The following is a 56975-nucleotide window of genomic DNA, read 5'->3' as shown; positions in this document are numbered from 1 at the left end:
GCCGTTAAGCTCGATTACCACGGCAACGTTATGGGCGAGTTCTCGCAGTTTGTGCAGACGGAATTTACCGAAGGCGTTGCGTATCCCGTCCGCGAGCTCACGGGGATATCGGCCGTGGACACCGCGATGGCCGATCCGCTCTACATGGTGATAAAAAGGCTCAGCGATTGGATCGGTCGCTACTCCGCCCAGGTGGTCTGTTGGAGCGGTGCGGACCGTCGGCAGCTTTTGACCGAGTGCCAGGCAAAGCACATCGACCTTTCCACATTTCCTACGGACTGGGCCGACCTGCAGGCGTTTTACACCTCGATCATGGACGTTGGCAGCCACGGGCGCGTCTCGTTGGGCGACGCGGCAACGTGGTTCGGCATCGAGTTTGACGAGTCGACGGGCCATGCCCACAGCGCCCTAGCCGATGCGCGCGTGACCGCCAAGCTGCTCAAGCAGGTGATGGACGGGGACTATCACGTGAGTCCGCGCGCCCAAGAAGTCCGCCAACGTTGGGGGATGGGCGAGCGGGCCCAGACACGCCTCTCTAGCAAGTGCCCCGAGCTGGGCGACCTGCTGCTGAAGCTGAAGGCGGAGGGGAGGTAGGGGGACGCCCTCCGCCTATGCTGGCGCGGCATCTTATTGCCTAGCAGTTCCTGATGTTGGCAAATGGCTTCCACAGTGGCCAATCGCGATCAGCTGCGCCTCATCATCAAAGCAAAAGTGCAGACGGAATGGATTGCGGCAGTTGCGACCGTCGCCCTTGACGTGCGGCAAGATGCAAATCTGGTTGCCCTTGTAAATGCGCTGGCGAAGCTGCATAAGTTCGAAGCCGATTGTGTCGGTTAACTTTGCTGGCTTTCTTTGCGCCATTCATGGGCATCCCAGAGGTATTCGACTAGCGTCGCCGAACTTCCTACAGCAAGTTTTGCGTGTCTTATGGTCAGTCCTTTATAGCTGTCGGCTTTGCCGTGACCTGTTCCATATGGGTTGCGCAGCTCGGCAATACCGCCGGCGATGTTGCCGAGGCTACTGAGGATGCGCTTTATGGTCCCTCCCGCCGGGAGGTCGGCGTTAATGTCGTCTGTCTCAATGCCGAGGCACTTCATCGTTTCCTTGACAAGCTGCGATACGCCCCAATTGCCCCCATAGTCTCTGCTGTTTTCTTCAAGGATTGTTTTGCAACAACTTTCGATCAGTTCCTTGGACTTACCAATTGCTTCAGTTGGATTGGTCTCTCGCGATGAAAAGAGAGCATCGATTTGTTGACGCATGTAGTCGCTCGTGAAATGGGTCTCAAGTTCCTCACGTTGGGCGAGAACGGAGACGCCTGCTCGTTCTCGCCTCGCAACGGGCTTGCACTTTTCATAAAGAAAATGATGGTTCTTAGCGTCGCGAGCTGTGGAAGTGCCATCCATTTCGCTGGCGTATTCAGGCTGTGCCTCATAGTAATCAAACAGGTCGCATAGCAACTTTGTTCCGCTTACATCAGATTCTTCTTCGATGTACTTGGTGAGAGATCTACCTTTCGATAGGCCGTAATGAGCGCAAAGCGCAACGCCAATGCTGCTTTTAGTAAAAGTGTCGAAGGAGCTTGTTGTGAAATTAAGAACATAGCCGCCACGGTTGAAGAGTCTGAGAAACAACCCTTTTTCAATTTCGGTCATAGCCATTTTTTCTCGCCTTGCAAAACACCTGATACTTCTTGATGAGGCATTATAAGGAGACGATGCAAACTTTCCTAGAGTGGGCGTCATCGCCCGTTGAATCGTGTCCAAGATTATCTGAACGGAAAGCTATTATGTGCAATTCTGGTAGCTCTCTTTTGAACAGCTGTCTTCGCTTGCCCAGATGGGGTCATACGCCTTGAAGCGGTTCCCCTCTGCCTCCCAACATCTCGGGAACCGTAATTGATTCATTATGGTTCCACTTCAACGATTGCCGCGCATGTCGCTGCGCGCTCAATGCAGTTCTTTTATGATGCTTTGTATTGCGTTCTCCTACACACGCTTTAATCTGCGCAAATAATGGTCTTGCTCCATTTTATTGGAGACAATTGCATTGCCTGCCTATCTGCACCAGACGGCTATTTCCCTTTCGCCCTTTGCTAGAATCGTAAGCACATTTGTATTGCATCGTGCAATCGCGGAGGTTCCCATGAAGTACGCCGACCTTATCGACGGAGAAGCCACCCCGAGCGAGCTCAGAAGCTTCCTCGTGGACGGCGAGAACGTGGCGGTAACCATCCGCATCCCCAAGAACATGCGCGATGCCGCCAAGGAGGCGGCCGCTCTCAATGGCGTCAGCTTCACGTCCCTCGTGAAGACGAGCCTCATTGAGTATCTGTCCAAGAAGGAGAACTAACGATGGCGGACATCCGCAAGCTTGAGAACGAGCTCTGGGAGGCAGCAGACGAATTACGTGCCAACTCCAAGCTGACGAGCCAGCAGTACTGCATGCCGGTTCTGGGCCTCATCTTCCTGCGCTATGCATGGGGTCGTTTCAAGCGCGCCGACGAGCAGATCGAAGCTGAGCGTGCCGCTATCACGGGTCGCAAACCGCCCAAGCAGGCAGCGGACTACTCCGCCAAAGGCGCGATGTTCATCCCCGAGGAGGCCCGCTATGACTACTTGCTCAACCTGCCCGATGGTGCCGACATCGGCAAAGCGGTCAACGAAGCCATGGCAAGTATCGCTGCCATTAACCCCTCGCTCGCGGGCGTCCTTCCTGACACCTACGCTGACCTTGGCAATGACCTGTTGCGCAGCGTTATCCGCGTCTTCAACAACCCTGCCCTCGACGAGGAGGGCGATGATATCATCGGCCGCATCTACGAGTACTTCCTCGGCAAGTTTGCTCCAGCGGTGGCAAGCGACGACGGCGTCTTCTTTACGCCCAAGTCGCTCGTCCGCATGATCATGAACGTCATCGAGCCCTCGCGTGGCAAGATGCTCGATCCTGCTTGCGGCTCGGGTGGCATGTTCGTTTCCGCCAGCGACTACGTGCGCGAGCAGGGTGACAACCCCGCTGAGACCATGATGTTCTACGGACAGGAGAAGGTCGACTACAACGCCAAGCTTTGTCTCATGAACATGGCTGTTCACGGCATGCAGGGCAACATCAAGTCGGGCGATGACGCCAACACCTTCTACAACGATGCGCACGCGCTCGACGGCAAGTGTGACTTTGTGGCCGCCAACCCGCCCTTTAACGTGGATAAGGTGAAGCACGCAAAGGCTCTGGACGCCGGTCGCCTGCCGCTTGGCGCACCGAAGTCGAACAAGAAGAAAGAAGTGTCCGCAAGCGGTGCCAACTATCTCTGGATTAATTACTTCTACTCCTACCTCAAGGACACGGGCCGCGCGGGTTTCGTCATGGCGTCCTCCGCTACCGATTCCAACGCCGAGCGCGTCCAACGTCGCAAACTCGTGGAGACCGGCCACGTGGACGTGATGCTCTACGTTGGCAACAACTTCTTCTACACCAAGAGCCTGCCGTGTACGCTGTGGTTCTTCGACAAGGGCAAGCCCGAGGCGCTGCGCGACAAGGTCTTGTTCATCGACGCCCAGCGCTACCACACCGCCGTCTCCACGACGCTTAACGAGTGGACGCCTTGGCAACTCAAGAACCTCTCGGCCATCGTCTGGCTCTATCGCGGCGAGGCGAGCAAGTACCACGATCTCATCGAGGCGTACAAGGACCGTGCGATCGAGATTGCTACGCTGTTTGGCGGCGAGGTGGCAGAGAAGCTCTTGGGTATCGGCGGTGGCGAGGACTTCTCCGCCGCGCACGAGGCGATGCTCGCTGCCATCGAGGGGCAGAAGGCCGCGGCCAAGGCCGAGGTCGATGCCCTGCCCAAGCGCGAGCAGAAGAAGCGCCGTGAGGCCCTTACTGAGGTGACGGCGCGGATGGAGTCCGCGGCTACTGAGATCGGCGAGGCCGTCTGGCTTGTCGAGAAGTTCGGCGAGGGCGAGTACGCGGATGTGCCGGGGCTGTGCAAGGTGGCCACGCGTAATGAGATTCAGGGCGACCAGCCTGCCGAGAAGAGCTCTTGGAGCCTGACGCCGGGTGCCTACGTGGGCGTGCCTCCTGTAGAGGACGACGGCGTGGACTTCCATGAGCGCATGGCCGAGATTCACTCGGAGTTGCTGGAGCTGCAGAAGCAGGGTAACGACCTCATGGCCACTATCGACCGCAACTTCCAGGAGCTGGGACTATGAGCTGCAAACTAAATGATGTCTGCGAGCTGATCGTCGATTGCCCACATTCAACAGAGCCTGACGAGGGCGAGGGATATCCGATTATTCGCACTCCAAACATCGGAGTCGGCTACCTTGATCTCGAGGGTGTTCAACGAGTTTCCAAGGCTGCATACGATAGGCGAAATATTCGCGCCGTTCCACGTCCGAATGATTTGATACTCGCCAGGGAGGCTCCTGCTGGCAATGTTGGCATCATTAGAGAGGGCATGGAGGTGTGCCTCGGGCAAAGAACCGTTCTCATTCGCCCTAAAGCCGAGAAGGTTAGCCCTCTATTCTTGAACTACTATCTCAATGCTCCGAAGCAGAGACATGCGCTGCTTAGCAACTCAAACGGAGCAACTGTCTCCCACGTCAACATGCCGATTATTCGCAACCTGGTAATTGGGCTTCCTGACCGTGAGACCCAAGATCGCATTGCTGACGTGCTCTCTGCTTATGACGAGCTAATCGAGAATAACCGCAGGCAGATCAAGCTCCTGGAGGAGGCCGCCCAGCGCCTCTACAAGGAGTGGTTCATCGACCTCAAGTTCCCCGGTCACGAGACCACGCCCATTGTCGATGGTCTTCCTGAGGGGTGGCGTATGGGCTGTCTTGGTGAATGCTGTGCTCTTATCAAAACGATATCGAAACAAGATGAACGCACGGGCAATGAGCTATATATCGGACTTGAGCATATGCCAAAGGACTCTATATGCCTTCGCGCCCATGGCGTTGCCGCCGACGTTGTCGGGAATAAAACCGAATTTAGAAAGGGCGATGTCCTGTTTGGGAAAATTCGACCGTACTTCCATAAGGTTGGATTTGCGCAATTTGATGGGGTCACTTCAACCGATGCGATTGTCATGCGGGCGGTTGAAGGCAAACAGGCGTTCCTGCTCGCGGTTGCATCTTCCGATGAGTTTGTCTCCTATGCAACTGCTACCAGTAAAACCGGGACGAAAATGCCCCGTGCCGATTGGGCCGCAATGAAGTCCTATCAGGTCCCTATTCCTTCCGCCGATGTTGCTTCTCGTTTCGAAAACATTTGCGAATCGTTCCTTTCGGCTATTGCGCAGTGCAGCAGTCTGATTGTTGCTGCTCGCGAGGCGCGCGACCGCTTGCTTCCCAAACTTATGTCTGGGGAAATCGAGGTGTAGCGATGGAGTGCGAAAAGACGTTCCAGATACATCTCGACCCTGCTCTTATCGAGCGGTTCCATGACTTGCTCGGAAGACATGAACATATTTCGGAGCAGATTTCGTTTGTGGAAAAGGCTTTCGAGAAGAAGAAATTTCGGGGCCTTCCCGCATGGGATTGCATCTGCTCGTGCGAGCACAGGATTCGTGATACGGTCGCTTACCTGAATGAACAGGTACTTGGGACGGCTACGTATGAGTACGGGAGCGCGTTCGACTTTATTAACTTCATCAACAATGCCGCTACCGTGATTGATTGTGTTGATATGCTCGCAAGAATTTTTGGAGTTGACCTCTCCGAGGAGAATGACCGCACCGGAGCGTTCTCCCAGCTTGGTAGGAACGGGAAGGGCACAGACCAAAAATATTTCAGGTTCATTCGTTCCCTTTGCGCGGTTCATCCAGTGGAGACAAGTCGCTATGCCGGTGAGTACCAAAGTTCGGGGCTCGTTACCTGCCCGTACATCACATGGGTAAAGGAGCCAATTTTCAAGACAATGTGGGATTGCGACTTGCACGCCCATGCGTTCACGAATGCGCCCAACAGCTGGGGCGATGACGTTTGTATCCATATGGACCAGGTCTTTGACTATATCGAGTTTCGTTATGGATTGCTGGAAAAGGTCATCGAGGGTCTCGGACGCTTTCAGCGGGAGGCCATTGCTAGGTTTTGCTCTATCCCGGTTCCCGACAGGGGAGGGAACGAGACGGAGGGGGAATTTATTGATCGCTTGAAGAGTGCCGAGCTTGAGCGCTTTGGCTCCAGTAACGACTTCATTTACGACTTCGCCAAGAAGGCAGTGTCTTTCGTCCCTTCGAACGAGGTAAACCTTTCGGCTGCCCGCCGTTATGCGGAGGCGTGGCGTCATGCCTTGGGGCTGCAGCTCAACATACTTCGTGACATGTCGAGGGAAGGTCTGGAACATGCCGGTATCGAAGGCGATGAAACGGACTGGATTCTGTTTGAGCACCTGCTTTTCTCTCATTCGGGTGCCCAGGAGCTGAGGGGGTTCGAATACAACCTCGAGAAGATCCATTATCTCGACGGCGAGTATGGTCCAAGTGACGCGAATTGGGGGCGCATCAAACTCCGCGAGATGGACGACGTTCTCGGCAGGCGAGTCGTTTTCGACTATGAGAGCGACAGCGACGATGAGCTGTACATGCTTTCGCGCATCGCCCTGTACGAAATCGCCCTCATGCACCCGTGCGAGATCAATGACGCGATCCCGCTTGATTTGAAATACCGTCCGGCAGACGCCATGACACGAGATGGAGGAAGGCTATGACCAGCCGTTACTCCGAAGAGGAGGCTGTCCAGAAGCCCGCGGGCGAGCTGCTTCGTCGCATGGGGTGGGACGTCCATTACTGCTTCGACGATGAGGTTCTCGGCCCCTGTGGCACGCTGGGTCGTGACTCCTATAAGGACGTCCTTCTCAAACGCGACCTCATGAACGCGTTGGTTGAGCTGAACGAACACCTTGCCGAGGCGGAATGCGCCGAGGCCGTGGCGACCTTGGAGCAAGTCTTCGTCGGCGATTCGCTGCTTCAGGCCAACGAGGCAAAGTATAAGATGCTTCGCGATGGCATACCGGTGAAGAAGGTCCAGCCCGATGGCTCCATGCGTACTGAGCTCGCGCGGGCTTTCGACTTTGAGCATCCAAAGTTGAACCGCTTCGTGGCGGCAGAGGAACTGTGGGTGAAGGGCCCCATGCATCGACGCCGCTGCGACCTCGTAGGCTTCGTCAACGGTGTGCCACTGCTGTTCGTCGAATTCAAGCGCCACGACAAGGACGTGCTGCGCGCGTACGAGGACAACTACACCGACTACCAGGATACCATTCCCCAGATTTTCTACTACAACGCCTTTGTGATGCTCTCCAACGGGCTGGAGTCCAAAATCGGAACGCTGGGCAGCTCCTACGAGTTCTTCGGCGAGTGGAAGCGCCTGAGCGAGGAGGACACCGGCAGCGTTGCGCTCGAGACCATGTTGAGGGGTGTGTGTAACAAAGAAACGCTGTTAGACCTCTTCCAGAACTTCATTCTGTTCGACCACTTCGACTCGCCTGCCGCCAAGATCCTTGCGCGCAACCACCAGTACCTGGGCGTGAACGAGGCCGTGCGTGCCTACTCTGAGCGCGAGCTGCGCGACGGAAAACTCGGCGTCTTCTGGCACACGCAGGGCTCGGGCAAGAGCTACTCGATGGTGTTCCTGGCTGAGAAGATCCGCCGAACGCAGCCGGGCTCGCCGACCTTCCTGGTCCTCACCGATCGCGACGAGCTCAACAAACAGATTAGCGAAACGTTCGAGAGCTGCGAGTGTCTGGCGGGCGTTCCCGCCGAGCGCTGCCGCGCCACGAGCGGGAAGGACCTTGCGGAGAAGCTCAAGGGCAACCCGAGCTACATCTTCTCGCTTATCCAGAAGTTCAACCAGCCTGACGCGGAGCCCATCGTACCGGACCACGATATCGTCGTGCTCTCTGACGAGGCGCACCGGTCAAACAACGGCATCTTCGCCGAGAACATGATGAAGCTACTGCCAACGGCTTCGCGTCTTGGCTTTACCGGCACGCCACTTCTTGCCTACGACAACCTAACTGCCAGGACCTTCGGCGGCTACGTTTCAGTCTACGACTTCAAGCGCGCCGTCGAGGACGGAGCTACAGTGCCGCTGTTCTACGAGAACCGTAGTGACCAGCTTGGCATCGAGAATCCGGAGATCAACGACGAGCTGCTCCAGGCCGTGGAAGACGCCGACCTTAACGCCGACCAGACCGAGAAGGTGCAGGCCCAGCTCAACCACGGGGTCCATATCATCATGGCCGAGCCACGCCTGAGAGCCGTGGCACGCGACTTCGTTTCCCATTACACGAACATCTGGGAGTCGGGCAAGGCCATGTTCATCTGCGTGAATAAGGTCACCTGCGTGATGATGTACAACTACGTGCAGGAGTATTGGACCGAGGCGCTCGACGAGGAGCGCGCAAGGCTCGTCGGCATGGACCAACAACAGGCCATGGAGCAGCGTCGCAAAATCGCCTGGATGGAATCCACCGAGATGGCGGTCGTGGTGAGCCAGGAGCAGAACGAGATCGACCGCTTCCGCAAGTGGGGGCTCGACATAGCGTCGCATCGCCAGAAGATGGAGGAGCGCCAGCTAGACGATGAGTTCAAGGATGCCGACAACCCTTTCCGCATCGTCTTCGTATGTGCCATGTGGCTTACCGGCTTCGACGTGAAGTCGCTCTCGGCCATGTACTTCGACAAGCCACTCAAAGCTCACAGCCTCATGCAGGCCATCGCGCGCGCCAACCGCGTGAGCAAGGGTAAGAGCAACGGCCTCATTATCGACTACGTCGGCGTCGTGAAGGCGTTGAGGAAAGCCCTGGCCGACTACACCGAGAACCCTGGCGACGGAGGCGGAGTCGACCCGGTGGTCGACAAGGACGAGCTGCTTGCGAGGATTTCCGAGCTCACGGACGACACCGTTGCGTTCGTGTCGTCACTGGGCTACGAGCTCGAATCCCTGCTGACGGCCGAGGGTTTCGACAAGGTGGCAGAAATCAAGAATGCCGCCGACTGCGTGTCACGGTGCGACGAGACAAAGAAGCGCTACGGCGTCATGTGCCGCGAGCTGTTCACCCTGTACAAATACGTGAGCCGACGCGAGGTGGGCGAGGAACTGCTGGCTAAGCGCGACGCGTTGCGTGCCGTCTTCAACCATATCAACGCCCACAGGGCCAGTGCCGACACAACCGGCCTCATGGTCCAGCTGCAGGGTATCGTGAGCGAGCACGTGGTGGTCAACGAGGCCTCCGAGGGGCTCAAGACGGCTACCAGGTTCGATATCAGCAGCATCGACTTCAACAGGCTCTCGCAGGAGTTCGCCAAGGCCAAGCGCAAGCATCTCATCATTGACGACCTGCGTTCTGTCATAGAGGCGCGTCTTGAGTCCGCGCTGAAGGACAACCCCAGGCGAATCGACTACTTCGAACGGTACGAGCGGATTATCGAGAGCTACAACTCCGAGCAGGACAAGGCGATGATCGAGAAGACGTTCAACGACCTCGTCAACCTGTCCCGCGACCTTGATGACAAACAGAAGGAGTGGGTGCGCGAGGGTTTTCAGAACCAGCAGCAGATGACTGTGTTCGAGATGCTATTCAAGGATACACTGACGCCTGCAGAGATCAGGCAGGTCAAGAGTGTCGCCATCGAGATGGTATCTATTATCGAAGAACGGCTTGCCAACATGGTGCGCTGGACGGACAAGGCAGAGACTCGTGACGCCGTTCGCGTTATCGTGCGCAATGAGGTGTATAAGCTGCCAGAGACGAGCTATCCCGATGAGGTCCTGGACGACTGCATCACCGAGATTTTCGAGTACTTTTACGAGAGAGATTTGGCGGCGTAGAGTAATCTGATTTTACGCGTTTGCGGGAGGAAGCCGGTATGGCAGGCGAACTTGTTTTTAGTGGTGGCGAGATAGTCTACGCCATATCTCAGCTGCCTCAAGTCACATCTGTGCCGCTGAACGGTAGCGCCGTGCTGATTGGTTTTGAGGACGCTCCCAATGGGGAGGAGGCCCTCTTTGATTTTGACCCTCGGGCCGAAAAGGCTACGAAGCTCGACTATGAACTTGCAGCCGTTAGCGGGCTCCTTACGGGCGCGTTGAATATCCTATGGCAGAAAGACTCCAACCTTGAGGGTGCCAAAGAGTGGGGCGACGAGAAGGTTGGCAAATTCGTTCTTATGGTTGCCAAGTCTGCGGGTATGACAAAGGCGGATGCAACTCTAGAAGACGCTATCCGCCTTTTGGAGAAAGAGTTTCCTTCTGTCGCGGACAAACTTACTGCCGAGTTTGGCGGCGGGCTCCAACATCATCTGCGGGATTTCTCGCACCACCCGAGTTTGGTTGGCCTTGCGTGTTCGATCCTCTCGCAATTCACGGGCAAAGGCTATGGCACCGATACGGTCGGCCGGTTTGTCGCCTTCGACCTGCCTGCCGCCGTCTTCGATCCCGACTGTCCACTTATAGGTAGGAACGTTCCGGAGAAGATCGCGTTTGGCACTCTGTTCTGGGCGATGCATCTTGTGAGCGACATGGCGGGGTCTAGCTCCAACCCCGGTAAGGGGACGGGCATTCCCGGCATCGTGCTGTCCCTGCTCAAAGAACTTTCTTCCTTACCTGTATTTCAAAACTTGCAGGTTGCCTATAAGGGTAAGAATATTCGCATTCAGCAATGGATTTCGAAGCTGTTTAATGGAGCGACGTTCAGGACCGAGGATGGCAAACCCATCCGCTTCGACCTTCGGGCGGAGGTTGGTCTTCTCGATCAGGCTCTAAGCCAGGTGCCGGCAGTCATGGCCAACGAGATTATCGTTCGCTGCCTCTATATGCTCTCTCGGCTCAAGGTCGAGCTAGAACGTTGCGAAGTGAGCGATGCTCCCGGCTTGCACAAGCTCAAGGCTTCGCATTTCATGCCCTACAACAGCAGAGCTCTCGCCCGCATGGTCACGGTTTCGAGCACTTCGTTCGTTCTGGCAAATCTGGCGACAGCAGCAGTTAGGGCAGGTATCGAATGCGAGGGGAACAAGGTCGTTTTCGCCCAGAAGCTCTTCTTGCGAATAAACTACGTTGGAGTTGGACGCCTTGCGTTTGCCCTCCATGCCGACTGGGGCTATATGGCGGAGGAAATGTCCGAGGCTTGGGCTGAGCGCGCCAGGCGCCGCCAGGATATCTTCGATGGATTCCACTTTTATAGCCTAGATAGAGAAACGACGAGAATTGCCTTCTCGCTGAAGCTTGCCGCCATCAACTACGACTGCAGGAACGAGAAGAACAATGTGCACAAAGGGCAAAAGAGGAGCTGGGCCCGCGCATGGCAGGATTCGGTCGCGGATGGCCTAGGCGTTGATGCAGACGGCTACTTTTTGAGCGAGGAAGATGCGTACCGAGCCCTTGAGACAGTTTCGCGGCGGCGAGGCGGTAGGGTGCGCGCCCTGCTGGTTGCACAGGAGCTAGTCGAGTTTTGCCCCTATTCGCAGTTAGGAGATGAAGAGAAGAAAGAGTACAAAGGTTTGAAGGAGAGTGGGTCTTGGGTTAAAGATGAATTTCCCAGGAGACAGGACGCGGTTGATTTGGACGCCGTACGTTCCCTAGAGAAGCAATGCGGGGCGCATATCCGTGAGCTTTCAGGTACATTGCCAAAGGTCTTGGTGGGTGGCGCCATTGCCGTGGCGGCGGCCCTTGGCACAGGAGGAGTTGCCGCGGCATTGGCTCCGGATATTGCTATCGGCATCTTTGGAGGCTCGTTTGTCGGCCTCCACGGGGCTGCGCTTGTCAATGCGAGCCTTGCTGCGGCTGGCGGTGGCGCCTTGGCCGCCGGTGGCATGGGCATGGCCGGTGGCACCGCTTTGATTGCGGGCAGCGGCGCTGCGCTTGGCTTTTTGGGTTCTGGTGGCGTTGCCCTAGCGGCGTCGATGGGGGAGGACTATGCTCAGTTCGTGCTCGTTGAATGCTCAAGGCTTCTCGCATTTCTTGATGTGGCAACTGACCACTGCCCGCATGAGGGGGCCATTTTGGTGCAGAAGGCGGCCGAGGCCGTGCAGCGCAGCATCGCTGGTGTTGAGGTGGATGTCGAGAAGGAGAATGGAAAGGGTGACCGCAGGGATGGCAGGTTGCTTAAGCAGTTGAAGAAGGGTCTTGGGTATTTGACTTCAACCCTTAAGCTGATCGAGAAGATGCAGAAGCGCCTTGGTGCCGCCGATGAGAGTGAGCCGCTCAACAGCTTGCCGGCATCAGGTGATGAATAGGTTCACTGTAAATTGATGGAAGAGGAGACAGGCGCAAATGAAAGCAACCGAGGAGAATCTGCTCGACCTTATGGGCGTGGCGAAGATGCAGTTCGTCATTCCCGTGTACCAGCGAGTTTACTCGTGGAGTGTGAAAGAGTGCGAGGTGCTTTGGGATGACGTCATGCGCGCTGGCCGTGATGGCGTATCGCACTTCGTGGGGTCGATGCTCTATATCCCCGAGTCCGAGAGCTCTGCCACGAGTATCTCGCGCGTGCTTCTGATTGACGGACAGCAGCGTCTGACGACGTTTTCGTTGATGATTGCTGCCTTGGCTGACTATCTGGAGAGTAATCCCGACAAGGCTGGCTTCCTTGGCGATCTCAAGATTTCGGCGCTGCGGAAGAACTACCTCTTTAACGATGACGACTACAACGGTCTAGCGCGCTACAAATTGGTGCTCTCGCAGGACGATAAAGAGACGCTGTTCTCCATCGTGTCTAGGTCACCCGTGCCGGATGAAAAATCGGATCGCATTGTCGAGAACCACGCGTTCTTCCGTGAAAAGATGCACGGGAAATCATTCGACCCTGCAAGGCTTTGGGCGGGGCTAAACCGCGTGCAGGTCATCGACACTAAGCTCACCGCTGGCGTCGATAATGCCCAGCTCATATTTGAGTCCATGAACTCCAAGGGTAAGCCGCTCACGCCTATCGACCTCATTCGTAACTACGTTCTTATGTCGCTTCCCAACGACGAGCAGACCAAGCTCTACGAGGGTTACTGGCATCCGCTCGAGCGCTTGTTCGGAAAAGGCGGCGAAGAAGAGTTCAATGCATTTATCTGGTACTGGCTGTGGCTTAAAGTTCCCAATAGGATGCCGAAGGAGAACGAGGCCTACTACGAGTTTAAGCGCTATTTCGCCGACGACTACGATGGTGACACCGAGGGTCTGCTTAAGGAGCTGCGCGGGTATGCACATAGATACGCCAGTCTGTTCCTTGGTAAGGAGAAGGACGACGGACTGCGCCGAGTGTTCGGCAGAATCGTAAGCCTCGACGTGAAGCAGATAAGGCCCCTCTTAATGTTGCTTTATTCGGTTTACGAGGGGAATGGACTAGACCGCAATGCGTTTTTACGTATCTGCGAGACTATCGAGTCGTTTCTGTTCAGGCGAGCGGTTTGCGGCAGACTTACCACGGGCCTAAATAATTTCTTTGCCGGCATGTATCGCAATCTCGAGCAGCAGGACGATATCGAGGAGTACGTTACGGCGATGCTCCTTATCCACAGCAGCGGTATGACCGCATACTTTCCGACAGACGAGCATTTTGTCGAGGAGTTTAAGACGCGTGACTGCTACAACCGCTTCTCTAAAAAGCGCTATTACCTGGAACGCATGGAGAACTGGCACCACCCGAAGGAGTCCATCTCAGCCGACGATTACCAGATCGAGCACATCATGCCCCAGACGATCGATGATGAGCACGGCTGGAAGGAATCGCTTGGTGAGAACTGGGAAGACGTCCACGACAGGCTGTGCAACAACTTGGGAAATCTTACGCTGACGGGCTACAACCAGGAGTACTCAAACCGGTCGTTCTCGGACAAGCTCAATCTGCCTGACGTCGGATTTAAGTGCAGCCCGCTCTACCTAAACAAATCGATTGTCTCGCATGAAAAATGGGGTGAGGAAGAGATCGGGCAGCGCGCGGACGAGCTGGCGAAAGAAGTGTGCGAGATATGGAAGTATCCCGACCTTCCGGCAGACGTCGTCGACAAGTACCGTCCTTCTCGTGGGGAGTCTGACGAGGCTCCTGTCTGGACTCTGCAGGAGAACCACCCCACCTTTGCCGAAGGTGGGCTCAACCAGAAGCTTTTCGATGAGGTGCGCGAGTCCGTTCTGAGTGGTAACCCTTCGTGGGAGTCCTACATAGCTAAGTACTATGTAGGCTTCAGGTCGGGCAAGCGAAAACTGCATGCCGTGTTAGAAGGCAGGACCAGCAACGGTGGTTGGATTGCCGTTGGCTTGGCAAAGAGTGTGGATGATCTAACGGATCCAGAGGACATGTGCCAGGACAAGCGTACGCAGGGTGGATTTGGCCCGGGCTTACCCACTTACGTTGCGCTTCGGAATGCCGATGACATTCCTGCGGTGCTCGATCTCATAAAGCAGTGCTAGGTTGAAGGCTGGGAATCTAGTTCCCGGCCCTTGCCAGCTCAAAATCGTCGATGGCTCGTCCGCCCGTCTACACCCTTACGATCCCGCGCGCCGTACTCAGCAGCTCATATTCCCTCTGGCTCCACTGGCACAGCTCAGCCGCGCGCACGGCGTCGCGGCACAGGTCCAGGAACACCTCGGCGCCCTCGCAGAAGCGCTCGCGGGCAAAGGCGCCGGATCCGTCCGCAACGCACGCGCCGTCGGCAAAGAGCTTCCAGCTGGACGGCTCGCGCGAGTCGTCTCCGAGCAGCTTGATCTGCAGAACATGTGGGCCGCCAGCGGCACATGGCCCTTCTTCCAACGCCTGCACCGTAAAGCGCATCTGGAGGGACAGAGTATAAAATCCGGAAAAGTGTCGAAATAGGCACCTTAAAACTTCGGAAAAGTGTCAAATTCGATAGGAAAATTATCCGGAAAAGTGTAGCTGGATGACAAAACAGCACTTAGAAGCTGGTACTGGATGCGGGATCCTGCGGCTGCCTTCAGCTCTCGCTACTCGTCGTCCTCGTCGTTGGGGTCGCCCTTGAGGGTGTTGATGTCCAGGTACTGGTTATCGTCCTCTTTTTGCTGGGTCTCCGACTCCGCTTGGGTGGGGCCGCGGAACAGCTGGAATCCCTCAAACGCAATGACGCCGAGCAGGGCAATGACAATGGCGATAAAGGCAACCTTGACTGCCTGCGGAAATTCCGAGAAACGCAGTGCCTTTTCCTCGGCGTAATAATCGGCGAAGCGCTCTTCGCCCGTGCTTTTGGTATACGCCGGCGCGGACGCGGCCTCCGGGTCATATTCCGGTGCGGGCGTGGCAGCGTACGGATCGTTGAGATAATCGCTCGATGCGGTGCCATAATCCTCTGTCTCGATGCGACCGTTGCCAGCATAGCCATCGGAATAATCGGAATATACCGCATCGCCCTCATAGTCCGCGGCGCTCGTGTTGGCGGCAAAAAGCGGGTTAACTGGAACGTCGAGCGCCGGCATGCCGGTAGAGGTCTCATCCAGATCGGCTGCAGCCCAGGAATCGTAGGCAACCTGATGGGCAACGGGCTCATCGAGCCTTGCGACCGGAGGCTTGCGTGCCGCAGGAACAGGCAACTGCTGGGCGTTATACATAACGGTGCTGTCGGCCGATTTGCCCTGCGTCGCTGCAGCGAGAAATGCCGCCGTCTCGGACGGGTCGCTTGCGGGGCGGGGAGCGGGCATGGGCGCCGAAGTGGGTGCGGGCGACTGCGCAGGAGTCGGCGCAGCCGCGGGCTTAGGCACAAGTGCGGGATTGGGGCTTGACGGGCGAGCCCCGCCGCCCATGAGTTCGTCGGCGGTCCACGGGCGATCATCCATCACGTCGTCAAGGCTCAGCGAAAACAGGTCGTCTTCACTCTCATCGAACATGCGGTGCACATGTCCACCAATTGCCGGAATCAATCCGCGACCGGTGCATGATGCCTTGCTCAACGCCATTCTGTTCCATCCTTTCGAAATACTAATGACATCGATTATATGGAACTTCCCAAGCTGCTCGGTCTTGGATTCGTGCTTTCCAGAACTCGCGCCCAAAAGGGGAGGGGCAATCCAGGCGAGCGCCTACTTGTCGCCGGCGGCAGCCTTTGCCTCGTTGAGGTAGCTATAGAAGCTGTATTTGGAGATGCCAAAGAACTCGCAGGCACGCTCGCTCGACTTGGAGATGAGGAAGGCGCCGCGACGGTCGAGGTAGCCAATGGCGCGGATGCGCTCGTCTTTGGTCATGAGCGCCGCGGGCTTGCCCACAAACTGTTCGCACTCGCGCAGCAGGTCTTCGAGCAGGTCGCCGATGTTTTTGGTAATGGGCTCGGGCTCGGTGTAGCCCGTGGAGCCGGTGCCGGTAAAGGCATCGAGCGAGCGCTCAAAAGCCTTCATGAGCGTAATGTCAAAGTTAATGCCCAAAATGCCGACGGGTTTGCCCTCATCGTTGCGGATAAAGATCGTCGAGGACTTGAGCAGCTTGCCATCGGCGGTTTTGGTGAGGTATGGCTCGCGGTCGTGCACGTCGGTGGTGCCATCGTGCATGGATTCAAGCACAATATGGCTGGGGCCGTCACCCAGTTTGCGCCCACTGACGTGGCCGTTTTCAATCACTACGATGGAGTGGTCAACGTCCTCGGTCTCCAGATCGTGGACGACGATTTCGCAGTTGGGGCCAAACTGGAGCGCCAGGCCGTGTGCAAGACGCTTGTAAAACTCAATCTGTGCGGGGGTCATGGGTGCCTTCCTAAAAATTAGTTTGGGCACACTTTGCCATAAACCACACCTGTTCGCAAATAACGAAAGCGTCGCTGCGTTATGTAACCGTTCGGCGGCGAAATAGTACCGATTACGGCAACAAACAATTTGTTAGGTTTAGCAATCAAAAAGTGTGATAGAACATTGCTAACAAACTTTTTGTTTGGCATCCACATAAAAGTTCAGTCGCAGGAATGGGAATGGGCTGAAACGCGTATGCGGGGGCCGGCAAGAGAGAACTTAAGGAGTTCACCGTATGGCCGATAAGATCCAGTGGGCGGGCAACACGATGCCCAAGAGCGATGACAAGCACTTGGGAATCATGAGCCTCGACCACGTGAAGAAGGCTCGCGCCTTCCACCAGTCGTTCCCCCAGTACACCGTCACTCCGCTTGCCCGCCTGGACGGCCAGGCCGCGCGCCTGGGTCTGTCCAACCTGTGCGTTAAGGACGAGAGCTATCGCTTTGGCCTCAACGCTTTTAAGGTTCTGGGCGGTTCGTTTGCCATGGCCAACTACATTGCCGACGAGACCGGCAAGGACGTTGCCGAGTGCACCTTCGATTACCTGACCTCCGATCAGCTTGCCAAGGATTTTGGCCAGGCTACCTTCTTTACCGCCACCGACGGCAACCATGGTCGCGGCGTGGCATGGGCTGCCAACAAGCTGGGCCAGAAGGCCGTCGTGCACATGCCCAAGGGTTCCACCAAGCCCCGCTTCGATAACATCGCCGCCGAGGGCGCCACGGTGACCATCGAAGAGGTCAACTACGACGAGTGCGTGCGCATGGCCGCCGCCGAGGCCGATGCCTGCGAGCGCGGCGTCATCGTTCAGGACACCGCCTGGGAGGGCTACGAGAAGATTCCGTCCTGGATTATGGAGGGCTACGGCACCATGGCTTCCGAGGCTGCCGAGCAACTGCGCGAGATGGCCATCAACCGCCCGACGCACGTCTTTGTTCAGGCTGGCGTGGGTTCGCTCGCCGGCGCCGTGGTGGGCTACTTCACCAACCTGTATCCCGATAACCCGCCCACCTTTGTTGTGGTCGAGTGCGCTCCTGCCGCCTGCCTGTACAAGGGCGCTGCCGCCGGCGACGGCGATCCGCGCATCGTGGACGGCGACATGCCCTCCATCATGGCCGGCCTGTGCTGCGGCGAGCCCAACATCCTGGGCTGGGATATCCTGCGCAACCACGCTACCGCCTTCGTGTCCTGCCCCGACTGGGTCACCGCTCGCGGCATGCGCACCCTGGGTGCTCCCGAGAAGGGCGACCCGCGCGTCATCTCCGGCGAGTCCGGTGCGGTGACCACCGGCCTGGTCGAGACCCTCATGCTCGATCCCGAGTACGCCGAGCTCAAGGAGCTCATCGGCCTGGACAAGACGAGCTCCGTGCTCTGCTTCTCCACGGAAGGCGACACGGACCCCGATCAGTACCGTCGCATCGTCTGGGAAGGCGAATACCCCACTTGCTAATACTGGGCGGAGTAAATAGGTATCGCTCCGCCACCTCACAGGTAGATTCCTTCGTTTGAAAGGTTATGAACAATGGCTAAAGAACTCGATTTCGACGCTATCAAGGCTGCTGCTGAGTCCCATCGTGCTGATATGACTCGTTTTCTTCGCGCTATGATCTCCCACCCCTCTGAGTCTTGCGAGGAGGGCGAGGTTGTCGCTTGTATCAAGGCCGAGATGGAGAGCCTTGGCTATGACGAGGTCAAGGTCGACGGCCTGGGCAACGTTATGGGCTTTATGGGCGAGGGCGACAAGATCATCGCCATCGACTCCCACATCGACACCGTCGGTATCGGCAACATCGAGAACTGGGATGCCGATCCCTATGAGGGCTACGAGACCGACGAGATCATCTACGGCCGCGGCGGCTCCGACCAGGAGGGTGGCATGGCTTCTGCTACCTACGCTGCCAAGATGATGAAGGACATGGGCCTCATCCCCGAGGGCTACAAGATCATGGTCGTCGGCACCGTCCAGGAAGAGGACTGCGACGGCATGTGCTGGCAGTACATCTACAACAAGGACGGCATTAAGCCCGAGTTCGTCATTTCCACCGAGCCCACCGACGGCGGCATCTATCGCGGTCACCGCGGCCGCATGGAGATCCGTGTCGACGTTCACGGCACCTCCTGCCACGGCTCCGCTCCCGACCGCGGTGACAACGCCATCTACAAGATGGCCGACATCATCGCCGACGTCCGCGCCCTCAACAACAACGGCTGCGACGAGTCGACCGACATCAAGGGTCTCGTCAAGATGCTCGACCCCAAGTACAACCCCGAGCACTTCGAGGACGCCCGCTTCCTGGGCCGCGGCACCTGCACCGTCAGCCAGATCTTCTACACCAGCCCCAGCCGCTGCGCTGTCGCTGACTCCTGCGCCATCTCCATCGACCGTCGCATGACCGCCGGTGAGACCTGGGAGTCCTGCCTGGACGAGATCCGTAACCTGCCGGCCGCCAAGAAGTACGGCGACGACGTGAAGGTCTCCATGTACATGTACGACCGTCCGTCCTGGACCGGCGAGGTCTACGAGACCGAGGCTTACTTCCCCACGTGGATCAACAAGGAGACCGCTCCGCACGTCAAGGCCCTCGTCGACGCCCACAAGGCCATGTTTGGTGACGAGCGCATCGGCTGCGAGCCCAGCATGGACAAGCGTACCGGTCGCCCGCTGTGCGACAAGTGGACCTTCTCCACGAACTGCGTTTCCATCCAGGGTCGCTATGGCATCCCCTGCGTCGGCTTTGGCCCGGGTGCCGAGTCTCAGGCTCACGCTCCCAACGAGGTCACCTACAAGGACGACCTGGTCACCGCTGCCGCCATGTACGTGGCTGCCCTGAACCTCTACGATCCGAGCCAGGCCGATGGCGATGCCACCGTGTTCCGCGCCGGTCTGACCAACAACAAGATCGACTAGTCCCATTCCTCGATCTTGTTGAGCCGGGGACAGTTTATGCCCCCGGCACCTCCTGTTGACTTGGGGCCCGCGGTCGTTATCTCCCATGCTTCCTCAACGGTAGCGGGTCCTCGTCATAGCGCTCTGCATGTTCTAGCCACACGCGCATGCCGGAGCACATTTACTCATTGCGATCGTTTCACCTTTAGAAAGGACATTTACATGGACGCCAAGTTTACCGAGCTCGTCGAGCAGCTGAACGGCCTCGATTTTAAGGGTATGTACGGCAGCGACTTCCTGCACACCTGGGACAAGACCACCGATGAGCTCAAGGCGCTCTACATCGTCGCCGACGCCCTGCGCGAGCTGCGTGAGAACAACGTTTCGTCCAAGATCTTCGACTCCGGCCTGGCCGTCTCCCTGTTCCGCGACAACTCCACCCGTACGCGCTTCTCCTTCTCTAAGGCTGCCAACCTGCTCGGCCTTGAGCTGCAGGACCTGGACGAGAAGAAGTCCCAGATCGCTCACGGCGAGACCGTCCGTGAGACCGCTACCATGATTTCCTTCATGGCCGACGTCATCGGCATCCGCGACGACATGTACATCGGCAAGGGCGACGCCTACATGGCCGAGGTCTCCGAGTCTGTCCAGCAGGCTTACGAGGACGGCGTTCTGGATCACCGTCCCACGCTCATCTCCCTGCAGTCCGATTCCGACCATCCCACGCAGTCCTCTGCTGACATGCTCTACCTCATCAACGAGTTTGGCGGCCTCGAGAACCTCAAGGGCAAGAAGGTTGCCGTCACCTGGGCCTATTCGCCCTCTTACGGCAAGCCGCTGTCCTGCCCGCAGTCGCTGATCAGCCTGCTGCCCCGCTTTGGCATGGACGTCACCCTGGCTCACCCCGAGGGCTACGATCTCATGCCCGAGGTCGTCGAGCGCGCCAAGGGCTATGCCGCCGAGTCCGGCACCACCTTTAAGCAGGTCAGCACCATGGCCGAGGCCTTCGAGGGCGCCGACATCGTGATCCCCAAGAGCTGGGCTCCGTTTGCCGCCATGGAGAAGCGTACCAACCTGTACGCCGAGGGCGACGACGCCGGCATCGCTGCGCTCGAGAAGGAGCTGCTCGCTCAGAACGCTACGCATCAGGATTGGTGCTCCACGACCGAGCTCATGGAGAAGACTGCCAACGGCCAGGACACCATCTTTATGCATCCGCTGCCCGCCGATATTTCCGGTGTCTCCTGCGAGCACGGCGAGGTCAACGCCGACGTCTTCGACATGCACCGCGTGGGCATGTACAAGGAGGCCAGCTACAAGCCGTACGCCATCGCTGCCATGATGTTCCTGCAGAAGGTTGCCGATCCCGCCGCTACCCTCAAGGCCCTCGACGAGCGCAACACCGCCCGTTGGCTCCAGGCCTAAAGCTGGGCTGAGAAATGGCTAAGCGTATTGTTGTCGCCTTGGGCGGAAACGCCCTCGGCGCCAACCTTCCCGAGCAGATGGAGGCCGTCAAGACGACTTCTAAGGCCATCGTCGACCTGATCGAGGAAGGCAACGAGGTCGTCGTCGTGCATGGCAACGGCCCCCAGGTGGGCATGATCGCCAACGCGATGGCCGAGCTCACGCGTTCTAATCCTCAGAAGTACATTCCCTGCCCGCTGTCCGTTTGCGGCGCCATGAGCCAGGGCTACATTGGCTATGACCTGCAAAACGCCCTGCGCGAGGAAATGCTCGACCGCAATATCGACAAGGGTGTCGCCACCGTGCTCACCCAGGTCGAGGTTGCGGCAGACGATCCGGCCTTTGCCGACCCGGTCAAGCCGATTGGTCCGTGGATGAGCGAGGCCGAGGCCAAGGAGCTGGAAGCCGACCGCGGCTATCAGTTCATCCACGACGAGAAGCAGGGCTTCCGTCGCGTGGTTGCCTCGCCCAAGCCCGTGAACATCGTCGAGCTCGACACCATTAAGTCGCTCGTCGAGTCCAACCACGTGGTGATTTCCTGCGGTGGTGGCGGTATTCCCGTCACCAAGGCCCAGGGCAACCACCTTAAGGGCGCTGCTGCCGTCATCGATAAGGACTTTGCGGCCGAGAAGCTCGCCGAGCAGCTCGATGCCGATGCCCTGATTATCCTGACGGCCGTGGAGAAGGTTGCCATTGGCTTTGGCACCGACCACGAGCAGTGGCTCGACACGCTGACCGCGGCTGACGTAAAGCGTCTGTCCGAGGCCAACGAGTTTGGTCGCGGCTCCATGCTGCCCAAGGTCCAGGCAGCCTCGACGTTTGCCGAGAGCAAGCCGGGCCGCACGGCGCTCATCACGCTGCTCGAGAAGGCGCGCGATGGCCTTGCCGGCAAGACCGGTACCACGTTTACCGGCGACGCTGAGTAGGCATATCTGCACCATTGAGGAGGGTGCCCTGCGTCGCGGGGTGCCCTCCTTTGTGCTATGGGGAGCCAAGGGGCGTTCGCTGGAAAACGAGTGCGTGCCTGTTCCGACGGAGTGCGAGCTCGGTATGGTGGGTATAGCAGCTATGGTGTCCAAGGCAGCCAGGGGAGGTTTGCGGAGATGAAACTCGGTTGCGTGATTATGGCTTCGGGCGAGGGCAAGCGGTTTGGCTCTAACAAGATGCTCGCCGATATCTATGGCGAGCCGCTGATTGCCCGGACCATCGATTCGGTTCCCCGGGGCTTTGACGTCGTGGTTTCGACGCGTTGGCCCGAGGTCTCCCAGATTTGCGAGGACAAGCATTGCCCGTGCGTGCTGCACGATGGCGAGCTGCGCAGCGAAAGCGTCCGTGCGGGCCTTTCGTGGGGAGTCGAACGCAACTGGAAAGGTTGCCTCTTTTTACCGGGCGACCAGCCGCTCGTGAGTTCGGATTCTTTTGAGGCTATGGTTCGTGCATTTGACGAGTGTGGCCGCAAACATCCGGTGCGTCTTGCGTGTAACGGTGAGCCTTCGAGCCCGGTGCTCTTTCCGGCGGAACTGTTCGATGCACTTATGTGTCTTGAGGGCAAGGACGGCGGGGGCTCGATTCTCAAAGGTCGCACCGACGTGGTGCTGGTCGAGGCGCGTGCCTACGAGCTGTGGGACGTCGATACCGTCAAGGGACAGCGACGCATAACGGAGCATATTGCCGCCTGCTCGTATTTTGATCGCGTGGCCAACTGTATTAATCAATAAGGAGCAACATGATCATCATCAAAAACGGCGCGCTCGTGACGCCCCAGGGGCTTCGCCGCGCCGATCTTGCCATGGAGGGCGACAAGATTGTGCGGATTGCCGCGGCGATTGAGCCGGCCGAGGGCGATACCGTCGAGGATGCCGTGGGCTGTTGGGTGTTCCCCGGCTTTATCGACGGCCACACGCACATGCAGTGCTGGACTGGCATGGATTGGACAGCCGATAGCTTTGAAACCGGCACGCGTGCGGCTGCCTGCGGCGGTACGACGACCATCGTGGACTACGCGACGGCCGATCGCGGCGTGACCATGCCCGACGCCCTTGCCGAGTGGCATCGCCGTGCCGACGGAACCTGCACGGCCAACTACGCCTTTCATATGGCACTCGCCGAGTGGAATGAGCGCAACCGCGCCGATCTTTCGGCTATGCGCGAGGCGGGCGTATCGTCGTTTAAGACCTACTTTGCCTATGACCACCTGCGCTTGGACGATGCCGAGACACTCGAGGTGCTGGAGGAGCTCAAGCGCGTGGGCGGTATCCTGTGCGTGCATTGCGAGAACGGCACGTTGGTCAACGCGCTGCAGAAGCGCGTGTTTGAGCAGGGTATCCACGGGCCTGAGGGCCATGCGCTCAGCCGTCCGGACGTGTGTGAGGCCGAGGCCGTGAGCCGCCTGCTGTATCTGGCTCACTTGGCCGGGGACGCTCCGGTCAACGTGGTACACCTTTCGACCAAGCTGGGGCTCGAGGCCATTCGCGCTGCCAAGGCGCGCGGGCAGAAGAACATTTATGTCGAGACCTGCCCTCAGTATCTGATGCTCGACGACACCTGCTATCTGGAGCAGGGCGAGGACGGCTTTGCGGGTGCCAAGTATGTGATGAGCCCGCCGCTGCGCCGTGCGGGTGACCGTGCGGCACTGCGTGAGGCGCTTGTGGCCGGCGAGATCGATACGATTGCGACCGACCACTGCAGCTTTAACCTGCACGGGCAAAAGGACCGCGGGCGCGACGACTTCCGCGCGATTCCCAACGGCGGGCCCGGCGTGGAGCATCGTCCCGTCGCGATTGCCACGAGCTTTGAGGGACAGCTGGGACCCGAGGATCTGTGCCGTTTGATGAGCGAGAACCCGGCGCGCGTGTTTGGCATGTACCCGCGCAAGGGCTGTCTTGCCGAGGGTGCCGATGCCGACGTGTGCGTGTGGGATCCTTGCGCGCGTTGGACGATCAGCGCCGCGACGCAGCATCAGGCCGTGGACTACACGCCGCTCGAGGGCTTTGAGGCACATGGCCGTGCCAAGGCCGTGTTTGTGAACGGCGTGCTGGTGGCGCGCGATGGCGAGCCCACCGGAGCCCAACCCGGCCGCTACGTCCCCCGCTAGCAGGAAGGCCGCCAGGGTAGCTAATTTGGGACGGGGCTCTTTTAGCTACCCTTGCCTGCCTGATGATTTTTCTCTCAACATGGGGTAGCTAAAAGAGCCCCGTCCCAAATTAGCTACCCTTTGAGGCTGGTGGCGATGAGGGAGCGGCCGAGGGCTGTCTCGAAGCGATCTGCCATCGTTGGGTCGGCAAGCGTGTCGACTTGGTTGAGCATGATGCGGGCATTGTTGAGGTTCAGCATTCGCAGCTCGGCATTGAGCACCATGGCGACGCGCTCTGGGGTGGCAGCGTCGGTGGGCTCGCAGCCGCAGCGCTCGCAGAAGAGCTCGGGGCGGTGGACAACCTCGGCGACGGGCTTGCCCAGCCCCGAGGCGCCGACGACCCAGACAACGTTTGCTGTGCCGGAGGGAATTACCGGCTCCCAGGCGGCATGCGCCTTGAGCGGGAGTCGCTTGCTGCCATCTGCCTCGGCCAATACATAGTCAAAGCGCTGCGCCAGCTCGTTGAGCGGCTCAACGGGGGCGGAGAGCTTGCCTGTCTCCGGGCCCAAAACACCCGCCTGGCAGATACTTCCGCGGTTCATGCCCGCGCATGCCTCGCAGGTGCAGCCGGGAACATGCAGGGCCCCCGGCTTCCAAGGCGCGGCGTCCAGGCGACGATTCGACCCGTCCCATGGTACGCCGGCGACGGGAAACATGTGCGTGGTGGTACAGAGAAGCACCCTGCCGCCGGCGCGCATGAGCTCGAGACCCAACGCACGCAGCAATGTCGACTTGCCGCCACTGCCGATAATTGCGGTAATGCCCGGCTCGATCTTGAGCGCGGAGGCAAGGTTTCCGGTCGTCGTTTCCATCTGTTCACCGCCGTATAATACTGTGATAATAAATAATCATCAGAGTAGCGGTCGAACCGCTTTTGCTCTGCTCAAACCGTAGCACAGGGAGGTGCCCCGGGAATGCTCGTTTATGTTCGCGGCGCCGGCGATATCGCCACGGGCGTCGCCGCTCGCTTGGTGCGCGCCGGCGTGTCGGTCGTTATGGCCGATATCGCGGTTCCCACGTGCATCCGCCGCACGATCAGTTTTTGCGAGGCCATTCGTCTGGGCGAGGTCGAGGTCGAGGGTATTCGCGCTCGCTTGGCACAGACGCCGGCAGAGGCACTTGCGATTACCGAGGCCGGAGACGTCGCCGTTGTGGTGGACCCCCAGGCCAAGATGCTCGGCGAGCTGAAACCCGCTGCCGTGGTCGACGCGATTCTGGCTAAGCGCAACTTGGGCACCACGCGCGACATGGCGCCTGCCGTCATCGCCGTGGGGCCGGGCTTTACCGCGCCGGTTGACTGCGATGCCGTGGTCGAGACCATGCGCGGGCATTTTCTCGGCCGTGTCATTACCCAAGGTTCGCCCCAGCCCAACACGGGCGTGCCAGGCATTATCGCCGGCTATGGTAAAGAGCGCGTTATCCACAGCCCCGCCGCCGGCGTGTTTCGGTCCGACCACGCAATCGGCGACATCGTGAGCGCCGGAGACGTGATTGGCTATGCGGGCGATACGCCCATGTGCACGCAGATCGATGGCTGTCTGCGCGGGCTTTTGGCGAACGGCGTGCAGGTGACTGAGGGCTTTAAATGCGCCGATGTCGATCCGCGCGGCGATGCCAGCTATATCAACTACATTTCGGACAAGGCGACGTCGGTCGGCGGCGGCGTGCTCGAGGCACTCGCTATGCTCACCGGTGTATTCCAGGGATAGGAAATTGCAATGGAAAAGCTCGATGTGGTGAATGCTGCGCTTGATGCACTGAAGGCCGGTAAGACGTGCGAGCTGGTGGTCGTGGCCGGTACGGCGGGGTCGTCACCGCGCGGTGTGGGCGCCTGGATGACTGTCTTTGCCGACGGTAGCCAGGCGGGCACCATCGGTGGCGGCAAGATCGAGCTCTTTGCGCTCGATGAGGCGCGCGAGCTGCTGGCCGCGGGGCAGTCGCGTCTGGTCCGCTACACCATGGGCGGCGAGAACTCCGATACCGGCATGATCTGCGGCGGAGCCATCTGCCTGTGCTATCTGCATCTGGACGCGACCAAGGCACCGTTGTTCCAGTCGGTTGCCGACGTCTTGGCGTATCGACGCATCGGCGACTTCGTCATCGACTTTGAGCCGTTTATCGCAAGCGCGCTCGAAGGCGATGTTGCCGAATATCATGGCGAGGCATCGCGCCATACCATTGCCGGCTGCCCCGAGCTTTCGCTGGTGGAGGAGGGGAGTAAGGTTACTTACACCAACGCCGCCTCCGAGATTCCCCCGGCGCACATCGAGACGCTCTGCCCCGAGGGCCTAACCTATATCTTTGGCTGCGGCCACGTGGGCGCTGCGACGGCACGGGTGCTCACGGCGGCGGGCTTTGCCGTCGTGGCGTGCGATGACCGCCCCGGCACGCTGACGCCCGAATGGGTGCCCGGTGTCTACGACCGTCGCCTGGTCGATTACAAGAATCTGGGCGAGCAGTGCCCCATCGGTCCGCGCGACTTGGTGGTCGTGGCCACGGCGGGTCACAAGTCCGATATCGACGTGGTGATTCAGGCCATGCGCGCCAAGCCTGCCTACCTGGGCTGTCTGGGTTCGCGCCGCAAGACGGCCTTTGTGCGTGCCCGCCTGGAGCAGGAAGGCTTTACGCAGGACCAGATCGACGAGCTGCACCTTCCGATCGGCGTTGCCATCGAGGCCGAGGACCCCGAGGAGATCGCCATCTCCATTGCCGCCGAGATGATCCACCTGCGCCGCACCAAACTCGTTCCCCGCAAGCGCTAATCGCATCCCCACCAATAAGTTGCGGTGAAATACGGACTGTTTAAGCCTGTTAGGCCGCCAAACAGTCCCTATTTCACCGCAACTGCTTTTTGGGATCCATTTGTGCGGGGGAGTTGTGGAGTTGTGCAGGCAGACGAGGTTTTTCTGGAAATACGCTCCCGATGCGCGTATAGTACCGATTGTTTTGTCGGCTCCTGCTGCGTCGAGTCCAAACCGCAAAATGCCATGAGCGGCGCGGATGCAGCCAGGAGGCACGAGGACAACCCATCGTGGCCACGCCCCGTGCTTAAAACCCCAAGAAGGAGTGAACAATGGCAGAAGAGAAGTATGTGCCGCGTCTGAAGACCAAGTACAACAACGAGGTCAAGCAGCAGCTTCAGGACAAGTTCCAGTACGAGAACGTCATGATGATCCCCAAGTTTGAGAAGATCGTCGTGAACATGGGTGTCGGCGAGGCCGCTACCGATTCCAAGGCCATCGACGGTGCCGTGCGCGACCTGCGCGCCATCACCGGCCAGCAGCCGATGATCACCCGTGCCCGCAAGTCCATCGCTACCTTCCGCCTGCGCGCTGGTATGCCGATCGGCTGCAAGGTTACCCTGCGTGGCGACCGTATGTGGGAGTTCTTCGATCGTCTGACCTCCGTCGCGATCCCCCGTATCCGCGACTTCCGCGGCATCTCCGCCAAGAGCTTCGACGGCCGTGGTAACTTCTCCATGGGCGTCACCGAGCAGCTCATCTTCCCCGAGATCGACTTCGACTCCGTCGATCACCAGCGTGGTATGGACATCACTTTCGTGACCACCGCCAACACCGATGAGGAGGCCAAGGCCCTTCTGGACGCCTTCGGTTTCCCGTTCAAGAAATAGGTTCACCTGCCCTATAAGCGCCGTTCCCACAAGGGGGCGGCGCTTGGGGCGAACAATACTCTATGTGAGGAGGATATAAGTGGCTAAGACATCGATGATCGTCAAGTGCAATCGCAAGCAGAAGTTCTCTACTCGTGAGTACACGCGCTGCCAGCGCTGCGGCCGTCCGCACTCTGTGTACCGCAAGTTCGGCCTGTGCCGTGTCTGCTTCCGCGAGCTTGCACTCAAGGGCGAGCTTCCCGGCGTTAAGAAGGCCAGCTGGTAAGTCACTACCAGCGTTTCAAGCATCAGTTTGGAACAGGGAAAACGCGCTAAAAAGGCTTTGCCGTTAAGGGCGGCGAAGAACCAAGAGCACGTGTTCATCAAGAACGAAGGAGAATCTGTATGAACCTTACAGACCCGATCGCAGATATGCTTACGCGCATCCGTAACGCTAACTCTGTGAACAAGGCCACGGTCTCCATGCCGAGCAGCAAGAAGCTCGTCGAGATCGCTCGTGTTCTGCACGAGGAGGGCTACATCGAGGGCTACGATGTCGAGGACACCGTTCCCCAGAAGACTCTGCACATCACGCTTAAGTATGGTCCCAAGAAGGCTAAGGTCATCAACGGCATCCGCCGCATTTCCAAGCCGGGCCTGCGTAAGTACACCGGCGTTGCCGACATGCCCCGCGTCCGCGGTGGCCTTGGTACCGCCATTATTTCCACCAGCCATGGCGTCATGACCGACCGCGATGCTCGCAAGCACAACGTCGGCGGCGAGATCATCGCTTACGTCTGGTAATTCGCTCGGTAGGTAGAAGGAAAGGAGATCACCGTGTCTCGTATCGGTAATAAGCCTGTCCAGATTCCCGCCGGAGTCGAAGTGGCAGTCAACGGCAACAACGTTGTCGTCAAGGGCCCCAAGGGCCAGCTCGAGCTCGATGTCTTTGAGAAGCTCGCTATCAACGTCGAGGACAACGTCCTCACCGTTTCCCGTCCCGACGACGAGCGTGAGACCCGTGCCCGCCACGGCCTCACCCGCGCCCTCATCCACAACATGGTTGTTGGCGTTTCCGAGGGCTTCGAGAAGAAGCTCGAGCTCGCCGGCGTCGGTTACCGCGTGCAGCAGAAGGGCAAGAACCTCGAGTTCTCCCTGGGCTTCTCGCACCCCGTGATCGTCGAGGCTCCCGAGGGCATCACCTTCGAGGTTCCCGACAACACCCACGTGAACGTCAAGGGTATCAACAAGCAGCAGGTCGGTCAGATTGCCGCTGAGATCCGCGGCCATCGTCCTCCCGAGCCTTACAAGGGCAAGGGTATCCACTACGTTGGCGAGCACATCCGCCGCAAGCTGGGTAAGGCCGCCAAGTAGTCGTAACCGACTCACTCGCATAAGACCAGCACCCCGTCAGGTGCTGGCAAGATCAACCTTTTTAGGAGTTTACGTATGAACAAGCATAAGGCGAAGCTGGAAGGCCTCAAGCGTCGTCAGCGTCGTGTTCGCGGCAAGGTCTCGGGTACCTCCGAGCGTCCGCGTCTTCGCGTGACCCGTACTAACGCCAACATCTATGCCCAGATCATCGACGACAGCAAGGGCTCCAGCCTGACGCTCGTCTCTGCCTCGACCCTCGAGGCCGAGTTCAAGGGCACCCACACCTCGAACAAGGAGGCTGCGGAGAAGGTCGGTCAGCTCGTTGGCAAGCGCGCCATCGAGGCCGGCATCACCAAGGTCGCCTTCGATCGCGGTGGCCGTATCTACCATGGCCGCGTCAAGGCCCTCGCCGACGGTGCTCGTGCCGCCGGTCTCGAGTTCTAGGAGGTATGTAGCACATGGCTCGTAATCAGAAGCAGCAGCGCGAGGCCTCCGAGTTCGAGGAGCGCGTCGTTTACATCAACCGCGTGTCGAAGACCGTCAAGGGTGGTCGTCGCATGAGCCTCGTCGCTCTCGTCGTCGTTGGCGACGGCAAGGGCAACGTCGGCGTTGGCATGGGCAAGTCCGCTGAGGTGCCCATGGCCATCTCCAAGGCATCTCTCGATGCCAAGAAGAACATGTTCCACGTGCCGGTGACCGAGCAGGGCACCATCCCGCACGAGGTTCTCGGCCACTTTGGTGCCGGCCGCATCATCATCAAGCCCGCTGTCGAGGGTACCGGCGTTATCGCCGGCGGCGCTGTGCGTCCCCTCTTTGAGCTTGCTGGCATCAAGAACGTCCTGTCCAAGTCCCTCGGTACCGACAACGGCCTCAACATCATCAAGGCTGCCGTCGAGGGCCTCAAGGAGCTCTCCAGCCCTGAGGACGTCGCGGCTCGCCGTGGCCTGACGGTCTCCGAGATGTTCGTCGGTAAGGAGAACTAAGCATGGCTGACACCATCAAGATCAAGCAGGTCCGCAGCACCAACGGTTGCAAGCAGGACCAGGTCCGTACTGTCCGTGCCCTCGGTCTCCACAGGATCCGCGAGGTTCGCGAGATTGCTGACAACGAGTCCGTCCGCGGCATGATCTTCAAGGTCAAGCACCTTGTCGAGATTGTAGAGGAGTAGCAAATGCAGCTTCACGATCTTACTCCCGCGCCCGGTTCCACCAAGAACCGCAAGCGCGTCGGCCGTGGCAATTCTTCGGGTCACGGCACCACTTCTGGCCGCGGTCAGAAGGGCCAGGGTTCCCGCTCTGGCGGCACCAAGGGTGCCGGCTTCGAGGGTGGCCAGACTCCGCTGGCCATGCGCCTGCCCAAGCTTCCGGGCTTCCGCAACCCCCGTCGTATCGAGTACACCGCTGTTAACGTTGAGCGTCTCGAGCGCAAGTTCGAGGACGGCGCTGTGATCGACGGTGCCGCTCTTAAGGCCGCTCGCATCACCAAGAGCGAGTTCGAGCCCGTCAAGGTGCTCGGCAATGGTGAGCTCACCAAGAAGTTCACGGTCAAGGTCGACAAGGTCAGCGCTTCTGCGCAGGCCAAGATCGAGGCCGCCGGCGGAAAGGTCGAGCTGCCGTGCTAAATGGTCTTAAGAATGCTTTCCGCATCAAAGAATTGCGCGAAAAGATTCTTTTTACCATAGCTATGCTCGTCGTGTACCGCATTGGTGCGCACGTTCCTGTGCCCGGCATTCCCTTCCAGGGGATGCTGGGCCTTTTCTCGACCGATAACAATTCGGTCGCCGCAGGTGCTATGGCCCTCCTGAATCTTTTCTCTGGCGGCGCGTTGAGCTATGTGTCGGTGTTTTCGCTGGGCATCATGCCTTACATCACCAGCTCGATCATCCTCCAGATGCTCCAGGCCGTCGTGCCTTCCCTGCATGAGCTTGCCCGCGAGGGCGAGGTCGGTCAGACCAAGATTACGCAGTATTCGCGTTACCTCACCCTGGCTCTGGCAATCCTCAACTCCGTGGGTTACCTCTTCCTCTTTAAGAGCTTCGGCATCAGCTTCAATGGCGCCGGCGCTCCCGAGATCATCTTCGACCTCATGATCGTCGGTACGCTCACCGCGGGCGCCATGCTGATCATGTGGATTGGTGAGCTCATCACCCAGCGCGGTATCGGCAATGGCATGTCGCTGATCATCTTCGCGAACATCATGGCCGGTCTGCCGCAGGCTATCTTCTCCAGCACCGAGGGCAATGCCGGTGGCATCATCACCATGGTGATCATCTGCGCCATCATCCTGCTGGTTATCCCGCTGATTGTTTTCCTTGAGCGCGGCCAGCGCCGCATCCCGGTCTCCTACGCTAAGCGCGTCGTGGGCCGTCGCATGATGGGTGGCCAGACCACCTACCTGCCCATCAAGGTCAACACCGCGGGTGTCGTGCCGATCATCTTCGCTTCGGCGCTGCTGTACTTCCCGGCTCAGATTGCCGTGTTCTTCCCCGGCATCGGCTGGATTCAGGCAGTTGCCTCCGCGCTTTCGACCGGTTGGCTCAACTGGGTGCTTAACGTTGTCCTCATCGTGTTCTTCGCGTACTTCTACACCTCCATGGTGTTCAACCCCGATGAAACGGCCGATAACCTTAAGAAGCAGGGCGGCTTTATTCCGGGCGTCCGTCCGGGTAGGGCTACCGCGGCCTACATCAAGAACGCGCTCAACAAGATCACGCTTCCCAGCGCTGTCTTTTTGGCGCTCATCGCCATCGTGCCTTCGATCATCTTCTCCTTCACGGGTAACCATCTGATCCAGGCATTTGGCGGCACGTCCATCCTCATCATGGTCGGCGTCGTGCTCGACACGGTCGATAAGCTCGAAGGCCAGATCAAGATGTATGATTACGATGGATTCTTTAAATAGGCTAGAGGAGGATTGCTCATGAATCTCGTATTGCTCGGAGCTCCGGGTGCCGGTAAGGGCACCGTCGCACAGGAGCTCGTCGCCGAGTTTGGCGTCGCCCACATTTCCACGGGCGACCTGCTGCGTGCTGCCGTCAAGGGTGGCACCGAGCTGGGTATTCAGGCTAAGAAGTACATGGACGCTGGCGAGCTCGTTCCCGACCAGCTCGTGATCGACCTTGTCAAGGAGCGCCTTGCCGCCGATGACGCCCAGCAGGGTTTCATCCTCGACGGCTTCCCGCGCAACACCGCCCAGGCTGTGACGCTCGATTCCGAGCTCTCCGCCATGGGTCGCGAGATCGACTGCGCCCTTCTGGTCGATGTGGCCCCCGAGGTCATTATCGATCGTCTGTCTTCGCGTCGCACCTGCCGCGCATGCGGTTACACCGGCACCGCTGCCGATGCTACCTGCCCCAAGTGTGGCGGCGAGATGTATCAGCGCGACGACGACAAGCCCGAGACCATCAAGAACCGTCTCGACGTCTACGAGAAGTCCACGAGCCCGCTCGTCGACTACTATCGTGGCCAGGGTCTGCTCAAGTCGGTCAACGGTGACCAGGCTCGCGAGACCGTGTACGGGGATGTCAAAGAGGCTCTCGGTCTATGATCAAGATTAAGTCTGCAACGCAAATCGAGCAGATGAAGAAGGCAGGAGCGCTATCTAAGATGGCGCTCCGCCACGTTGGAGCCATGGTGCGCCCCGGCGTTTCCACCTTTGAGCTCGATCAGCTCGCGGAGCAGATTATCCGCATGCATGGCGGCACCCCGGCCTTTAAGGGTTACGGCGGGTTCCCGGGGACCATTTGCGCATCGATCAACGATGCCGTGGTCCACGGTATTCCCAACCCCGACATGATCCTGCGCGATGGCGATATCATCTCCATCGATACGGGAGCCGTTGTCGACGGTTGGGTCGGCGATAACGCTTGGACGTTTTTCGTCGGCACCCCCACGCCCGAAGCCAAGGCTTTGTGCGAGGTCACGCGCGATTGCCTTAAGGCAGCCATCGAGCAGGCTGTTCCCGGTAACCATATCGGGGACGTCGGTTATGCCGTTCAGTCCCTCGCCGAGTCTCACGGTTACGGTGTGCTTCGTGATTATGTAGGCCATGGCATTGGCCGCGTGATGCACGAGGACCCCAACGTTCCTAACTATGGAAAGAAGGGGAGGGGCGTTCGCCTCCAGGCCGGCATGGTCATTGCCATCGAGCCGATGGTTACGATGGGTTCCAACCATGTGAGCACGGGCTCCGACGGTTGGATTGTTACGACCAACGATCACCTGCCCGCCGCGCACTACGAGAACACCGTCGCCATTACCAATGACGGTCCGGTGATTCTCACCACGGATGCCCAAGGTGCTTGGTGCTCCCTCCAAGGCGGTGAAATGTAAAAGTCGTCGCCCCCTGATGCCCAACCTCGCCTTTCAATTTCGAAGGCATGACCCCAAGGTCTATGTCTTCTCATTTCAAGGCGATCTTGGGCATCAGGGAACGGCTTTGTTTTACATTTCAATGTAACAAGTTCCATTTAGTTGTGGAGCCATTACGAAGTTATTACGATGCGTGCATACGTGTTGTAGAATACTCAATCGCTGTCGTTTTCTAGAGAAAGATGATTGCTTGTGAAGAAGGAAGACGCAATTGAGCTCGAGGGTACGGTAAAGGAACCGTTGCCCAACGCCATGTTTAAGGTCGAGCTCGAGAACGGTCATTCGGTTCTGTGCAACATTTCTGGCAAGATCCGAATGAATTACATCCGTATTCTCCCCGGTGACAGGGTTGTCGTGGAGCTTTCCCCGTACGACCTGACCCGCGGCCGCATCACCTATCGCTACAAATAGCGGCACGCATACACGCACTCCATTTCCGACTGCAGGCTTAGCTCAACCTACGGTCGGATTGTGTGTGAAGACCAGCCATAGTTTTAAACGCCTGCGGCTGGGCGAGTAGATAGTAGGGAAGTAGTTTGAGCGCTACCGAAAGGAAGAACGATGAAGGTACGTCCTTCGGTCAAGAAGATGTGCGATAAGTGCAAAATCATTAGGCGCCATGGCAAGGTCCTCGTCATTTGCGAGAACCCCCGTCATAAGCAGCGTCAGGGTTAAGAGAGGAGACTACGTTGGCCCGTATTAATGGTGTCGACCTCCCGCGTGAGAAGCGCGTTGAGATCGGTCTGACCTACATTTACGGCATCGGCCGCACCACTGCGACGAAGATTTGCGTCGAGTGCAACGTTAACGTGGATACGCGCGTTAAGGACCTCACCGAGGATGAGGTTAACGCCATCCGCGATTATATCGATAAGAACCAGATCATGGTTGAGGGCGACCTCCGCCGTGAGCGCAACCAGAACGTCAAGCGCCTTATGGACATCGGCTGCAACCGCGGCCTTCGTCACCGCAAGGGCCTCCCGGTCCGCGGCCAGCGCACCCACACTAACGCTCGTACCCGCAAGGGCCCGAAGCGTCAGATCGGTGCTAAGAAGAAGAAATAAGGAGCGCTAGATAGATGGCTACTGCTAAGAAGAACGTTCGCGCTGCCCGTCTGAAGCGCGCGGACCGTAAGAACATTTCCGTGGGCCAGGCTCACATTCGTTCTACGTTCAACAACACGATCGTTTCGATCACCGATCCCCAGGGCAACGTCATTTCCTGGAAGTCGGCTGGCCAGGTGGGCTTCAAGGGCTCCCGTAAGTCCACGCCGTTCGCTGCCCAGATGGCTGCCGAGGCTGCTGCCAAGCAGGCCATGGAGCACGGTATGAAGAAGGTTTCCGTCTTCGTCAAGGGCCCCGGCTCCGGTCGTGAGACCGCCATCCGCTCCCTCCAGGCTGCTGGCCTCGAGGTCTCGAGCATCCAGGACAAGACCCCCATTCCGCACAACGGCTGCCGCCCCAAGAAGCGTCGCCGCGTGTAACTGAAAGGATCGTATCAATATGGCAATCGACAGGACTCCTGTTCTTAAGCGCTGCCGTCAGCTCGGGATCGATCCCGCTGAGCTCGGTTACAGCAGCAAGAAGGAATCTATCCGTCAGCCCAAGCGCCGTCGCAAGGAATCTGAGTACGGCATGCAGCTGCGCGAGAAGCAGAAGGTCAAGTTCATCTATGGCGTTCTGGAGAAGCAGTTCCACGGCTACTTCAACAAGGCCCGTAAGATGAACGGCGTCACCGGTGAGAACCTCATGATCATTCTTGAGTCTCGCCTCGACAACGTCGTCTTCCGTCTTGGCTTCGCCCGCACCCGCAAAGAGGCTCGTCAGTCCGTCCGTCACGGTCACTTCACCGTGAACGGCAAGCGCGTGGACATCCCGTCCTACCGCGTCAAGGCCGGCGACGTCGTCGCTGTCGGCGAGAAGTTCCGTGACCTCCTCCCCATCAAGGAGGCCCTGATTTCCTCCGAGCGCTTTGAGGTCCCTGGCTGGCTCGAGGTCGATATCGAGAAGCTGTCTGGTAACGTGCTCGCTCTGCCGACGCGTGAGCAGATCAGCGGTGATATCAACGAGCAGCTCATCGTCGAGCTCTACTCTAAGTAGTCCATCCGGGCTGCTGAGGCTGGAGGTAATACATGTCAGAATTCATTAGGCCTCAGGTTCAGGTCGAAGAGATCAACGAGACGTCTGCTCGTGTCTCCGTCGAGCCGCTCGAGCGTGGTTACGGCGATACGCTGGGTAACTCCCTTCGTCGCGTTCTTCTGTCCTCGCTCGAGGGTGCCGCCGTCGAGGCTATTCAGATCGATGGTGCGCAGCACGAGTTCATGACCATCCCTAACATGGTCGAGGATGTCACCGACATCGTCCTGAATGTCAAGGGTCTTGTCTTCAGGGCTCTCGGCACGACCGACGAGGCGACCGCCACCATCTCGGTTGACGGCCCCTGCGAGGTCACCGGTGCGGACTTCTTTATTCCGTCCGAGTTTGAGCTGGTCAACCCCGAGCAGCACATTGCTACGCTCACCGAGGGTGGCCATCTCACCATGAGCATGCGCATCGGCTATGGCCGCGGCTATGTTTCTGGCGAGGCCAACAAGCGCGACAACGATCCCATCGGTGTGATCCACGTCGACTCGCTGTACTCGCCGGTTTCCCGTTGCGCCAAGCTCGTTGAGGCTTGCCGTGTCGGTCAGCACACCGACTACGATCGCCTTGTCCTCGAGATCGAGACCAACGGCTCCATCGCCCCGCGCGACGCCGTGGTCCAGGCTGCCAATATCATCAACCAGCATATGGCCGCCTTTATGAACCTTGCCGAGACCCCCGAGGTCGAGGAGGAGGCTTCGATCTTCGCTCCCGAGGTCACCAACGACAACGCCGAGCTGGACAAGCAGATCGAGGATCTGGACCTTTCCGTCCGTTCCTACAACTGCCTTAAGCGCGCCAGCATTCACTCGGTCCGTCAGCTCGTTGAGTTCTCGGAGAACGATCTGCTCAACATCCGTAACTTCGGTGTTAAGTCGATCGAGGAAGTGAAGGACAAGCTTGAGTCCATGGGCCTGAGCCTGAAGGCTTAATGCTTCGCATATTTGAGGAGAAACTAGACCATGCGTCACAACGTTAAGAAGGGCCTGAAGCTCGGCACCGATGCGAGCCACACCAAGGCCATGAAGAAGAGCCTTGCTAAGGCCCTCTTCGAGAACGACCGCATCAAGACCACCGAGACCCGCGCTAAAGCGCTGCGTTCGGTCGTCGATCCGATCATCACTTGGGCCAAGAAGGGCGACCTGCACTCTCGTCGTCTGGCTATCGCCAAGCTCGGCGATAAGCAGCTCGTTGCCGAGATCTTCGACAAGGCTGCCCAGGGTATGTGGCAGGATCGCAACGGCGGTTATACCCGCATCATGAAGCTCGGTAACCGCAAGGGCGACAACGCTCCCATCGTTATCATGGAGCTCGTCACCGAGCCTTGCACGCCTAAGGCCAAGAAGGCTGCTCCGGCCCCCAAGAAGGCCGCTGCTCCCAAGAAGGTCGAGGCTGCCGAGGAGGCTCCTGCTGAGGAGACCGCTGAGTAGACAATCCGTCTGCATAGGCTATATTCGAGGGGTACGTTCGCGTACCCCTCTTTTTTTGTCGAAATGCCATTGCCTGTTTGTTGGGAGCGCCCATGACCGCGCCGTCTGATTTCAATTCGATTCCAGAGCTCGATGCCACGCTCGTTTTCCGCGTGGCATACGATGGCTCGTCCTATAGCGGCTTTGCCGAGCAGCCGGGACAGACGACGGTTGCGGGTGAGCTGCGTCGAGCCATCGAGACGCTGCTTCGCCGTCCGATCGATCTGACGTGCGCGGGTCGCACCGATGCCGGCGTGCATGCCGTGGCTCAGTACATCAGCGTGCCCGTAACGGACGCTGAGCTCGCCCTAACGCGCCGTAGGTGGCTGCGGGCTATGGATGCCCTGCTGCCCAAAGATATCGCCATCAACGAGGTCTACAAGGCCCGTAAAGGCTTTTCTGCACGTTTTGACGCGCGTTCCCGTACGTATACGTACCGTATTGCCGATCGAGATGCGCGCCCCGTGCTGTCCCGCGGTGCGGTGTGGTGGCATCGCTATCCCTTGGATGTTGAGGCTATGTCTGCTGCCTGCCCCGCGCTGCTGGGCGAGCAGGACTTTAAAAGCTTTTGCAAGGTTGCTTCTGCCGTGGGCAAACCTACGCACCGCTGCGTAATGCGCGCCGAGTTTGGCCATGAGGTTGCGTTTGGCGAGGACATCCTGACGTTTACCATCGAGGGCAATGCGTTTCTGCATTCGATGGTCCGTACGATCGTTGGCACGCTTGTCGCGATTGGCATGCATCGCCGTGAACCCGAGTGGATGCGCGAGGTCATCGATGCTTGCGACCGTACCGCTGCGGGCCCCACGGCTCCTGCCTGCGGCCTTACGTTTATGGGCGTGGATTACGATCCCGCCGAGCTCGTCGTGCTCGACTAGGGGAGGGCTCGACGCGTCGTGCGTCGACACCCATTATCTGTGGGCTGCGCGTGTGCAACATCTGTTCTTGGCGTGCAATACAACCGGTGTCTCATTGCTTTTATTGCCGGGGTGTACCATGAACCACGGTTTGATTCATTGCTGTCGAGAGGACGGATAACTTGGTTCGACGTGGCTCGCATCCGCGACTTTCGGTGATCCTTGTGGTAGAAGGTTCGCCCAGCTATGCGATGCGTGCGCTCGAGAGTATCCAGAACCAAGACCTCTACGATTTGCAGATTGTCGTTGTCTGCCGCGATGCTGCGCCCGGTGTGCGCCATTCGCTTCAAGTTGCTGCCGACAGGGACATCCATATTGATTTGATTGACGTCGAGGACGCGAAGCGCGGCGCTTGCCTTCGTGCCGGTTTTGCTGTCTCGCGCGGCTCTCAAATCATCGCTATGAACGCCGATGAGTGGTTTGCTCCGCAGTCCCTTTCCAAGATGGTCGATATCGCGTGCGATACTGCGGCAGACATAGTGTTCCCCACGGTGTCGCTCGACCGCTATGATGCACATCGAGAACGCCATTCGCGCGTCTTGGATGCTGCCTCTATTGCCATAGAAGACGAGTCTTCTATGGTGACTGGGCTGCCCCAGTTGATTTTGGGCGGCCTAGTCGCTCAGACCTCTGGCGTGATGTATAGCCGTCCGCTGTTTGAGGCATGCCTGTCGCGCGGCAAGGCGTACCGTACGGTTGAGTTTATGGCTTATGCGCTCTCGCAGGCACGATTCGTGTCCGGCTGCGGCGACGCTTGTTTCCACGCGGTGGCACCTAAGCTTACAGATGCCTTTGATCCCACCATGTATGCCAGGATATCCGATGACACTCGAGCGCTCGACGAGCTTGCGGACTCACTCTCGGAAGCAGATAGCGGTGGTCGGCTCAAGCTGGCAAGCCAAAAGTTCTACTTTGCCGGACTGGTCGCCTGCATCGAGAATTTGTGTCTTAGCCCGCATGGAGTGTCGTCAATCGAGCGTTCCGCCCGCATGCGTGATATGCTCGAGGCGCCTCGAACCCGTCAGATGGTCGCCGCGCTCAAGGATAACCATCGGGGACTCGGTTTGTTGTTTGGGCCGATCGCCAGCGCCAAGCCCGCGCGCTGCGTGATGTGTACGCATCTGGCAGCTTTTCTTAACCGGACGGGCGCAAAAACCGCCTAAACGGCTCATTTCGAAACAAATTTGCATAGAATTGTTTCGAAATGCGTTCTTATACACAAAAGCCTTCAAATAGCGTTAAACTATTCAGTCACTGATTGATTGTCTCCGCCATCTTTTGGAGAGAGGGTTTGTATGGCTAAAAAACGCAATGGGCGCCAGGATGCCATTAGAGATATTGTGCGCAATAAGGACGTCCGCACGCAGCGCGTGCTGGTCGATGAGCTCCGCGCTATGGGCTTTGATTGCACGCAGGCGACTGTCTCTCGCGATATTGCCGATATGGGGCTGCGTAAGCTCCCCGAGGGTATCTATGTTCTGGCAGAGGACCTGCACCTGCAGCGTATGGTTTCCGAGCTCGTAACGGGCGTTCTGCGCACCGATAATCTGGTTATGATCAAGGCTCAGCCTGGTACGGCTTCCGGCATCGCCGCCGCCGTTGATGCGGCAGAGTTGCCCGATGTGCTTGGCTCGCTTGCCGGCAACGATACGATTTTGGTTATTGCCCAGACGGCCGAGGACGGCGAGCGTCTCGAGGCGCTGATCAATAAGCTGAGCAATTCTCGCAAGTAGGCGTGCGGGTCGTGCGCTCGGCACTGTGTGCGTGACATGGTGGCTTGTAAGGGGGTATCGACGTTGGTCGGTACCCCCTATATTGTTTGCCGGTATAAAGGCCGTCCACCAGGTCGCTTTAAACTAAAAGGCCCCCGAGCACTTTAATAAGCTGCTCGGGGGCCTTGTTGCTAATGGCCGGATGAATTTCTAGCCAACCGTATCGTCAGGCGTGGGCGAGGGGTCGGGAGTGGGTGTAGGCGTAGGCGTAGGCGTAGGCGTAGGCGTAGGCGTGCCGCCATCGCCGCCGGTCGAACCACCAGTGGAGCCGCCCGTCGAGCCACCGGTCGTACCGGTGCCGCCGGTGGTGTCGCCGCCCGTGGTCTCGGTGGTCGTGGTCGTCGTGGTAGTCGTTGTGGTGGTTTCCTCTTCGTCCTCGTTCTCGTCCTTGTCGTCGTTCTCCGTCTTCTTGGTGTTGTTAGTGCCGTAGAACTTCCAGACGCTGTTGTTCTTGTAGGTGGGCGCCGTTCCGGTCGCAAACTCCTCGCGCTCGGTACCGGTCAGAACGGTGTTCATAAACCGCTTAAAGACAGGCAGGTTGGTGCTGTCGCCCAGCAGGTCTGTGCCGTATTTTTGGATGGGAATCTCGCCCGCGGAATAGCCGGTCCACAGGGCGCACGCCAGCTGCGGGGTATAGCCGCAGAACCACAGGTTGGTGGTGTTGTCGGTGGTGCCCGTCTTGCCGGCATAGGGCTGGTTGACGCTCAGGGCGCCGGCAGCACCCGTACCGCCGCCCTTCATGACGCCGGACAGAACATCGGTGACCGCGGCGGCCTCGCCCTCGGTAAGTACCTGTGAGGGATTGTCGGTGTGCTGGTACAGCACCGAACCGGTACGAGAGTCAATCTCGGTGATGGCGATCGGCTGGCGATAGTAGCCGCCGTTGGCAAACGTCGCGTAGGCGGCGGCCATCTCGAGCGGCGAGATCGAGCCGGTGCCGAGGGTCATGACGGGAACGTCCTCGATGTTGTCCTTGGCGGGATCGATGCCGAGCTTTTTGACGAGCGAGATGATCTTGCTGTTGCCGACGGCTTCCGCCACCTGGATGTAGCCGGTGTTGGAGGAGTATGCCGTCGCCTGCTTAAGCGTGATGTTGCCATAGCTATGGTTGGCGTAGTTTTGGACCTCGGTCGTGGTGCCCTTCGCCTTGAGCGGCGAGTTGCAGTTGAGGGTGACGTTGGGGTTCATGCCGTTTTGGATGGCAGTTGCCAGCGTAAAGGCCTTAAAGGTGGAGCCGACGGGACGCTTGGCCGTGGCATGGTTTACGTGGTTCTCGTCGGCGTTGTAATCGTAGCCGCCCACCATGCACTTGATGTAGCCGGTCTTGGGGTCGACGACGACCATGCCCATGTCCAGGCCGTCGAGCGAGAGCGTGTCGAGCTGCTCGCGAACGGCATTCTCTGCCACCTGCTGCATCGTGGGGTCGATGGTGGTCTTGACGGTCAGGCCGCCCTTAAAGAGCACGTCGGTCGAGAACTCCTGCTCCAGCAGCTGCTTAACATAGGCGACAAAGTAGGGCTGCGAGTATACGTCAACGCCGCTGCCCGAGATTTCGGTCACGTTGAGGGTGATGGGCTCGGCCTGTGCGGCATCGTGCTCCTCCTGCGTAATGTGGCCCAGGCGCAGCATGTTGTCGAGGACCTTGTTGCGACGGGACAGCGCCAGGTCGGGGTTGACCGTGGGGTCGTACTGCGAGGGCGAGTTGGGAAGGCCGATCAACAGCGCGGCCTCGCTCAGGGTGAGGTCTGCGGCGCTCTTGGACAGGTAGGTCTCGGCGGCGGCCTCAATACCGTAGGCGCCGTGACCGTAATAGATGGTGTTGAGGTACATCATGAGGATCTCGTCTTTGGAGTACATGTCCTCCATCTTTACGGCGATGTAGGCCTCGCGCACCTTACGCTCGATGGTCGAGTCGAACTGCTCCTCCTGCAGGATGGTGTTGCGCACCAGCTGCTGGGTGATAGTCGAGGCGCCTTCGTGCCCGCCGCCGAGGGTTGCCACCGCAGCACGCGCGATACCCCACAGGTCGATACCGCCGTGCTCGTAGAAGCGCTCGTCCTCGACGTCAACGGTGCCCTGTAGCACGTAGGGGGAGACCTTGTCCTTGGTGATGGACTTGCGGTTTTGCGTGTAGAAGCTCGCGATCTTGTTGCCGTTGCAGTCGACGATCTCGGTGGGCTCGCTCACCAGATACGCGTTGGCGTCGGTGTAGTCGGGCAGATCGGACAGCCAGCGGTTGACGTTGCCGACCATGCCGATGCCAAATGCCACGCCCGCAATCAGCAAAAAGCCCAAAAACGAGAGCAGGATTATGGGCAGGGCATGCGTCTTTGAACGGCTGCGTCCCTGTCGTTGGCGAGGACCCATATATTGACCTCCAGGTATGTCGTGCCGGACGGCGGATGTGCCGTCGGGGCAGGATGGACATAAGTTATTACACGATAAACCAAACGGGGCGCGCGAGGCCTCGTGTATGCTGGAAGACGGCATTTTTCAGAATGAATGCATACCTTGGTAAGGAGTTTGCCGATGGCGATTCGGGCGATGGGGCCGAGCGGACAACACAAGACTGGATTGGATGCTGCCGGTGCGGCGCTGCCCGAGCTGCTGGCGCCGGCGGGCGGGCTCGACCAGATGTTTGCGGCCATCGCCGCGGGCGCCGATGCCATCTATGCGGGGTTGGGCGGCTTTAACGCCCGTGTGAGTGCGCACGGTTTTACCGACGACGAGTTTGCGCGCGGCTGCGCCGTGGCGCATGCCCATGGCGTGCGTGTGTACGTGACGCTCAACGTGTTCGTGTTTGACGATGAGTTGTCCGACGCGGTGGCGTTGGGAGCTCATGCACTGGAGCTGGGCGCCGATGCTCTGATTGTCGCCGATGCCGGGCTGGCCTGCGCGCTGCGCGCGGCGATTCCCGGGGTCGAGATTCACCTGTCCACGCAGGCGGGCGTTCATAGCGAAGGCGCCGTGCGACTTGCCGCCGATGAGCTGGGGGTCGAGCGCGTGACGACGGCACGCGAGCTGACGGTCGACGAGATTGCGGCGCTATGTGCCGCGGGCGTGCCCATCGAGGTATTCTGCCACGGTGCGATTTGCATCGGCTATTCGGGGGCGTGCGAGTTCTCGGCCCTGCGGCGTGGGCGCTCGGCGATGCGCGGCGACTGCACGCAGCCGTGCCGTCTGGCGTACGACCTGGTGGACGAGGCGGGGCAGAGCGTTGTCGCCGTCGAGGGAGATCGCCTGCTGTGCCCGCGCGACTATCTGGGTATTGCACATCTGCCCGAGCTTGTAGATGCCGGCGTGGCGTCGCTCAAGATCGAGGGGCGCATGAAGAACCCCGATTACGTATTCAACGTGGTGCGGGTGTGGCGCCGGGCACTCGATATGCTGTACGACGGCGCGTGGGACCCCGGTGCCGTGGAAGAGCTTGAGCGCGAGCTGGGAAGGTCGTTTAACCGTGGGTTTACCGATGCGTACCTGCGAGGGCGTTCGGGTGCCGAGCTGATGAGCTTTGAGCGTGCGATTAACCAGGGCGTGCGCGTGGGGCGCTTGGTCGCTGTGGGCCACGAAGAGGTGACCGTTGAGCTCGACGCCGCCGTGGCGGCGGGTGACACGCTCGAGATCCGGTTTTATCCGGGTGCCGACGCGCGTCCCGATGTGCCCAAGCGCTGGCCGCAGGTGCCCTGTCCGGTGGATGCCGCAGCGGGGGAGCGCGTCGTCGTGCATTGCAAGCGTAAGGTTGACACGGGCTGCGAGGTGTACCTGATTCGCAGCGCCGGCGTGTTGGATCAGACGGCGGCGGTGTTGGAGCGCATGCGGGCCGAGGCGGATGCGATTGCGCCCGTTGAGCGTGCCGTTGAAGTGCTGCCCTTTGAGGGCGTTGCGGTGGATGGCGGTGCATCGACGGAGTTGGTGGAGTGCGCGGTTCCCACTCGCATGGTTTTTGCTTGGCAGCTGATGGATGCCGACCCGCGCGGAGAACTCGATTTGTCCGACGCCGTTGTGGTGCTTGACGAGGTGTGCCGCGCGAGTGACGCTGACTGGACCCGCTCACTGATGCAGCGTGCCGGGCGCATCGTCTGCCGCAACCTGGGGCAGGTGGCGATCGCTCGCGAGCTGGGCGTGACGTTTGACGTGGCGGCGCCGGTGTTCTGCGCGAATCGGGCCACGCTTACCTGGCTGCGCGGATTCGGTGCGGGGCGGGTGTACTTGCCGGCCGAGTTGCTCGGCAATGATGCGGAGCGTATTGCCGAGCTGGCTGCTGAACCCGGCGTCTTGGGTCCGGTCGACGCCGACCGTCCCGAGCTTATGGTGTGCGAGCACTGCCTGCTGACCGCCGAGGGCGTCTGCGCCACCGATGCGACGGGACAGGTTCGTTGCCGCGACTGCTTGCGTCGTCGGCAGGTACGCTATCTGGTCGAGCGTGACGGTACACGTCTGCCAGTTGCCATTGACGCATGCGGCAGGACGAGGATTTTCCTGTCGTAGGTGCCGCGTCGCGTCAGTTTGTTATCATAAAAGAGTTTATGGACTTCCAGCACCGCCGTTTTCGGCGAGGGTGCTATAGAAAAAGGAGGATACCCAATGCTGTCTGTTGACGAGCAAATGCGTATCATCACCTCGGGCGCCGCGCAGATCGTTCCCGAGGCCGACCTTCGCAAGAAGCTTGAGAAGGGCGAGCCCCTCAACATCAAGCTCGGCGTCGATCCCACCAGCCCCGACCTGCACCTGGGCCACGCCGTGCCCCTGCGCAAGATGCGTCAGTTCCAGGACCTGGGCCACAACGTCACCCTCATCATCGGCAACGGCACCGCGCTGATCGGCGACCCTTCGGGCAAGAATTCCACCCGTCCGCAGCTTTCGCAGGAGCAGATTGAGGCCAATGCCGAGACCTACGTGAGCCAGGCCATGAAGATCCTGGATCCCGAGAAGACCACCATCGTGCACAACGGCGACTGGATCCTTTCGATGGACCTGGCCGGCCTGCTGCAGGTGTGCTCCAAGTTCACCGTCGCCCGCATTCTTGAGCGCGACGACTTTACCAAGCGCTACCAGTCTCAGACGCCGATCGCCCTGCATGAGTTCCTGTATCCCGTGATGCAGGCTTTCGACTCCGTGCAGATCAAGGCCGACGTGGAGATGGGCGGCACCGATCAGCTCTTCAACCTGCTCGCTGGCCGTGAGCTCATGGAGAAGATGGGCATGGAGCCGCAGATCGCGCTCACCATGCCGCTGCTCGAGGGTACCGACGGCGTGCGCAAGATGTCCAAGTCATACGGCAACTACATCGGCCTGACCGACGCTCCCAAGGATATGTTCGGCAAGACCATGTCCATCCCCGACGAGATGATCGGCAAGTACTACCGCCTGGCGAGCTCGCTCACCCCGGCCGAGGTCGACAAGATCGACGCTGCCCTGGCCGATGGTTCTGCCGACCCCTACGAGCTCAAGCGCGCTCTGGGTCGCGACCTGTGCGACACCTACCACGGCGTCGGTGCCGGCGACGAGGCTCAGGCCGAGTTCGACCGCGTGTTCAAGGAGGGCCAGCTTGCCGACTTCCCCGAGAAGCACGTTGAGCTGACCGTCAACGACGAGGGCCAGATCTACCTCGCCGGCCTGCTTAAGGACCTGGGCCTTTCGGCGAGCGCCGGCCAGGCCCGTCGCGACATTGACGGTGGCGGCGTCAAGATCAACGGCAAGGCGGTGGCTCCCAAGAGCTATAACATCGATCCCAGCGCCCTCAAGCTGGGCGACACCCTCTCCGTAGGCAAGCGCAAGGGCTTTAAGTTGATTTAGTTCCGCCGTTCTACCGAACGGCGGACCGGCCGACGCTGCGCGGGCCGCATTTGGACAATCTGACGTTCAACTTCAAGGGCGCGACCAGAAGGTCAGCGCCCTTTCGTTTCACGTCACCTTGTCTCAAATGCGGCCCGCTCGCTGTGGTTGCCAAAACATCGGCGCTCCCGTTGTTGGCACTTTGGGACACTCCTTGTATTGGTGCTCAGCGGCAGCCCCCCCCATTGCGCCAAGCGGCGTGTGCCGTTAAGCGGAAGGGGTGTTATCGGCGGCCTCCTTTTGGGCATACAATGGCTATTGGTTTGCTGCGGTGAAGGCCTGTCCGCTCCGCAGCTTTTTTCTACGGTTAAAGGAGTATGTATGTCCGTTGAGGTCATGAGATCTGTGATCGAGGCCGCCGAGGGTCGTGTGCCCGTTGACACGCTGTTTGCCAACGCACAGATTGTCGATGTGTACGGCCAGCGCGTGGCGCCCGGTAGCGTTGCCGTCAAGGATGGCGTGATCGTCGGTGTGCTCTACGATGGTCGCGACGATGCCGCCGGTACGTATGAGGCTGCCGAGGTCATCGATTGCCAGGGCCGCTATCTTGCCCCCGGTTTTATTGACGGACACTTGCATATCGAGTCTTCGAACATCCGCCCTGCCGAGTATGCGCGCATGGCGGCGACGCGCGGTACCACCACTGCCATTGCCGACAGCCACGAGATCGCCAACGTTTCCGGCCTGGACGGCCTGCGCTTTATGATCGAGGACGGCCGTCGCGCGCCCATTTCCATCAAGTACATGATGCCCTCGTGCGTGCCCGCGCTGCCCGATGAGCAAGCAGGCGCTGTGATTACCGCCGCTGACATGCAGGCGTTTTTTGCCGAGCATCCGGGCGATGTCTTTGGCCTGGGCGAGATGATGAACCTGCCGGGCGTCTTTATGGCCGATCCCGAGACCTGCGCTCGAATCGACGCTGCCAACCAGACGCCGTCCAAGCAGGTTGACGGTCACGCGCCGCTCGTTGCCGGCAAGGACATCAACGCCTATGCCGCAGCAGGTATTATCGCTGACCATGAGTCGACGATTCCCGAGGAGGCACTCGACAAGCTGTCTCGCGGCATGTATGTGATGCTGCGCGAGGGTACGTGCAGCCATGACCTGCCCACCCTGTCGCCGATGCTGCTGGAGAATCCTGCCCGTGCCCGCCGTTGCTGCTTTGCGACCGACGACCGCGCTCCTTCCGATGCGCTTGCGTCCGGCATGATCGACAACGCCTGCCGCGTGGCGATTGAGGCCGGTATCGACCCGGTGGTCGCTATCTCCATGGCGTCCCTTTCCACGGCTGAGGCGTTTGGCCTGGATCACGGCTGCCGCGACCCGCACGAACTGCGTGGCGCCATCGCCCCGGGCAAGCGTGCCGACCTGCTGGTGCTCAATGACCTGACGTTCACCACGGCTCCGCATCGCGTATACGCCGCCGGTGCTCTGGTGGCGCAGGACGGCACCTTTGTGGGCGAGATCGCACCCGAGATGGCCGAGGTCGCAGCCCTTGCCGACGAGCTGCGCGCGTCCGTTAAGCTGCCGAAGCTTTCGCTCGACGTATTCGACTATGCCTTTAAGCCGGGCGAGGCCGTGATTGACGTGGTGCCGGGTAAGGCCATCACGGGTATGGCTCGCCCCGAGAGCGCCGAGGGCCTGCGTCGCATTATGCTGATCGAGCGCCACGGCCGCGGTGTGTCGCTGCAGGCCGAGGGCGCCGACGGTGATGGTCCTGCGGGCCTGGGCCTTGTCGGCAAGCATATCGGTCGCGGCTGGGTGCGTGGCTTCACCATCACCGGTGGCGCCATTGCCTCCACGATCGGCCACGACTCGCACAACGTGTGCGTCGTGGGTGATAACGCTGCCGATATGATGGCTGCTGTTGAGGCTGTGGGCCAGGGTGGTCACGTGCTGGTGCGCAACGGCGAGGTCGTGGCGCGCATTCCGCTGGCGCTCGGCGGTCTGATGAGCGAAGGCACGGCCGAGGATGTCGCCGCGCAGCACGACGACTTTATGGTCAAGGCGCGCGCCATGGGCATCGAGCCGCCGCTCGACCCCATCATGGGCATCATCTTCCTGCCCCTGCCGGTTATCCCGACGCTCCGCATCCGCCCCGAGGGCATGTTCGACGTCACAACCTTCACCTACGCCGACTAGTCATCGGGGACGTTCTTAAACGTCTAGTCGCCTGCGACACTCTTTGACGTGTTGCCTGGCGCTGCGAATGTGGGACCCCTGGTGCGCGTGAGCTATTTGCCAGGTCCTTGTAACGTTTGCGCCCGCGGAGTCTTACCTGAGCTCCCTTTGGGTACGTTGGAATTGGATACACGTTCGATTCCAACAAGCCCGAAGGGAGCTTTTCTATGTTTAAACTGATTGCATCCGATATGGACGGCACGTTGCTTGACGAAAACAGCCAGGTGCCTCCCGAGACCTACGAACTGATTCTGGCGCTACACGAGCATGGCGTGCATTTCGCCGCATCGTCAGGTCGTCGCTACGATCGCCTGTGCGAGTTCTTTGCGCCCGTTCGCGACAAGATGGACTTTGTCGCCGCTAACGGTGCCCAGGTCTACGCCGACGGCAAAATGGTAGACCGTGAGGTGTATTCGCACCTGGCGATTCGAAGGCTCGCCCAGGCTGTCGCGACGTTTCCCAATCTGCATCTTGCGCTCTTTGACCGAACCAAATCCTTCTTGCTCGATGACGAGTGCAAGTTCGTACGCGAGGTCGATAAGGACCTTCCCAATGCCGAGCGCATTTGGGAACTGCCCGATCCCAGCGTAAATATCATCAAGGCGAGTATCTTTTGCGATGACTGTGCCGTTATGGACAGTGCGTACGTGCTACAGCGAGAACTCGGTCAGCTCTTTACCTTTGCGCCCTCGGGCAACGCATGGATCGATGCCATGCAGCCCGGTGTGTCGAAGGCCTCGGGCATCGCACAGCTTGCGGAGCATTACGGCATTGGACGCGACGAGATCATGGCGTTTGGCGACTCGATGAACGACTACGAGATCATTCGCTTTGTCGGCACGGGCTGTGCGATGGAAAACGCGCGCCCCGCGCTCAAAGCGGTTGCCGATCGCGTCGTGGGCTGCAACCGCGACCACGCCGTCCAGCAGGAACTTCGCCGTGTTCTGGAGAGCCTCGCCTAATCCGGCAGTTAGGGACGTTCCTTTTCTGCCGGCAGCCGGGGACAGTCCTTGCAGCTTTTTCGCGAAGAGTGTCCCCAACGACTAGTCATTTAAGAACACCCAATGACTAAGAACGTCCCCAATGACTAGGCGAGGGCGGTCATGATGGCGCGGGCGACGCCGTCGTGGTCGTTGTCGTATTCGGTGATGGCGTCGGCGGCCTCGCGGTCCTCGGGCTCGGCGTTGATCATGGCCATACCGTGGCCCGCTGCCTGCAGCATGGGGATGTCGTTGATGTTGTCGCCGAACGCCCAGGCGTCGGCGAGACGCTCGCCCAGGTGCTCGCACAGCCACGTGAGTGCCGTTCCCTTGGTGGCTCCCTCGCCCATGACCTCGATATTCATGGCGTACGAACGCGTGACCTCAATGCCTCCGAGCGTGTCGAGCTCCGCCGCGATGGCGTCGCGATCGGCTGGGTCGTGCCAGTACATGGCGATGCGTTCGAGTGTCTCGACCTCGTCGATCTTGTTGTCGATATCCATGTCGATCGGTGTTCGTGTGCGCTTGAGCGAAGCCGCGATGTGGGGGTCGCCGCCGCAGAATTCGTCCAGGCGCGTGTAGAGCGAGCGGGGGAGGAAGCACTGCCCGTCCGCGAAGATATCGAAGGTGACGTCATGGCCGGCGGCGATGCGATGGATGCGATGGGCAATGCCGCAATCGAGCGGACGGCTCAAGATGCACGTGGCGCGCGAGGCGTCGGTGGGCACATCGTCGTCGAGCTGCCAGACGCTGGCGCCATTGGCGCAAACGGCATAGTGCACGGCGGTATGGGCGAGGATGGGCTCAAAGATGCCCGACAGCGGACGTCCCGTGCAGGGCACAAATTCAATCCCGCGTCGAGCGAGCTCGTCGAGCATCGCCCAGGTGGCATCGCTCATCTGCTTATCGCTCGTCAACAGCGTTCCATCCATATCGGAAAACACAATCATTTGATGCAGCCCTTTCTGCTGGCATAAAAAGCGTGGCCGAGGGCGATGATGCCCTGGCCACGCTCGGGTTCTATAACGGTCCGCGTCCTAGCGATCGGCGAGCGGCTTGTACTCCAGCGGCTCGATAACCGGGCGATACGCGGGGCGAATAATGCGGTGCGCGCAGAAGAGCTCTTCCATGCGGTGTGCCGACCAGCCGGCCATGCGGGCGACGGCGAATAGCGGCGTAAAAAGCGTCTCGGGTACGCCGAGCATCTTGTAGATAAAGCCCGTGTACAGGTCGATGTTGGCACAGATGGGCTTGGTCATGCCGTGGTCGCGCATCACCTGCGGTGCCAGGCGCTCGATGCGCTCGATGAGCGCGAACTCCTCGCCCAGGTCCTTCTTGGCGGCAAGCGTGCGCGCGTAACGGCGGCAGACCTCGGCGCGCGGGTCGCTCAGCGTGTAGACGGCGTGGCCCATACCGTAGATGAGACCCGTGCCGTCGAAGGCCTGCTTGTCGAGGATCTTGCCCAGGTAGGCTGCGACCTCGTCCTCGTCCTCCCAATTGGAGACGTGCGCACGGATGTCCTCGTGCATGGACACGACCTTGGCGTTGGCGCCGCCGTGGCGCGGGCCCTTGAGTGAGCCGATAGCCGCGGCGTAGGCGGAATACGGGTCGGTGGCCGAGGAGGACAGCACGCGGCAGGCAAACGTGGAGTTGTTGCCGCCTCCGTGTTCGGCATGCAGCATGAGCATCACGTCGAGCAGCATGGCTTCGTCGCGGGTGAATGCCATGCCGCCGCGCAACACCTGCAGGATGGTCTCGGCGGTGGAGAGACCGGGTGTGGGGTGCGGTACATGAACCTCGGAGCCGCGGCGCTTGGCGACCGAGGCCATATGCGCGAAGGCGGCGATGCGGGGGAGACGGGCGAGCATGGAGATGGCGACGTCGATTTCGTGCTCGGGCGTAATGGCGTCGGGCTCGGCGTCGAAGGCGTAGAGCAGCAGCACGGCGCGCTGAAGCACATTCATGATGCTCGACGACACCGTGGTCATGGGGAACTCTTTGACGTACTCATCGCTCAGGTGCCTAAAAGCGCCCAGACGTCCGCAAAAACCGTCGAGCTCCTCTTTGTTGGGCAGCGAGCCCGTGATGAGCAGGTAGGCGACCTCTTCGTAGCCATAGCGATTCTCGGCCTGGGCGTTGTTGACCAGGTCCTCGATGCTGTAGCCGCGCAGCGTAAGCTTGCCCTGGTCGGGCACGACTTTGCCGTCGACCTTGTTGTAGCCGTGCACGTCCGAGATGCGGGTAAGGCCCGCGACCACGCCCGAGCCATCGGCATTGCGCAGGCCGCGCTTGACGTTATGCTCTACGAACAGGCCCTCGTCGTACGGGGCGGTCGGCAGGCCGTGGTAGAGGTTTTCGCTTTCGGGCGAAATCTGACGGCTCGCCTCGTAATCCAGAACCAGGCGGCTCAGGTGATCGTCGAAGCGGTAGTAGATTTTCTTGGCGTCGTAGGCCATGCGCGCTCCTCTCCGGTCCGCTTTGGGGCCGCGCGCTTGGACGATATGACGTCAAGCTGCCCCGAGCGGCTTGTTCGCTACAGGCGGTACATAAAGTTAAAGACGTCCTCGCGCTGGATGGACACGTTGACGCCCGAAAGCTCGCCGGCCTCGGCCAGGGCCTTCTGCAGCTCGGCGAAGTCGAGCTTGGACTCGGCGGTGTCGGCCAGCATGGTCATGGTGAAGATGTCCTCGATAATGGACTGCGTGATGTCGCGGATGTCGACGTTGGCCTCGCCCAGAACGCGGGTGACGCCGGCGACGATGCCGGGGCGGTTCTTGCCAAGGACGGTGATGACGATACGGGAGGACGAGATCTCGGCCATGGGAAACCCTTTCGCGTGGTTGCGGCGCGCGCGGGGCGCTCCGCTACGGTACAGTGTTCATCATTGTACCTGTCTGGCGCAAAAAAGGCGCGCTCGCTGCGGCGTTACATGCCTGCAACATGAGCGTAAGGGGGAAGGCCGTACGGGGAAGAGCCGTCTGGCGCGTGTCCGGCTCGTGTTGGGTTGATTTCCGATCTCAGCCGAACACATTGAGCGGACAGGCCGTTCCCGCAGTCAGCCGAACGCCTCCGACGGCTGATTCCGAACTGGAAGCGGAGGGCATCCCCGCCCTTCGGTAGGGGATACCGCTCCGCGGCGCATGCCGCGGGCGGCGCCCCTATCGGACCACCGTGACCTCAGTTGGGATGGGCCCAGCACTGCCGCGTACTCGGTGAGCTAGAGCCAACTGTTCATCTTCACGTCGCGTATGGCGATATTTCGGTCGTCCGGCTCGGTGATGCCGTAGCCGAACGCCTGGAGCGTCTCGATGGACTCCTGGATCCTCTGTTGGAACATGGGACCCGGATCGACCCTCGGCCCGAGGTGCCCGCGCCAAAGGCACGGCGTGGCGCGCAGCATGTTATGGATTTTGGAGATGGGCTCGATGTCGGCGTAGACGTTGAGCGTCGCCATGGCGTCCTTGTGGCCGAGGATCGATTGGAGCGCCTTGATATCGCCGCCTTGGCGGATCCACTGCGTTGCGAACGTGTGGCGAAGGCCGTGGAACGTGATCAGCTCGTCGTTGGTGCCCATGAGGCCGTTGGTCTCCGAGAACGTCTTGAACGCCCTGCGGATATAGCTTGTCGTCGCGAAGGTCGCGCCCGGCTCCGACAGGATGTAGCAGTCCCCGATCTCGACCGCCCCGGTAAGGCCGCGCAAGCGCAGCTTTCCGCAGTCGATCTCGTGGGTCTCCTTCAGGAAGGGGAGTAGGCCGACCGGGTCGATGGGGATACCCCTGGCGTCATGGGTCTTGGTGTCCTTGATGAACGAACCCATTCCCTTCGCGTACGCCACCGAGTGCCTGATCGAGATCAGGCCCGTCTCGAAATCCACATCGCACCACCGAAGGCCGCAGACCTCGCCGATTCGCATCCCCGTGTGCAGGGCGAGTACGACCGCCCTCTAATCCTCGGCGGACCAATCGAGTCCGAACTCCTTTCGGGCATCCTCTTTGCTCATGACTTCGAGAAGGTCTCCGGGTTGGCAACGAAGGGCGAGGCATAGCTGCTCGAGTGTGTTGAAGCGAATGCCGCGAATATGCCCTTTTTTAATACGGGACAGGTTCACGGGCGTGGTTCCAATCCTTTCGGCAAGCTCGTTCGAGGAAATCTTTCGCTCGGCCATGATCTTGTCGAGGCGAACAATTACGGGCATGGCGTTTCCTTACGCAATCTCGTCGGAGTCGAGGTACAGCTCTCGGGCGTACAAGAAGAGCTGGGAAAGCATGAACAGGACGATGCCGAGAACCAGAGAGGTCCAATCGAATGATGAAGCGATCTCTTGGGCGCCGACGGCCCCCTCGCCGCCAAACATCGAAACGGAGGTTTTGAGTGAGCCGGCGTAGAGGCTGGTGGCAGCTTGAACAACGAAGAGAATGCCGAGCACCTTCAAGCATGTCGCAGACCCTTTCTTGAAGGGGTCTCCGCTCTTGATCGTCCACACGAGAACGGCGCTGAGGACGGTCGTGGCGATACCGATGACGGCAGGGGCCAATGTCGAGATCGCAAGGGCTGGATACGCGGGGGAGTCTGCAATTACAGGGTTGTCGAGCACTTCGATTGCTGGCTTTAAGGAGAACGCCACTTGTGCGATGGCGGTGGCGCAAAGGGCCGCAGAGGCTATCGCACATGCGATGCGGAAGGAATGAAGCCGGGGAGTGCGATTGTCGGAACTCATAATAACCTCCGAAGAATTTAAAAAACTCAGGTTACTTTTTAACAGTTTATGTTAAATTGATTTTGCCGGCAAGTAATCACAGAATGCTGCAATCGTAACCCCGCGCATCGAGCTGAATCGTGTTGAAACGAGCTGGTGATACGTATGCTCAAAATCTCGAAGGCAATCTTTAGGTCGCTCCTCTCCTCCAGGTCGCTCTGTGTTGCCGTTGTTGCGTTGATGGTTCTTTGTGCTTTGCCCGTCTTCAGGAGCGCGGCTGGCATCGACGGACGGGTTGAATACCTCGAGTCGGGAATAACCCGTGTTGAGCAGGAATTGTCAGCATCCTATGCGGATGCGCTTGTGAATGCGGGGGAGGAGGGCGTCTATACCTCTTCATCAAGCATGCCCGCGCTTCTGTACCCTCTTGCCGCGGGGCGTCTTGTCTTGGCGCCGCTCTCTCCTCTGCTTCCGTTTCTGCAGGTATCGGATGGAGCGTACTCCTTTTATGACGGATCGAAGGAGTACTTGCTATGGGCCGCAACGGCCGTTGCCGTCTCGTTCCTTGCCGCGCGTCTTAACAAACGTGAAAAACTCATCATCCAGGCACCGATGGGTGAGCTGGGCAGGCTTGTTGCATCGAGCGTATGGGCGAGTGTTTTTGCGATGCTTGCCGTCTTCGCCGTCAATCTTCCAGGGATAATCGCCGCACTTGTGAAGAATGGCCCGGGCTCGCTGTTCTATCCGATAGGCTACGTTCAATATGCGACTCCGGTTATCAAACCGGCTTGGCTGGTGTTCGCACAGACGGCCATTTTGCAATTCTTGGTGGCGGCGTTCATCTCGCTCGTCGTTCACCTTGCCGTGAAGATTGCCAATAACCCTACGCTTGGAATCGTGTTCGTATGTGCCCTGATGGGGGCGACGATGGTTCCCGGGTATTACGGAAGATCCATCGCTTTACGTGAGTTCGCCCTGTTGAATCCCCTTACGTATGCGAACACTGAGTTGACCGTCGGCGCCTATAGCCCGTACCCGACAACGCAGATAGTGAATCTGCCTGGACTTTGCTTCGAGCGTGGCGCGATTACCCTCGTATGCGCAATCGGGATCGAGGTGCTGGCAATTAGCCTGCTTTGCGTTGCTGGAAAGAGCGGCTGCGCGCGCCCGATATCTCCGATTTGTCTTGAGAGAGGTTCCTTCACCGCATCGAGAACGACAGCCCGTTCGAGCGCTTGTGCCTCCGCCGTTGCATACGTAAGAACGATGGGGAAGCTGCTCCTGCATTCTCCTGCCCTCGCCGTATGCGCGATTGCAATGTCGACGGCGATGCTGGCCCCGGCTCTGGTCGAGGTGTTTCCTGACGCTGGTGACGTTTCCGCTGTTCGGTATAGGGATGGGGAGCTCCGTTCAATAGATCGGTATCTAGAGCAGGACGCTGCGAATATGGACGTCGAGGGCAAAGCGGCCCTGGAAGGCATGCGAGATGCTCTTTCGGGTTTCGTGTACGCGCCCACGCCTGCGGAGGGGTTTCGAAGCCTTGCGACGTACGAGCGCGCTCGAGGCGAGCTGGGCGCGGCAGATGCGACCCTCCTGCAATCGATCGGAATCGAGCCGGAGACTCCTTCTCGTGCGGAGGCGCGCGCCCTTCTGCTCGAGTCGATCGCGAGCTTGCCGGACCCCAAGGTTTACGAGTTAAGTACGAAGATGCCCCCATTAATCCTCCTTTCCTATCTCCAGGCAGCGCTTCCTTCCTTGTTTTGGCTGTTGCCCGTGGTTGTCACATCGCTTGCGTGCACCTACCTGCGGTGCCGTTCCCTTCTGGTTTTCCAAGTCCCCGCAACAGCGCATGTGCGTTTTCTGACGGCTGTTGCGCTGTCTCTCCTGCTTGGCTTGGCGCTGCTTTTGGTGTCGATGGTTCCCGCTGCGGTTGTGTCCTTGATTAAGAACGGTGCGGGTGGATCGGAGTATCCCGTCGCTCTCATTCGGGCGGGAGCTTCGACAACGTCCATGGTGGGGGAGGCGGTGTTGTGCAGTATTCCGTTGCTGGTCATGGCATACGGCGTGATTTCCGTCGTCGCTGCGTTGACAGCAGCGATTAGCCGCAACCCCGTTGTCACCGGGGTGGTTTGCGCGGTTCTCTTGGTGTTGGGTTCGTTGAGCGCTCATGTTGAAAGCGTGGGCATGGGCGTCGCGCTGCTGGCTCCATTCGCCTCGTTTGATCCCGCTTCCCAGGTGGGGACGATTGGGTTCCTTGGGCGAGGGACGAACGCGATGCCTTTTGGAGAGGTCGTCGGCGCATCGGGCGCTCTGCTGGTGGTCTTGGGCGCCGTATCTCCGTTGATGGTGCGCCTGAGTGTTCCAAAGATCGAAAGGGGATGATCTCGATGATTGACCTTCAAACGCTGACGATCTCTTATGGAAAGAAGGTGCTCGTAGATTCGGTGAACGCTGAGTTTGCCCCGGGTACGGTCTACGGTCTCGTCGCTCCGAACGGGCATGGAAAGACGACGTTGCTGCGTGCGATGGCAGGTTTGCCGGGTCCTCGCGTGGACGGGAGCATCGTTCTGGATGAGGTGCGGGGTACGGGTGCGAGAGAGGTCCGTTCTATGATCTTCTATGCACCTGGTGAGGGGACGCTGCTGTATCCCGGATTGCGTGCGGAAGATCACCTCAAGATGGTTTGCGATATGTGGCCGCATGCTCGCGATATCGAAGAGATAGTGGAACAAACGCAGATAGGCGAGTTCGCGAAGATGAGGATCCGCACTCTGAGCCAGGGCATGAAGCAGCAGCTTACCCTGACGATTGCGTATGCGACGGGCGCGCGGTACCTTCTATTAGATGAGCCCATGAACGCGCTCGACCCCAGCAGGGTGGACTTGCATTCCGAGATTCTCAGGAAGCTGGCCGATTCTGGTACGTGCATCATCATGTCATCCCACATCTTGGATTCGGTCGATAGGCTGTGCGATGAGATTCTGTTTTTGAAGGATGGGAGGCTCATTAGAAGCATTCCGCAAGATGATGCTGCGCCGAAGTCTCCTGGATCCCATTTCGCAAAGCCTGCCGGACGCGCCGAGGGTGCGCTAAGCACGTATCGGCGACTCTACGAAAAGGGCGGGTAGAAATGCAAGTTAAAAATCTATGTGGTCAATATAATACCGTTGAACCCGCGTATCGATACCGTTCAGCCATTCGCCTCGCCCCCATCTTACGCATCTTCATCCGGTCTGTTACTTTTAATCTAACAATTCTTTGAGGAACGTAGGTGCTTCCAAATGTACTGTCGACTTCTTCTCAAACTAATCCTAAGAGACAAGGCCGTATGGATTTCCACGCTCGTTCTCGCTGCAGCCTTTTCCGTCCCCATTGCGTTCAATTCACCCATCTACGGCCCCTTCTTTATGAAGCAGGGCATGCAGGGCTTT

General features: G+C 59.4%; 56 protein-coding genes (1 of these 56 running past the window's edge). 44 read left to right on the top strand and 12 right to left on the bottom strand.

The window, feature by feature from the left end; genetic code table 11:
* Positions 1–594, top strand: partial view of a 3'-5' exonuclease gene (locus PGW49_RS02420; RefSeq protein ID WP_270225395.1) — the 3' portion only. The gene continues 141 nt to the left of window position 1, outside the view; only the last 594 of its 735 coding nucleotides appear in the window; its start codon lies beyond the left edge, outside the window; its stop codon occupies positions 592–594.
* A gap of 75 nt (positions 595–669) precedes the next feature.
* Positions 670–837, top strand: a complete 168-nt coding sequence (locus tag PGW49_RS02415) for a hypothetical protein (RefSeq protein ID WP_270225394.1) — start codon at positions 670–672, stop codon at positions 835–837.
* Here PGW49_RS02415 and PGW49_RS02410 read toward each other — a convergent pair.
* Positions 834–1661 (bottom strand): abortive infection family protein, encoded by an 828-nt coding sequence (locus PGW49_RS02410; RefSeq protein ID WP_270225393.1) that lies wholly within the window; start codon positions 1659–1661, stop codon positions 834–836. The two genes, PGW49_RS02415 and PGW49_RS02410, sit on opposite strands and share 4 nt — an antisense overlap.
* Before the next feature lie 484 nt (positions 1662–2145).
* Between PGW49_RS02410 and PGW49_RS02405 the strand changes: the two genes are divergently transcribed.
* From PGW49_RS02405 to PGW49_RS02375, 7 genes are read left to right on the top strand one after another with little or no spacing between them, the layout of a single operon-like run.
* Complete coding sequence (locus PGW49_RS02405; protein ID WP_270225392.1) at positions 2146–2352, top strand: hypothetical protein; 207 nt, start codon at positions 2146–2148, stop codon at positions 2350–2352.
* Positions 2353–2354: 2 nt separating this feature from the next.
* On the top strand, positions 2355–4208 hold the full coding sequence (locus PGW49_RS02400) for a type I restriction-modification system subunit M (RefSeq protein ID WP_270225391.1): 1854 nt from the start codon (positions 2355–2357) through the stop codon (positions 4206–4208).
* Positions 4205–5386 carry a restriction endonuclease subunit S gene (locus PGW49_RS02395; protein WP_270225390.1) on the top strand — a complete coding sequence of 394 codons (1182 nt, stop codon included), beginning with the start codon at positions 4205–4207 and terminating at the stop codon, positions 5384–5386. Before PGW49_RS02400 ends, PGW49_RS02395 begins: the two co-directional genes overlap by 4 nt.
* A gap of 2 nt (positions 5387–5388) precedes the next feature.
* Complete coding sequence (locus tag PGW49_RS02390) at positions 5389–6714, top strand: hypothetical protein (RefSeq protein WP_270225389.1); 1326 nt, start codon at positions 5389–5391, stop codon at positions 6712–6714.
* Positions 6711–9839 (top strand): type I restriction endonuclease subunit R, encoded by a 3129-nt coding sequence (locus PGW49_RS02385; protein WP_270225388.1) that lies wholly within the window; start codon positions 6711–6713, stop codon positions 9837–9839. Before PGW49_RS02390 ends, PGW49_RS02385 begins: the two co-directional genes overlap by 4 nt.
* A gap of 38 nt (positions 9840–9877) precedes the next feature.
* Positions 9878–12241: a hypothetical protein gene (locus PGW49_RS02380; protein ID WP_270225387.1), complete on the top strand. Its 2364-nt coding sequence runs from the start codon at positions 9878–9880 to the stop codon at positions 12239–12241.
* A 37-nt stretch (positions 12242–12278) separates the two neighbouring features.
* Positions 12279–14402, top strand: a complete 2124-nt coding sequence (locus PGW49_RS02375) for a DUF262 domain-containing protein (protein ID WP_270225386.1) — start codon at positions 12279–12281, stop codon at positions 14400–14402.
* Positions 14403–14469: 67 nt separating this feature from the next.
* On the opposite strand, the gene PGW49_RS02370 is transcribed toward PGW49_RS02375, so the two are convergent.
* From PGW49_RS02370 to PGW49_RS02360, 3 genes are all read right to left on the bottom strand, one after another.
* On the bottom strand, positions 14470–14742 hold the full coding sequence (locus PGW49_RS02370) for a hypothetical protein (protein WP_270225385.1): 273 nt from the start codon (positions 14740–14742) through the stop codon (positions 14470–14472).
* A 191-nt stretch (positions 14743–14933) separates the two neighbouring features.
* Entirely contained in the window at positions 14934–15896 is a 963-nt protein-coding gene (locus PGW49_RS02365) for a hypothetical protein (RefSeq protein ID WP_270225384.1), read from the bottom strand.
* A 123-nt stretch (positions 15897–16019) separates the two neighbouring features.
* On the bottom strand, positions 16020–16673 hold the full coding sequence (locus PGW49_RS02360) for a helix-turn-helix transcriptional regulator (protein ID WP_270225382.1): 654 nt from the start codon (positions 16671–16673) through the stop codon (positions 16020–16022).
* Positions 16674–16950: 277 nt separating this feature from the next.
* On the opposite strand from PGW49_RS02360, the gene dpaL reads away from it, so the two are divergent.
* The 6 genes from dpaL to hydA all read left to right on the top strand — a co-directional run bounded on the left by dpaL (position 16951) and on the right by hydA (position 24160).
* Positions 16951–18165 (top strand): diaminopropionate ammonia-lyase, encoded by a 1215-nt coding sequence (dpaL, locus tag PGW49_RS02355; RefSeq protein WP_118266260.1) that lies wholly within the window; start codon positions 16951–16953, stop codon positions 18163–18165.
* Between the two features lie 72 nt (positions 18166–18237).
* Positions 18238–19623 carry a YgeY family selenium metabolism-linked hydrolase gene (locus PGW49_RS02350; protein ID WP_055252228.1) on the top strand — a complete coding sequence of 462 codons (1386 nt, stop codon included), beginning with the start codon at positions 18238–18240 and terminating at the stop codon, positions 19621–19623.
* 201 nt (positions 19624–19824) lie between these two features.
* On the top strand, positions 19825–21027 hold the full coding sequence (ygeW, locus tag PGW49_RS02345) for a knotted carbamoyltransferase YgeW (protein WP_260698749.1): 1203 nt from the start codon (positions 19825–19827) through the stop codon (positions 21025–21027).
* 14 nt (positions 21028–21041) lie between these two features.
* A complete protein-coding gene (gene arcC / locus PGW49_RS02340; protein ID WP_260698748.1) occupies positions 21042–21992 on the top strand; it encodes a carbamate kinase in 951 nt (316 codons plus the stop codon).
* A 177-nt stretch (positions 21993–22169) separates the two neighbouring features.
* On the top strand, positions 22170–22784 hold the full coding sequence (locus tag PGW49_RS02335; RefSeq protein WP_260698747.1) for a nucleotidyltransferase family protein: 615 nt from the start codon (positions 22170–22172) through the stop codon (positions 22782–22784).
* Positions 22785–22792: 8 nt separating this feature from the next.
* A complete protein-coding gene (gene hydA / locus PGW49_RS02330) occupies positions 22793–24160 on the top strand; it encodes a dihydropyrimidinase (protein ID WP_270225381.1) in 1368 nt (455 codons plus the stop codon).
* Positions 24161–24273: 113 nt separating this feature from the next.
* Here hydA and yqeC read toward each other — a convergent pair whose 3' ends face one another.
* Entirely contained in the window at positions 24274–25011 is a 738-nt protein-coding gene (gene yqeC, locus PGW49_RS02325) for a selenium cofactor biosynthesis protein YqeC (RefSeq protein ID WP_270225380.1), read from the bottom strand.
* Positions 25012–25113: 102 nt separating this feature from the next.
* On the opposite strand from yqeC, the gene yqeB reads away from it, so the two are divergent.
* The 23 genes from yqeB (at position 25114) to PGW49_RS02210 (ending at position 39813) form a co-directional block, all read left to right on the top strand.
* Positions 25114–25908, top strand: a complete 795-nt coding sequence (gene yqeB, locus PGW49_RS02320; RefSeq protein WP_270225379.1) for a selenium-dependent molybdenum cofactor biosynthesis protein YqeB — start codon at positions 25114–25116, stop codon at positions 25906–25908.
* A 9-nt stretch (positions 25909–25917) separates the two neighbouring features.
* Positions 25918–26961: an XdhC family protein gene (locus PGW49_RS02315; RefSeq protein ID WP_270225378.1), complete on the top strand. Its 1044-nt coding sequence runs from the start codon at positions 25918–25920 to the stop codon at positions 26959–26961.
* 311 nt (positions 26962–27272) lie between these two features.
* The gene (rplE, locus tag PGW49_RS02310; protein ID WP_006235260.1) at positions 27273–27830 is read left to right on the top strand and encodes a 50S ribosomal protein L5; all 558 of its coding nucleotides are present in this window, start codon (positions 27273–27275) and stop codon (positions 27828–27830) included.
* Positions 27831–27909: 79 nt separating this feature from the next.
* A complete protein-coding gene (locus PGW49_RS02305; RefSeq protein WP_022094280.1) occupies positions 27910–28095 on the top strand; it encodes a type Z 30S ribosomal protein S14 in 186 nt (61 codons plus the stop codon).
* Positions 28096–28214: 119 nt separating this feature from the next.
* Positions 28215–28613 (top strand): 30S ribosomal protein S8, encoded by a 399-nt coding sequence (gene rpsH, locus PGW49_RS02300; RefSeq protein ID WP_006235262.1) that lies wholly within the window; start codon positions 28215–28217, stop codon positions 28611–28613.
* Between the two features lie 33 nt (positions 28614–28646).
* Positions 28647–29183, top strand: a complete 537-nt coding sequence (rplF, locus tag PGW49_RS02295) for a 50S ribosomal protein L6 (RefSeq protein WP_006235263.1) — start codon at positions 28647–28649, stop codon at positions 29181–29183.
* A 75-nt stretch (positions 29184–29258) separates the two neighbouring features.
* Entirely contained in the window at positions 29259–29627 is a 369-nt protein-coding gene (gene rplR, locus PGW49_RS02290; protein ID WP_006235264.1) for a 50S ribosomal protein L18, read from the top strand.
* Positions 29628–29641: 14 nt separating this feature from the next.
* On the top strand, positions 29642–30166 hold the full coding sequence (gene rpsE / locus PGW49_RS02285) for a 30S ribosomal protein S5 (protein ID WP_006235265.1): 525 nt from the start codon (positions 29642–29644) through the stop codon (positions 30164–30166).
* A 2-nt stretch (positions 30167–30168) separates the two neighbouring features.
* Positions 30169–30351, top strand: a complete 183-nt coding sequence (rpmD, locus tag PGW49_RS02280; RefSeq protein WP_006235266.1) for a 50S ribosomal protein L30 — start codon at positions 30169–30171, stop codon at positions 30349–30351.
* Positions 30352–30354: 3 nt separating this feature from the next.
* Entirely contained in the window at positions 30355–30804 is a 450-nt protein-coding gene (gene rplO / locus PGW49_RS02275; protein WP_006235267.1) for a 50S ribosomal protein L15, read from the top strand.
* Positions 30798–32084, top strand: coding sequence for a preprotein translocase subunit SecY (gene secY, locus PGW49_RS02270; RefSeq protein WP_195544484.1), 1287 nt, complete (start codon positions 30798–30800; stop codon positions 32082–32084). Before rplO ends, secY begins: the two co-directional genes overlap by 7 nt.
* Before the next feature lie 18 nt (positions 32085–32102).
* Complete coding sequence (locus PGW49_RS02265) at positions 32103–32729, top strand: adenylate kinase (protein ID WP_006235269.1); 627 nt, start codon at positions 32103–32105, stop codon at positions 32727–32729.
* Entirely contained in the window at positions 32726–33514 is a 789-nt protein-coding gene (gene map, locus PGW49_RS02260; protein ID WP_006235270.1) for a type I methionyl aminopeptidase, read from the top strand. Before PGW49_RS02265 ends, map begins: the two co-directional genes overlap by 4 nt.
* 231 nt (positions 33515–33745) lie before the next feature.
* Positions 33746–33964: a translation initiation factor IF-1 gene (gene infA / locus PGW49_RS02255; RefSeq protein ID WP_035137443.1), complete on the top strand. Its 219-nt coding sequence runs from the start codon at positions 33746–33748 to the stop codon at positions 33962–33964.
* Positions 33965–34114: 150 nt separating this feature from the next.
* On the top strand, positions 34115–34228 hold the full coding sequence (gene rpmJ / locus PGW49_RS02250; protein ID WP_006363204.1) for a 50S ribosomal protein L36: 114 nt from the start codon (positions 34115–34117) through the stop codon (positions 34226–34228).
* A 14-nt stretch (positions 34229–34242) separates the two neighbouring features.
* Positions 34243–34617: a 30S ribosomal protein S13 gene (gene rpsM, locus PGW49_RS02245; protein ID WP_022094275.1), complete on the top strand. Its 375-nt coding sequence runs from the start codon at positions 34243–34245 to the stop codon at positions 34615–34617.
* A 14-nt stretch (positions 34618–34631) separates the two neighbouring features.
* Positions 34632–35036: a 30S ribosomal protein S11 gene (gene rpsK, locus PGW49_RS02240; protein WP_006235274.1), complete on the top strand. Its 405-nt coding sequence runs from the start codon at positions 34632–34634 to the stop codon at positions 35034–35036.
* A gap of 19 nt (positions 35037–35055) precedes the next feature.
* Positions 35056–35652, top strand: a complete 597-nt coding sequence (rpsD, locus tag PGW49_RS02235; RefSeq protein ID WP_006235275.1) for a 30S ribosomal protein S4 — start codon at positions 35056–35058, stop codon at positions 35650–35652.
* Between the two features lie 32 nt (positions 35653–35684).
* Complete coding sequence (locus PGW49_RS02230; RefSeq protein ID WP_006235276.1) at positions 35685–36626, top strand: DNA-directed RNA polymerase subunit alpha; 942 nt, start codon at positions 35685–35687, stop codon at positions 36624–36626.
* Between the two features lie 30 nt (positions 36627–36656).
* Positions 36657–37124 carry a 50S ribosomal protein L17 gene (gene rplQ / locus PGW49_RS02225; RefSeq protein WP_055287451.1) on the top strand — a complete coding sequence of 156 codons (468 nt, stop codon included), beginning with the start codon at positions 36657–36659 and terminating at the stop codon, positions 37122–37124.
* A gap of 92 nt (positions 37125–37216) precedes the next feature.
* Positions 37217–38041 carry a tRNA pseudouridine(38-40) synthase TruA gene (gene truA / locus PGW49_RS02220; protein ID WP_055287449.1) on the top strand — a complete coding sequence of 275 codons (825 nt, stop codon included), beginning with the start codon at positions 37217–37219 and terminating at the stop codon, positions 38039–38041.
* A 203-nt stretch (positions 38042–38244) separates the two neighbouring features.
* Entirely contained in the window at positions 38245–39243 is a 999-nt protein-coding gene (locus tag PGW49_RS02215; protein ID WP_138375096.1) for a glycosyltransferase family 2 protein, read from the top strand.
* A 132-nt stretch (positions 39244–39375) separates the two neighbouring features.
* On the top strand, positions 39376–39813 hold the full coding sequence (locus PGW49_RS02210; RefSeq protein ID WP_006235280.1) for an arginine repressor: 438 nt from the start codon (positions 39376–39378) through the stop codon (positions 39811–39813).
* A 189-nt stretch (positions 39814–40002) separates the two neighbouring features.
* Here PGW49_RS02210 and PGW49_RS02205 read toward each other — a convergent pair whose 3' ends face one another.
* The gene (locus tag PGW49_RS02205; RefSeq protein ID WP_270225361.1) at positions 40003–42219 is read right to left on the bottom strand and encodes a transglycosylase domain-containing protein; all 2217 of its coding nucleotides are present in this window, start codon (positions 42217–42219) and stop codon (positions 40003–40005) included.
* A 162-nt stretch (positions 42220–42381) separates the two neighbouring features.
* Between PGW49_RS02205 and PGW49_RS02200 the strand changes: the two genes are divergently transcribed.
* The 4 genes from PGW49_RS02200 to PGW49_RS02185 all read left to right on the top strand — a co-directional run bounded on the left by PGW49_RS02200 (position 42382) and on the right by PGW49_RS02185 (position 48830).
* Positions 42382–44340 (top strand): U32 family peptidase, encoded by a 1959-nt coding sequence (locus PGW49_RS02200; RefSeq protein WP_270225359.1) that lies wholly within the window; start codon positions 42382–42384, stop codon positions 44338–44340.
* A 96-nt stretch (positions 44341–44436) separates the two neighbouring features.
* Positions 44437–45648 (top strand): tyrosine--tRNA ligase, encoded by a 1212-nt coding sequence (tyrS, locus tag PGW49_RS02195; RefSeq protein WP_195232213.1) that lies wholly within the window; start codon positions 44437–44439, stop codon positions 45646–45648.
* A gap of 360 nt (positions 45649–46008) precedes the next feature.
* Positions 46009–47829: an adenine deaminase gene (locus tag PGW49_RS02190; protein ID WP_270225357.1), complete on the top strand. Its 1821-nt coding sequence runs from the start codon at positions 46009–46011 to the stop codon at positions 47827–47829.
* Positions 47830–48035: 206 nt separating this feature from the next.
* Entirely contained in the window at positions 48036–48830 is a 795-nt protein-coding gene (locus tag PGW49_RS02185; RefSeq protein WP_161145221.1) for a Cof-type HAD-IIB family hydrolase, read from the top strand.
* 125 nt (positions 48831–48955) lie between these two features.
* Here PGW49_RS02185 and PGW49_RS02180 read toward each other — a convergent pair whose 3' ends face one another.
* From PGW49_RS02180 to PGW49_RS02155, 6 genes are all read right to left on the bottom strand, one after another.
* Positions 48956–49798: a Cof-type HAD-IIB family hydrolase gene (locus PGW49_RS02180; RefSeq protein ID WP_161145220.1), complete on the bottom strand. Its 843-nt coding sequence runs from the start codon at positions 49796–49798 to the stop codon at positions 48956–48958.
* Positions 49799–49885: 87 nt separating this feature from the next.
* A complete protein-coding gene (locus tag PGW49_RS02175) occupies positions 49886–51304 on the bottom strand; it encodes a citrate synthase (protein ID WP_148331859.1) in 1419 nt (472 codons plus the stop codon).
* A gap of 77 nt (positions 51305–51381) precedes the next feature.
* Entirely contained in the window at positions 51382–51669 is a 288-nt protein-coding gene (locus PGW49_RS02170) for an ACT domain-containing protein (RefSeq protein WP_006235289.1), read from the bottom strand.
* Positions 51670–52065: 396 nt separating this feature from the next.
* A complete protein-coding gene (locus PGW49_RS02165; protein WP_270225426.1) occupies positions 52066–52773 on the bottom strand; it encodes a site-specific integrase in 708 nt (235 codons plus the stop codon).
* Between the two features lie 18 nt (positions 52774–52791).
* Positions 52792–53043 (bottom strand): helix-turn-helix domain-containing protein, encoded by a 252-nt coding sequence (locus tag PGW49_RS02160; RefSeq protein ID WP_161145219.1) that lies wholly within the window; start codon positions 53041–53043, stop codon positions 52792–52794.
* Positions 53044–53052: 9 nt separating this feature from the next.
* On the bottom strand, positions 53053–53565 hold the full coding sequence (locus PGW49_RS02155) for a DUF2975 domain-containing protein (RefSeq protein ID WP_161145218.1): 513 nt from the start codon (positions 53563–53565) through the stop codon (positions 53053–53055).
* A gap of 144 nt (positions 53566–53709) precedes the next feature.
* Between PGW49_RS02155 and PGW49_RS02150 the strand changes: the two genes are divergently transcribed.
* Together PGW49_RS02150 and PGW49_RS02145 are read left to right on the top strand one after the other, a co-directional pair.
* Positions 53710–55926, top strand: coding sequence for a hypothetical protein (locus tag PGW49_RS02150; protein ID WP_270225347.1), 2217 nt, complete (start codon positions 53710–53712; stop codon positions 55924–55926).
* A gap of 5 nt (positions 55927–55931) precedes the next feature.
* Entirely contained in the window at positions 55932–56672 is a 741-nt protein-coding gene (locus PGW49_RS02145; protein ID WP_270225345.1) for an ABC transporter ATP-binding protein, read from the top strand.
* Positions 56673–56975: the final 303 nt, after the last annotated feature.

Source organism: Collinsella aerofaciens, from assembly GCF_027679495.1.
Taxonomy (GTDB): domain Bacteria; phylum Actinomycetota; class Coriobacteriia; order Coriobacteriales; family Coriobacteriaceae; genus Collinsella; species Collinsella aerofaciens_AK.
The sequence above is the reverse complement of the archived record's forward strand: the minus strand, read 5'-3'. Positions and strand labels throughout refer to the sequence as shown.

Excerpts from the sequence above, each read along its gene's own strand:
- PGW49_RS02410 (WP_270225393.1), bottom strand. The coding sequence starts at position 1,661 with ATGGCTATGACCGAAATTGAAAAAGGGTTGTTTCTCAGACTCTTCAAC.
- PGW49_RS02405 (WP_270225392.1), top strand. The coding sequence starts at position 2,146 with ATGAAGTACGCCGACCTTATCGACGGAGAAGCCACCCCGAGCGAGCTC.
- PGW49_RS02400 (WP_270225391.1), top strand. The coding sequence starts at position 2,355 with ATGGCGGACATCCGCAAGCTTGAGAACGAGCTCTGGGAGGCAGCAGAC.
- PGW49_RS02395 (WP_270225390.1), top strand. The coding sequence starts at position 4,205 with ATGAGCTGCAAACTAAATGATGTCTGCGAGCTGATCGTCGATTGCCCA.
- PGW49_RS02390 (WP_270225389.1), top strand. The coding sequence starts at position 5,389 with ATGGAGTGCGAAAAGACGTTCCAGATACATCTCGACCCTGCTCTTATC.
- PGW49_RS02385 (WP_270225388.1), top strand. The coding sequence starts at position 6,711 with ATGACCAGCCGTTACTCCGAAGAGGAGGCTGTCCAGAAGCCCGCGGGC.
- PGW49_RS02380 (WP_270225387.1), top strand. The coding sequence starts at position 9,878 with ATGGCAGGCGAACTTGTTTTTAGTGGTGGCGAGATAGTCTACGCCATA.
- PGW49_RS02375 (WP_270225386.1), top strand. The coding sequence starts at position 12,279 with ATGAAAGCAACCGAGGAGAATCTGCTCGACCTTATGGGCGTGGCGAAG.
- PGW49_RS02365 (WP_270225384.1), bottom strand. The coding sequence starts at position 15,896 with ATGGCGTTGAGCAAGGCATCATGCACCGGTCGCGGATTGATTCCGGCA.
- PGW49_RS02360 (WP_270225382.1), bottom strand. The coding sequence starts at position 16,673 with ATGACCCCCGCACAGATTGAGTTTTACAAGCGTCTTGCACACGGCCTG.
- dpaL (WP_118266260.1), top strand. The coding sequence starts at position 16,951 with ATGGCCGATAAGATCCAGTGGGCGGGCAACACGATGCCCAAGAGCGAT.
- PGW49_RS02350 (WP_055252228.1), top strand. The coding sequence starts at position 18,238 with ATGGCTAAAGAACTCGATTTCGACGCTATCAAGGCTGCTGCTGAGTCC.
- ygeW (WP_260698749.1), top strand. The coding sequence starts at position 19,825 with ATGGACGCCAAGTTTACCGAGCTCGTCGAGCAGCTGAACGGCCTCGAT.
- arcC (WP_260698748.1), top strand. The coding sequence starts at position 21,042 with ATGGCTAAGCGTATTGTTGTCGCCTTGGGCGGAAACGCCCTCGGCGCC.
- PGW49_RS02335 (WP_260698747.1), top strand. The coding sequence starts at position 22,170 with ATGAAACTCGGTTGCGTGATTATGGCTTCGGGCGAGGGCAAGCGGTTT.
- hydA (WP_270225381.1), top strand. The coding sequence starts at position 22,793 with ATGATCATCATCAAAAACGGCGCGCTCGTGACGCCCCAGGGGCTTCGC.
- yqeC (WP_270225380.1), bottom strand. The coding sequence starts at position 25,011 with ATGGAAACGACGACCGGAAACCTTGCCTCCGCGCTCAAGATCGAGCCG.
- yqeB (WP_270225379.1), top strand. The coding sequence starts at position 25,114 with ATGCTCGTTTATGTTCGCGGCGCCGGCGATATCGCCACGGGCGTCGCC.
- PGW49_RS02315 (WP_270225378.1), top strand. The coding sequence starts at position 25,918 with ATGGAAAAGCTCGATGTGGTGAATGCTGCGCTTGATGCACTGAAGGCC.
- rplE (WP_006235260.1), top strand. The coding sequence starts at position 27,273 with ATGGCAGAAGAGAAGTATGTGCCGCGTCTGAAGACCAAGTACAACAAC.
- rpsH (WP_006235262.1), top strand. The coding sequence starts at position 28,215 with ATGAACCTTACAGACCCGATCGCAGATATGCTTACGCGCATCCGTAAC.
- rplR (WP_006235264.1), top strand. The coding sequence starts at position 29,259 with ATGAACAAGCATAAGGCGAAGCTGGAAGGCCTCAAGCGTCGTCAGCGT.
- rpsE (WP_006235265.1), top strand. The coding sequence starts at position 29,642 with ATGGCTCGTAATCAGAAGCAGCAGCGCGAGGCCTCCGAGTTCGAGGAG.
- rpmD (WP_006235266.1), top strand. The coding sequence starts at position 30,169 with ATGGCTGACACCATCAAGATCAAGCAGGTCCGCAGCACCAACGGTTGC.
- rplO (WP_006235267.1), top strand. The coding sequence starts at position 30,355 with ATGCAGCTTCACGATCTTACTCCCGCGCCCGGTTCCACCAAGAACCGC.
- PGW49_RS02265 (WP_006235269.1), top strand. The coding sequence starts at position 32,103 with ATGAATCTCGTATTGCTCGGAGCTCCGGGTGCCGGTAAGGGCACCGTC.
- map (WP_006235270.1), top strand. The coding sequence starts at position 32,726 with ATGATCAAGATTAAGTCTGCAACGCAAATCGAGCAGATGAAGAAGGCA.
- rpmJ (WP_006363204.1), top strand. The coding sequence starts at position 34,115 with ATGAAGGTACGTCCTTCGGTCAAGAAGATGTGCGATAAGTGCAAAATC.
- rpsK (WP_006235274.1), top strand. The coding sequence starts at position 34,632 with ATGGCTACTGCTAAGAAGAACGTTCGCGCTGCCCGTCTGAAGCGCGCG.
- rpsD (WP_006235275.1), top strand. The coding sequence starts at position 35,056 with ATGGCAATCGACAGGACTCCTGTTCTTAAGCGCTGCCGTCAGCTCGGG.
- PGW49_RS02230 (WP_006235276.1), top strand. The coding sequence starts at position 35,685 with ATGTCAGAATTCATTAGGCCTCAGGTTCAGGTCGAAGAGATCAACGAG.
- rplQ (WP_055287451.1), top strand. The coding sequence starts at position 36,657 with ATGCGTCACAACGTTAAGAAGGGCCTGAAGCTCGGCACCGATGCGAGC.
- truA (WP_055287449.1), top strand. The coding sequence starts at position 37,217 with ATGACCGCGCCGTCTGATTTCAATTCGATTCCAGAGCTCGATGCCACG.
- PGW49_RS02210 (WP_006235280.1), top strand. The coding sequence starts at position 39,376 with ATGGCTAAAAAACGCAATGGGCGCCAGGATGCCATTAGAGATATTGTG.
- PGW49_RS02205 (WP_270225361.1), bottom strand. The coding sequence starts at position 42,219 with ATGGGTCCTCGCCAACGACAGGGACGCAGCCGTTCAAAGACGCATGCC.
- PGW49_RS02200 (WP_270225359.1), top strand. The coding sequence starts at position 42,382 with ATGGCGATTCGGGCGATGGGGCCGAGCGGACAACACAAGACTGGATTG.
- tyrS (WP_195232213.1), top strand. The coding sequence starts at position 44,437 with ATGCTGTCTGTTGACGAGCAAATGCGTATCATCACCTCGGGCGCCGCG.
- PGW49_RS02190 (WP_270225357.1), top strand. The coding sequence starts at position 46,009 with ATGTCCGTTGAGGTCATGAGATCTGTGATCGAGGCCGCCGAGGGTCGT.
- PGW49_RS02185 (WP_161145221.1), top strand. The coding sequence starts at position 48,036 with ATGTTTAAACTGATTGCATCCGATATGGACGGCACGTTGCTTGACGAA.
- PGW49_RS02180 (WP_161145220.1), bottom strand. The coding sequence starts at position 49,798 with ATGATTGTGTTTTCCGATATGGATGGAACGCTGTTGACGAGCGATAAG.
- PGW49_RS02175 (WP_148331859.1), bottom strand. The coding sequence starts at position 51,304 with ATGGCCTACGACGCCAAGAAAATCTACTACCGCTTCGACGATCACCTG.
- PGW49_RS02170 (WP_006235289.1), bottom strand. The coding sequence starts at position 51,669 with ATGGCCGAGATCTCGTCCTCCCGTATCGTCATCACCGTCCTTGGCAAG.
- PGW49_RS02160 (WP_161145219.1), bottom strand. The coding sequence starts at position 53,043 with ATGCCCGTAATTGTTCGCCTCGACAAGATCATGGCCGAGCGAAAGATT.
- PGW49_RS02155 (WP_161145218.1), bottom strand. The coding sequence starts at position 53,565 with ATGAGTTCCGACAATCGCACTCCCCGGCTTCATTCCTTCCGCATCGCA.
- PGW49_RS02150 (WP_270225347.1), top strand. The coding sequence starts at position 53,710 with ATGCTCAAAATCTCGAAGGCAATCTTTAGGTCGCTCCTCTCCTCCAGG.
- PGW49_RS02145 (WP_270225345.1), top strand. The coding sequence starts at position 55,932 with ATGATTGACCTTCAAACGCTGACGATCTCTTATGGAAAGAAGGTGCTC.